The following is a 55,275-nucleotide window of genomic DNA, read 5'->3' on the forward strand; positions in this document are numbered from 1 at the left end:
CCATCTCCTTGGCCTTGTCGACCGAGGCGACGATGAGGCGGAGCTTGACGGTGAGGAGTTCGATGTCGAGCAGGTTGATCCGGATGTCGCCCGCGATGACCACCCCCTTGTCGAGCACCCGTTCCAGGATGTCCGCGAGGTTGGCGCCACCGCCCTGGCCGTAGGGCTCGGGGAGCCGGCTGGACATCGTCATCGCCGGCTCCCGCCGCCGGCGTACTCGGTCTCGTCCTCGTCCTCGGACTCCTCCTCGTACGCCTCCTCAGGCTCCTCGTCCTCGTCCTCCTCGTACTCGTCCTCTTCGTCTTCCTCGTACTCGCCCTCGGGCTCCTCGTCCTCGGACTCCTCGTCCTCGGCGTACTCGCCGTTGCCCTCGTCCTCCTCGTACTCTTCCTCGTCTCCCTCGTCCTCGGACTCCTCCGCGACCGCGTCCTCATGGCTGCGGACGACCTCGCCGTCACGGATCTCACCGCGCCAGCCGTCCTCGGCCTCTCCCTTGAGGGTGATGAAGCGGACGTAGTTCTTCAGATCGAGGCGGGCCCGGCGGCCCTGGGCGCGCCAGAGGTTGCCGGTCTTCTCGAACAGGCCCGTGGGGTAGTACTCGATGACCAGCAGGACGCGCGTGAGGCTGTCGCCGAGGCGGTGGAAGGAGACGACGCCCTTCGTCGTGCCCTTGGCGCCCTCCGAGCTCCAGGCGATCCGGTCGTCCGGCACCTGCTCGGTAGTCTTCGCCTTCCAGCTGCGGTTGGACCAGAAGACCTTCAGCTGCCAGTCGGAGGTCGTGTCGTCCGCGCGGTTCGCGCTCTTCACGCCCTTCGCGAAGGTGCTGAAGTCCTGGTACTGGGTCCACTGGTCGTACGCGGTGCGCACCGGCACGCCGACGTCGACGTGCTCGATGATGACGGTCGGCTTGTTGCCGGCCTTTCCCTTGCCTTTGCCCTTTCCCTTGTCCTTGATCTTGCCGCCGAGGTTCTTGAACGCGTCGACCACGTTGTCCTTGGCGTGCGTGGCGCCGACCTCCAGCGCGGTGCGCAACGGGCCCTTGCCGTCGGCGAGCTTGCGGCCGCCGTCGACGGCGAGCTTGGCCAGGCCCGGGCTGCGGCCCTCGGCGATGTCGTTCAGCTTCACCGTGGCCTCGCCGAGTTTGCGCCCCGCGCCGACCAGCAGCCGCTGGCTCTGGGCGGCGAGGTACTCCTGCAGTTCGGCCTTGAACCGGTCGGCGGCCTCGCTGTGGGCCACGCCGGCGAGTGGTTGCTTCGCCGCTCCGCGGGCCGCGGAGGTCGCGGATCCGAGCGTCTCGGTCATCACTCGTCACCGCCCTTCGACTGGCGCGCCCGGCCGCCGCGGGCGGTGCCGCCGGCTCCGGCCGTCTTCCTGGCGGCCGACCTCGCGGTCCCGCTTCGCTTCTGGGCGGCCTTCCTGGGCGCTGTCCTTCCGGCGGCGGTCTTCTTCGCCGCCGCCTTCTTCGTGGGGGCCTTCTTCGTCGAGGCCTTCTGCGCCGGCTTCTTGGCGGTCTTCTTCCCCTGGCTCCGCCTCGCCGCCGCCTTCCCGGACGACTCCTCGGCCTCAGCCTCGGCCTCTTCGGCGTCCTCGGCGTCCTCGTCCGCTCCGGAGTCCTCCGGCTCGTCGCGGTCCTCGTCCCAAGCGCGAGGCTCTTCGTCATCCTCCGCGCGCGGCTCCTCGGCCTCGCTCTCCTCGTCGGCCTCCTCGTTCCGCGCGCCGAGATCCGGCGTCGGCACCGCACCCGACAGCCGCTCACGCACCTCGGCGGTGCGTCCGTGCAGCCGGTCGGCGAGCGAGTCGAGCCGGCGCTCGACCAGGGCGCCGGACGCCGCCTGGCCGACGCCGCGCAGATCCTCGCGCAGCTGGTCCCCGATCTCCTTGAACTGCGGGTTGTTCTGCAGTTGTCCGGACACCAGGTCGGCGACGGCCCGCGGGCTCAGATGCATCCGCTTGCCGGCCACCACGCTGCCGACGGCCAACGCCATTTTCAGTTTCCTCGTCCGTCCGAGGACGTATCCGGCCCCTATCGCGAGGCCCAGTCCCGCTCGGTTCATCATGCCGTCCCGTCGCTGTTCCCGTACCCTGCGCGCAGGCCGATCTCCAGTCGGTCGAGAAGTTCGTCCTCACGGCGGTCGAACTCCTCCTCGTCGATCTCGCCCGCGGTCAACTGCTCCTCCAACCGCGCCAGTTCGGCCCGCACGGCGGCGGGGTCGTAGTAGAGGCGCTCGGCCTCGTGCAGCACCTGTCTGATCACCCATCCGCTGCCGCGCACCGGGGCGAACGGCAGCAGAAGGACCTCTCCGATCAGTCCCACCGGCTCACTCCTTCATCGCTCCGCCGCCGGACATCGCGTCCGCGGGCTCGGCGGGGCCGGGCTCGACGAAGCTGTACGGCGGCAGCGGGCCGTTGACGCGCAGGTCCAGGTGCGGATGGTCCGCGCGGAGCTGCTCGACGGCACTCATGAACGTCTCGACCGAGTCGCGGTCGACCAGGAACGACACGTTGGCGAGCCAGCCGGTGGAGTCCGGGCCCTGGCTGACCGCCGCCGCGGCCGGTTCCAGGATGTGCTGCACCTCGGTCGCGTCCTCGGCCTCCTGGGCCTTGACCGCGGCGACCACCATCTCGCCGAGCCGGAGCCGCTGCTCGTAGGAGCCGCCGCCGGCCTGCCGGTTGGCCTCCGTCATGGCCCGGATCTCCGGGTTCTCGGCCAGCACCCGGTGCAGCACCGCCTCCTCGGCGTGCGTGGCCTTCACGTTGTACTCGACCTTGCCGTCCAGGGCCGTGAGCCGCTCCTTGTAGTGCTCGGCGCGTTCGGTGAGGACCGAGGTGACCGTGTCGTCGTCGGGGGCGACGCTGCCGAACCGCATGGGCAGGACACAGCCGCCGGCGCCCGCCTCGGCGAGCACGTTCGAGTGGGCGAGCAGTTCCCTGCGCTTGGGACGCAGGTCTTCCGGGGCGTCGCTGACGAGGGCGGCGAGGTCACCCGCCTTCAGGACCCGCACGGGGCGCGACGGCTCGCCCACACCGCCGAAGTCCTTCGGAAGGGCGGGATGCGAGCTCGCGGTGATGCCGTACACGTACGTGCTCACTCCTGCTCCTCCTTCCTGCGCGTCGTGGTGGACTTGCGGGGGCGGGCCTTGGGCTCGCGCTCGCCTTCGTCACGCGCCTGCTTGAAGGCGTCCGAGATGGTCTCGGCGGCGCCGGACAGGGCCCCCTTGGACTTGCCGCGCGCGCCGGACTCGGTGATCTCGCCGACCATGTCGGGCAGACCGGGGCTCTTGCGCGGCCCGGCCTCGAGGTCGAGCCGGTTGCACGCCTCCGCGAAGCGGAGATAGGTGTCGACGCTGGCGACGACGACACGGACGTCGATCTTCAGGATTTCGATGCCGACCAGGGATACCCGCACGAACGCGTCAATGACGAGCCCCCTGTCGAGTACGAGCTCGAGAACGTCGTAGAGGCCGCTGCTGCCGCCTCCGCCGCCGGTCTGCTGTGCCGGGACAACGGTCATGCCGACCGTTCCTCCTTGTCTCGGGACGGTGGATCGGGAGTGGACGGGCGGCCTACCGGCCGCCTTGCCTGTGTGCGTCGGAGCGCCCACGTTCGTAGCGGCGCACGCGCCGGTAGCCGGTGAGCTCTCCCTCCGGGTCGAGATCGACCTGGTAGCTCGCCATCAGGCTCATCGTGTCGGGGACGCGGGACAGTTCCAGGACCTCTATTTCGAGCGTCCAGCCGTCCTCGGTCTGCTCGAAGGACGTCACTGTCTCCGCGTTCATGCCGGTGAGCTCGGCGAGCTGGGTCCGTGCCTGACGCAGGACCTCCATGGGGGTCGGCCGCTCGTCCGCCCCGCCCGTCTGCCGTCTGGATGACTTGGGTGTGTTCTGTGAATCATTCATGGGCGCCTCCTTCGCCGAGTGGCCTGGAAGGCGCCGGTCAAACCCGCCGCTCGCTTTCTTCGGGCACGCGTTCGGGCGCGCGGTGCTTCTCCAGGCCTGCGGGGCGGCTTTCCGGCACGCGGTGCCTCCTTCAGGCACGCAGTGCGTCGAGCCTGCGCCGGGCCGGTCCGAGGGCGCGTCCCCGGCCCATCAGCCCGGCCCAGGGGTCGGTGCGGGCCTGCTCCACGGCGTCGGCGATGCTCCAGCGCCGGGCGTCCAGCTCCTGGTCGTCCAGATCCGCCCAGGTCAGCGGCGTGGCGACGGGGGCGCCGGGGCGGGCGCGCACGGTGTAGGGCGCGACGGCGGTCTGGGCGTAGGCGTTGCGCTGCACGTCGAGGTAGAGCCGGTCGCCGCGGTCCTTCTTGCGGGCGGCGGTGGTGAGCCGGTCCGGATGGGCCGCCTCGAGCATTCCGGCGACGTCCTTGGCGAACTCCCTTACCTCGTCGAAGTCGTGCTGCCCGTTCAGCGGAACGACGATGTGCAGCCCGCGCGAGCCGGTGGTCATCGGCGCCGAGGGCAGATCCAGCTCGTCGAGGAGCTCGCCGAGAAGTCCGGCGGCCGCCCTGACCTGGGCAAAAGAGTCCTCGGCCGGGTCGAGGTCGAAGACCATCCGGTCGGGCCGGTCGATGCCGTCGGTGCGGGAGAGCCAGCGGTGCACGGTGAGGCAGGCCTGGTCGGCGAGGAAGACGAGGGTGGCGGTGTCGTCGCAGACGGTGTGGCAGACGGTGCCGTCCTCCTTGGGCACCTCGAAGCGGGTGATCCACTCCGGGTAGTGCTCCGGGGTGTTCTTCTGCATGAATCGCGGGCCGTCGAGACCGTCGGGGTGCCGCTCCAGCATCAGCGGGCGGCCCCGCAGGTGCGGCAGCATGAACGCGGCGACGGACCGGTAGTAGTCGACGAGGTCTCCCTTGGTGTACTCCTTGGCGCCTGCGCCGCCGGGGAAGAGCACCTTGTCGACCCGTTTGACCTCGACGGTACGGCGGCCTGCCCGCACCTTCCTGGTATCGCCGCCGCCCGTCACCGTACGACCGCCTCCTCCACCAGCAGCTTCCCCGCGGCCGCGATGGACGCGGCGTCGATGCCCGCGGCGTGCAGCTGCTGGTCCGGGGAGGCCGAGCCCGGCATCCTGCGGACGGCGAGGCGCACCAGGCGCGGCACCGGGCGCCCGTCGAGGAACGCGTCGAGGACGGCGTCGCCGAGGCCGCCCTCCTCGTGGTGGTCCTCCACGGTGAGCAGACAGCCGGTGTCCTCGGCGGCCCGGCGCAGGGTGGCCCGGTCCACGGGCTTGACGGAGTAGAGGTCGACGACCCTGACCTGGATGCCCTCGCGGTCCAGGGCGTCGGCGGCGGCGAGCGCCTCGTGCACGGTGACGCCGGCCGCGACGACGGTCAGCCGGTCGTACGGACTGGAGCGCAGCACCTTGCTGCCGCCGACGGGGAACTCCTCGTCGGGGCCGTAGAGGACCGGGCTCGCGCCGCGCGAGGTGCGCAGATAGCGGATGCCCTGCAGGCCGGCCATGGCGGCGACGAGCTTCGCGGTCTGGTTGGCGTCGCACGGGTACAGCACGGTCGAGCCGTGCACGGCCCGCATCATCGCCAGGTCCTCCAGGCCCATCTGGCTCGGCCCGTCCTGCCCGATCGCGACGCCGGCGTGCGAGCCGACGAGGTTGACGCCGGCCCCGCTGACCGACGCCATGCGCACGAAGTCGTGGGCGCGGGTGAGGAATGCGGCGAAGGTGGAGGCGTAGGGCACCCAGCCGCGTGTCGCGAGCCCCACCGCGGCGGCGACCATCTGCTGCTCGGCGATGTAGCACTCGAAGAACCGGTCGGGGTGCTCCTTGGCGAAGAACTCGGCGCGGGTGGAGTCGCTGACCTCGCCGTCGAGGGCGACGACGTCACCGCGGCAGGTGCCCAGCGCGGCGAGCGCCTCACCGTAGGCGTTGCGCGTGGCCACCTCCTCGCCCTTGTCCCAGCGGGGCAGTTGGAGGTCGCCGACGGGAACGGAGTGCAGCATGCGGGCGGCGGGCGGTTCGTGGACGCTGACGCGGATGTCGCGGGGCCCGCCGAGTTCCGCGATCGCCTCCTCCGGCTCCGGCAGCGGCTTGCCGTGCAGTCCCTCCCGGTCCTGGACGGTCTCGACGCCCTTGCCCTTGAGCGTGCGGGCGAGGATCGCGGTGGGCTGCCCGGTGGTGGACCTGGCCTCCCCGTACGCGCGGTCGATCGCGTCCACGTCGTGCCCGTCGACCTCGACGGTGTGCCAGCCGAAGGCCTGGAAGCGGCGGGCATAGGCGTCGAGATCATGGCCGTGCCGGGTCGGGCCGCGCTGGCCCAGCCGGTTCACGTCGACGATCGCGGTGAGGTTGTCCAGATGCTCGTACGCCGCGTGTTCGGCGGCCTCCCACACGGACCCTTCCGCGAGCTCGCTGTCCCCGCACAGCACCCACACCCGGTACCCGGACCGGTCGAGCCGCTTGCCGGCCAGCGCGATCCCCACCCCGATCGGCAGCCCCTGCCCGAGCGAACCGGTCGCGGTCTCCACCCACGGCAGCCACCGCGGCGTCGGATGCCCTTCGAGCCGGCTGCCGAGCTTGCGGAAGGTGAGCAGCTCACCGTCCTCGATGGCGCCGGCCGCCTTGTAGGCGGAGTACAGCAGGGGCGAGGCGTGTCCTTTGGAGAGGACGAAGCGGTCGTTGCCGGGGTGGGCGGGCCGGTCGAAGTCGTAGCGGAGGTGGTTGGCGAGGAGTACGGCCGTCAGATCGGCGGCGGACATCGACGACGTAGGGTGCCCCGACCCCGCGGCGGCGGAGGCCCGCACGCTGTCCACACGCAACTGCTGGGCGAGCTCGACGAGTTCGGCGGTGTTCATGGGGCTCCTTCCGAGGGGTTGTGGGAGCGGGGTCCGGGGGCTTCGGGGTGCCGTTTGTGGACCGCGGGGGCGTCGGGGGGCGGCTCGTGTGCGGCCCGGAGTTCGTCCCGCGTCACGGGGCCGGGAGGTTCGGGGTGCTTGACGGCGTCGGGGTCCTGGACGGGGTCGGACGGTTCGGCGGCCCTGCGGGTGCCCTGGGGCGTGCCTGTACGACCGCCCGAGCGTGCCGCACCGCCACCCGTGCCCGAGGAGCCGCCACCCGTGCCCGACGCCCAGTGGCCCTTGGTGACGTCGGGGCGCCGGACGGAGATGGGGGCGCCGAAGCGCTTGCTCTCCTGGGCCTCCGTGGCATCAGGGTGCTCGGCGGGACCGGGCGAGGCGAAGCCCTTCGCGGGCCCACCACCGGGTTGACTCTCCACGCGCTCGCCTCCCGACCGGCTTCTGTCGGGCTCCTCGGCCTCCGTCGGCTCAGCCGCCCCCTGACCTGCCTGCGACCGCTTCCCCCCTCCTTTCACCGCGCCGCTCTCCGCGCCCCTCTCCCGGGGCCGCTCCCCCCTCTTCTCCACGCCCTTCTCCGGCCCACCCGGCACCCGCGCCAGCTCCGGCGACGCGGTGTCCAGCGGCACCGACCACTCCCGGACGAGCCCCAACTGCACGGCCTGGCGCGGCAGTACGGCGTCCAGGAACCAGTCGGCGGCGACGCGGATGCGGTTGCCGGGCATCGCGGCGAGGTGGTAGCCGCGGGTGACCGCGCCCGCCGCCACGCCGGACAGCGGCAGGCCGAACGGGTTGGCGGCCGCCTTGACGCCGCCCAGGTCCACGGCGAAGCCCTTGTCGCGGTGGCGGTAGGGGCGCCGCTCACCCATGCCCAGGGACGCGGCGACGTTGTGGGCCACGGCCTTGCCGTGCCGCCAGGCGTGCTGGGCCGTCATCGGCGTGAACTGGCCGGGCTTCTCCAGGTCGGGCACGGCGGCCGCGTCCCCGGCGGCGAACAGCTCGGGCCGGCCGGGGACTTGGAGGTGCGGGTCGACGAGGACGCGGCCTCGTTCCATGGGCAGCCCGAGGGACTCGGCGAGCGGATCCGGCCGTACGCCGACACACCACACCACGGTCCGGGTGTCGACGAACTCGCCGTCGGTCAGCAGGACCCCGCGGTGCGTGGCCTCCTTCACGGAGGTGCCCATCCGCACGTCCACGCCCCGCTGCCGCAGCACCCGGTCGGCGGTGCGGGACAGCCGCTCGTCCAGTTCGGGCAGCACACGGTCGGCGATGTCGAGGAGCAGCCAGCGCGGCCGCATGCCGGCTCGCAGGGGGTGCTTGCGCACCTGGGAGTCGGTGAACAGCTTGCCCTGCGCGGCGACCTCCGTACCGGTGTATCCGGCGCCCACGACGACGAAGGTGCAGCGCGCCCGGCAGCTCTCGGGGTCGTCGGCGGCGGTCGCCAGCTCCACCTGCCGGGTCACGTGGTCGCGCAGGTACAGCGCCTCGGGGAGCCCCCGGAAGCCGTGCGCGTGCTCGGCGACGCCGGGGATGGGCAGCAGCTTGTTGACGCTGCCGGCGGCGAGGATCAGCCGGTCGTAGGGCAGGGTCCCGCCGTCGCCCTCGGGCCCGCTGTAGTGCACGGTGTGCCCGTCGAGGTCGATCGCGTCGGCCTCGCCGAGCACGAGCCGTACGTGGGGCAGGGTGCCGGAGAGCGACACGGTCACCCGGCGCGGTTCGAGGATGCCGGCGGCGACCTGGGGCAGCAGCGGCAGATACAGGAAGTAGTCGGTCGGATTCAGCAGGGTGATGTCGGCCCTGTGCCGGGTGAGCCGGGACAGGGTGCGGGCCGCACGGTACCCGGCGAATCCGGCGCCGACGATCACGATGCGGGGTCGACTCACGGTTGGCCTCCGGCCTGGTTGATGACTCACTCGCTCTTGAGTGCTCGCTGTCGCGTACCTCGGGAGCCTTCCGCGTCCCCCTGGCCAGGACCGCCAAACGTCGGCTCCGGGCAGCGCGGCGTCATGCCACGCCGACCAGGAACAGCCCGGTTTCCCGCCTGGCCGCCGGGTACCCGGAACGGCGACCCCGTCCCCCGCCGCCGACGCGGCACTCCCGGAGGTGTCCCCCGATGCCCGAGTACGGCTACTTCCTGGCGAGCGAGGAGTTCCGTCCCGCCGATCTCGTCGAGCAGGCGAGGATGGCCGAGCAGGCCGGATTCCAGTCGCTGTGGATCTCGGACCACTACCACCCGTGGAACGACGCGCAGGGCGAGAGCCCGTTCGTGTGGTCGGTGATCGGCGCGATCTCGGAGGCGGTCTCGCTGCCCGTCGAGACGGCGGTCACCTGCCCGACCGTGCGCATCCATCCGGCGGTGGTGGCCCAGGCGGCGGCGACCTGCGCGGTGATGACGAACGGCCGCTTCCGGCTCGGCGTCGGCACCGGTGAGGCCCTCAACGAGCACATCCTCGGCCATGTGTGGCCGCCCGCGAGCGTCCGCCTGGAGATGCTGGAAGAGGCGATCCTGATCATGCGCCGGCTGTTCTCCGGCGAGGAGATCAGCCATTACGGCAGCCACTACCGGGTGGAGAACGCCCGCCTGTACACGGTCCCCGACGAGCCGGTCCCGATCGACATCTCCGGCTTCGGCCCGGCGGCGACGGCGCTCGCGGCCCGGGTCGGCGACGGCTACATCACGATGATGCCGGACGAGGAGATGGTGACCCAGTTCCGCAAGGGCGGCGGGCACGGCAAGCCGGTCCTGGGCGGCACGAAGGTCTGCTACGGCACCGACCGCGACGAGGCCGTCCGCACCGTGCGCCGGCTGTGGTCCAACCAGCTGCTGCCCGGCGAGATGGGCCAGATCCTGCCGTCGCCGCGCCATTTCGAGCAGCTGCAACCGCTGATCACCGAGGAGATGGTGCGCGAGAACACGGTGTGCGGGGACGACGCCGACGCGCACGTGTCCGCACTCGACGCCTTCGCCGAGGCGGGCTTCGACCGGATCTACGTCAACCAGATCGGCCCCGACCAGCGCGGCTTCTTCGACTTCTACCGTACGAAGGTGCTGCCGCAGCTGCAGCGGTGACGAGGGGCCGGTCCACCGATGAAACTCCATCTTCCCGTCGTCTCCGTCTACACGGTCCCCACTGACGCGCCCGAGGCGGACGGCACGCTGTCCTGGAACTCCACCACGGTGGTGATCGCCGAGGTGACGGCGGGCGACGCGACCGGCACCGGCTGGACGTACGGCCCGGCGGCGATCGGGGACTTCCTGCGCGACCACCTCGCGCCCCTCGTCGAGGGCCGCAGCGCCCTGGACATCCCGGCCGCGCACGAGGCGATGTCCCGCGCGATCCGCAACGCGGGCCGTCCGGGTGTCGCCGCGTGCGCGATCTCGGCGCTGGACATCGCCCTGTGGGACCTGAAGGCCCGCCTGCTGGAACTGCCCCTGGCCCGGCTCCTGGGCACCTGCCGCGACCGCGTCCCCGTCTACGGCAGCGGCGGCTTCACCACCTACCACGACACCCACCTGGCCGCTCAGTTGAACGGCTGGGTGCACGGCCAGCACATCCCGCGCGTGAAGATCAAGATCGGCGAGGACTGGGGCCGCGAGGTCCTGCGCGATGTCGCCCGGGTCCAGGGCGCGCGCCAAGTGATAGGCGCCGAAGCCGAGTTGTACGTGGACGCCAACGGCGCCTACACCCGTAAGCAGGCCGTCCGCGTCGGCCATGCCCTCGCCGAGCAGGGTGTCGGCTGGTTCGAGGAGCCGGTGTCCTCGGACGACCTGACCGGCCTGCGCCTGGTCCGCGACGCCCTGGTCTGCGACGTCACGGCCGGCGAATACGGCTACGACCTCCCGTACTTCGCCCGCATGATCGCCGCGGGCGCGGTCGACTGCCTCCAGATCGACGCCACGCGCTGCGGCGGCCTCACGGAGTTCCTCCGCGCCGCCGCCCTCGCCCAGGCCCACGGCCTGGAGGTCTCGGCCCACTGCGCCCCGCACGCCCACGCCGCCGTGTGCGCCGCGATCCCCAACCTCCGCCACATCGAGTGGTTCCACGACCACGTCCGCATCGAGGACATGTTCTTCGACGGCGCCCTGGACCCGACGGGCGGCACGATCGCCCCGACGCAGGGGATCGGCCACGGTCTGACACTGCGGGCGGAGGAGGTCCAGGAGTACCGGGTCGCCTAGCGCCTAACGGCGCACCAGGCGGGTCAGCTGTCGTGCGGCCAGCACACCGGCGCCGACCGTGAGTGCCTGTCCCACCCGGCCGCGGTTACGGGAGAGCCACTCCTGTGAACTGCCCGGATGGGACTCCTCGTCGAAACGGCCGTGCGCCCCGAAGTCCCGCCCGTGCGGCCCGTCCGCCGGGGTCCACAGGTTGCCCGGGCCCGCGTGCTCGCCCTCGTCCTGCTGTGCCTCGAAACCGGTCCTCGCCAGGTAGCGGTCCAGCAGCCCGGGAGCGACGGCGTTGGCGATCAGCGTCGCCGCCGTGGACCCCCCGACCCAGTACTCCCGCCGCCGCCCGTGCCCGGCGGCATGCACGATCGCCCGTGCGGCCACCTCCGGCTGATACACCGGCGCCACGGGCCGGGCCCGCCCCGGCAGCCGGTTCAGCACCCAGTCGAACTGCGGGGTGTTGAGGGCGGGGAGCTGCACCATGGTCGTCCGCACCCCGCTCCCCTCGCGCAGCAGCTCGCACCGCAGCGACTCGTTGAACCCCTGGATGGCGTGCTTGGCCCCGCAGTACGCCGACTGCAACGGGATGCCCCGGTAGGCCAGCGCGGATCCGACCTGCACGATGGTCCCCCGGTCACGCGGCAGCATGTGGTGCAGGGCGGCCCGCGTGCCGAACACATAGCCCAGATACGTCACTTCGGTCACCCGCCGGAACTCGTCCGGGGTGATCTCGGTGAACGGCGCGTAGATCCCGGCGAAGGCGTTGTTGACCCAGACGTCGATGCGTCCGAACGCGTCGGCGACCTGCTGAGCCGCGTCGTCGACGGCCTTGGCGTCGGACATGTCCACGCTGACGACCAGGGCCTCACCTCCGGCCCGCTGCACCTCGTCCGCCGCCCCGGCAAGGCCCTCGCGTCCCCGGGCCAGCAGGGCGACCCGGTCGCCCCGCTCGGCGAAGGCCAGGGCCGCGGCCCGGCCCACGCCGCCGCTGGCCCCGGTGACCACGACGGCCCTGCCGTGCCTCGGCAGGGCGCCCTTCCACGGCCTGCGCATCATGCGTCACGCCCGGTGGTGCGGCTGCTCGGGGTCGATGTCACCCGGCGGGGGTTGACGCCCCTCGGAAGGTTCGGCCGTCGCCGCCCCGGGCGTGCCGGGCAACGGGGCGCCGGGTGTACCCATGCCGGTGCCGGGCGGGACGGGCGGAACCGGCGGGTAGGGCATGCCGCCCGGTGCCGCGGCAGGCGCACCGCTGGGGGTGCGTCCGTGGGCCAACTCGGCCGCGTGTTCCGGTGTGGGCCGGGCCGCGGACGGCCGGGCGGCGCCGCGCAGCACGTACGCCACCACGCCGAGGATCACGGCGGTGATCAGCGCGGCGGCCCAGTCCGGCAGCCCGGCGGCGAGGCCGAGCCCCAGGGCGAGCGCGAGGGCCGCGCCCGCGTACAGGGCGACGGCGCCGGACGCGGCGTACAGCGCAGCCCGCCGACGCTGCCTGCGCGTCTGCTCGCGCAGTTCGTCGCGGATGGTCTCGCGCGCCACCTGCGCCAGTTCGTCGACCAGATGCTTGTCCAGATGCTCAAGGTGATCCAAGCGTTCCATGGCCGCCGAGTACCCGTACAGGCGTACGCATAACGGTCCTGCGTCACGGCCCGTACCGGCGCGTAAGCCCGCGGTCCCCGGGTACCCGCCGCCCGCAAGCGCCCTACCCGAGCAACAAGAAGCGAGGAAGAGAAAGAGGATGACCGAACGCACCGACGTCGTGGAGCTGCTCAAGGGGCAGCACACGCGGATCCGGGAGCTGCTCGACGAGGTGGCGGCCACCAAGGGCGACGAGCGGAAGCGCTGCTTCCATGAGCTCGTCCGCCTCCTCGCGGTGCACGAGACCGCGGAGGAAGAGGTCGTCCATCCCTTCGCCCGCCGGCACATCGATGGCGGGGAGCTCGTCGTGAAGGACCGTATCGAGGAGGAGGAGCACGCCAAGCAGGCGCTGGCCCGGCTGGACGACATGGACCCGGACTCACCGGAGTTCCTGGACCAGTTCGCGGCCCTGCGCCAGGACGTGCTGGCGCACGCCGACTCCGAGGAGCGCTACGAGTTCGCGCACTTCAACCGGGTCGCCGACCGCGGCAAGCTGGAGAACCTGGCGCGCGCGGTGCAGGCGGCCGAGGCCCTGGCACCGACCCGCCCGCACCCGGGCACGGACACCGCGCTGAAGAACGTGGCGGTGGGTCCGGTCGCGGCCGTCGTCGACCGTACGCGGGACGTCGTACGCAAGGCCATGGGCTGAACCCCGTGCCACCGCGGCCGGAGTGAGCAGATCGCGTGAAACGATCTCCCACTCCGGCCGCACCCGACTAGGCTTCGTCCGTATGGAGATTCTGGGAGCCACGCTGCGCGTCTGCGTCGACGACCTGGAGACCGCGGTCCCCTTCTACGAACGCCTCGCGGGCGGCACCGCCCTCCGCTTCGAACGCGGCGGTGTCCAAGTGGCGGCCGTCGGCTGCTTCCTGCTGATGAGCGGCCCGGAGGCCGAGCTGGAGGTGCTGCGCAAGGTCGCCGCGACGATCGCCGTGAAGGACGTCGAGGAAGCCCGCCAGGTACTCAGCGAACTGGGCGCGCACATCGTCGCGGGCCCGGTGCCGACGCCGGTGGGCCGCAACCTGATCGCGATGCATCCGGACGGGGCGATCTACGAGTACGTGGACCGTCAGGCCTGATCGAGGGCCGACACGATGATGTCGGTGAACAGCGCGCCGGCCGTGCCCTCAGGGTCCAGGTCGGGGTCGTAGATGGTGACGTTGAGGCCGACGCAGTACGCCGAGCCGAGCAACGGCCGCAGTAGCGCCACGAGTTCCTCGGGGGTCAGCCCCTCCGGATCGGGGCTGTCGACGGCCGGCATGACGGACGGATCGAGGACGTCGGCGTCCAAGTGCACCCAGTATCCGTCCAGTTGAGGAATCTCGAAGGCCTGCCGGGTGACCGAAGCGAGCGCCTCCGCGCCCCATTCGCGCACGTCCCCGACGGTCACGACGGGGATCTTCAGGTCGCCCAGCTCGGCCCGCGATTCCTCGAAGCAGTCGCGGATGCCGAAGTACCGTACGTCCTCGTCCCGCAGGTAGGGCTTGAGTCCCTCCAGGTTCGTCAGGTCCTCCTGCCCGCGCCCGGTGGCCAGGGCGACCTCCTCGCCGCCCGCCGCGCCGATCCGCTCGGAGTTGCCGGGGTGCCGGAAGTCGGGCGAGGCGTCCAGGACGGCCAGCCCGTACCGGCCGATGCGGCGCAGCGCGAGGGCGGCGCCGAGGTTGATGGAGCAGTCGCCGCCCAGCACGACGGGGAAGTCCCCGGCGCGCACATGGTGTTCGATGCGGTCGGCCAGCTTGCGGGTGTAGGAGGCGATGGCGGCCGCGTTGAAGACGCCGTCCCCCTCCTGCCAGTCCCCCCGGTCGTAGCGCGGCGGCACCACCACCCCGCCCTCCAGCGCCCGCAGTCGCTGCACGATCCGCTGTTCCCGCAGGGCGCCGGCGAGCTTGTAGCAGCCGGGCACGGTGCCGGGGGCGGGCGGGCGCAGGCCCAGGTTGGAGGGGGCGTCGAGCACGACGAAATTCCGCATGCGGTTCATCCTCGCCGACGTAGAGTCGGCCCTCAACGCCAATACGGAACGCCGATGCAGTACGCCGGTACACAGGAGCGGGTGGACAGAAGATGAGTGAGCGGCACACCTACCGGGTGATCGTCCGGGGCACCTGGGACGGGCTCACCGACGAGGCCCGGGCGCGGCTGCTCGCCGAGGCGCCCGAACACGGTCTGACCAGCATGCGGTTCTCCGAGGAGGGGTCCCTCTCCTACGAGCCGTCCCCGCTGAAGCACTTCTCGATGCGCTACGTGGTGGTGTCCGACGCGGCGGACGGCGAGGAGATGGCCGGCGCGATCGCCGAGGACCGCGCCGAGACCGCGCTCCGGGAGCGGGGATACGGCTTTCGCGACCTGAGGTCGACGGTCACCGACCTCGACACGATGAAGATCAACCGGAAGTCCGCATCTCGGCGGTGATGGCCCACCGCTCGTGGTCGCGCCAGGCCCCGTCGATGAAGAGCATGCGCGGCGAGAAGCCCTCCAGCCGGAAGCCGCAGGACCGGGCGAGGGCGATCGAGGCGGTGTTGGCGGGCTGGACGTTGATCTCCAGGCGGTGCAGCCGCATCGGGCCGAAGGCATGGCCGACCACCAGGTCGAGGGCCTCCCGCATCAGGCCGCGCCCGGCCGCGTGGGCGAAGGCGCCGTACCCCAGGGCCCCGCTCTGGAAGGCGCCCTCGACGATGTTGTTGATGTTGATGAACCCGGCGATGCCCCCGCCGTCGTCCTTCACGCAGACGAGGAACCCCGCCTTGCTCGGATCCTCGATCAGCCGCCCGGCATAGGCGGCGTACGCCGCGGGGCTCTCCGGCGGGAAGAGCCACGGGTGGTGCAGCGACTTGCTCTCCCGGGCCCGCGCGGTGAACTCGGCGCCGTCCTCGTAGGTGAAGTGGCGTATGCCCACGCGGGGGCCTTCGGCGAAGTAGCGGGACGCGAGGTGGGGCATTGCGCCAGCCTACGACCCGCTATCGGCGCCGGCTCATGAACAGCGCCCCGCACAGTGCGCCGATGACGCCCACGCCGAGCAGGGCCAGCCACAGCGGCATCGTCACCAGGGGGATCAGCAGCCGGATCTCGGTGTCGTCGGTGTTCTCGAAGATGAAGACAAGGGCGATGACGACGAGAACCAGCACGGTGATCCGCCTGGGGGTCAGCCACTCGCTGAGCCGGCGCTGCCTCCCGCTGCCTTTCACGCCGCTCATCTTGGCCTTCGCGGTCATATGACAAGGATGCTCCCGAAGACGCGATCACGCGCGGTGAGCAGCCCGGGGCCGGCTCAGCCGATCACCGGCAGCTGGAGCACCCCCGTCTCCTCGGGCGCGCTGACCACGGTCACCGGCTTGATCCCCCGGTTCCCGAAGTACGCGTCGTCACTCGCCGCGATCACGAACCGCAGCCGGTGCCCCTTCTCGTACCGGTGCACGATCCCCGGCAGGGTCACGGTGAACCTCTTCGTGACGTCGGGCACCCGTACCGGCGCGACCAGCCGGCGCACCAGCGTCTGCGTGCCGTCGGGTGCGACGTCGTACAGCTTGGCGAACAGGACGAGCCTGTCGGCGGCGTCCCCGGAGCGCTGGGTCCGCTCGGCCGTCGGGGAGACGACCTTCAGCGTGGCCCGCGGCGCGCCGACGACGTCCGTGGTGCGGGCGAGCGGCTCGCTGGTCCAGCCGAGGTAGGTGCCCTTGGTGTCGTACGGCGCCCGGTCCGGGATGCCGATGAGTGCGGCGAGCGAGGTCTCCGAGTGGCTCGTGGGGACGAGCCAGTTGGTGTAGGTACGGCTGCCGCGCGCCACCTTGGCGCGGTTGTCGACGAGCTTGCCGTCGCCGGAGAGGTAGAGCGTCCGGCTGAGTGCGGGGACGCGGTCGGCGGTGGCGTAGGTGTGGCTCGGGTCGGTGATCCAGTCGCGGTAGTAGGCGAAGGCCGGTCCGGTGCCGACGTTCTTCTTCCCCAGATAGCGGTCGAACCAGGCGAGAATGCGGCGGCCGACGTAGCTGGTCGCCAAGTTGCCCTGGGCCGGGTTGAGTTCGCCGCTCGCCGGGTCGGTGAGGCCGCCGCTGTGGCCCGAGGACTGCCAGATCATCCTGGTCGGGGTCCCCTGTGCCTTGAGCGTCTTGTACGTCGCCGTCGCCTCGTTGAGGTTGAAGAGGCTGTCGGCCTGGCCCTGGACGAGGAGGGTCGGTGCCTTGACGCGGCTCAGGTACGACACCGGCGAGACGCTGTGCGCGTAGGCGAGCAGCTCGGCCGTCTCCTTGGCCGGATAGCGGCCGGAGTTGAGGGTGCGGACGGTGTCGCAGGCCTTGGTGACGAAGTGGAGGCAGGCGATGTTGTTGATGCGGGAGGGGTCGAGGTTGGGTTCCAGCAGGGGCTGGCCCTCGCCGATGAGGTAGAAGCCGTTGGCCCACTGCCATTTGAAGGCGCCGGGGACGCCCCCGCTGCCGACGGTGTTGTTCGGGTCGAGCGCGTAGGCGAGGTTGTTCCAGGTGATCATCGGCACCAGCGCGTCGACGCGCCGGTCGACGGCCGCCGTGGCCAGCTGGATGGCCCCGCCGTAGGAGCCGCCCACCATGCCGACGCGCGGGTCGCCGGCGGCGTCGAGGGTGACGAAGTCGGCTGTCGTGCCGTCGTCGGCGGCCCGCTTGCCGCCCAGGAAGTCGATCAGTTGCGAGGCGGCGGCGCCGTCGATGGCGGGGTCGTCGAGCGAGATCAGACAGCCGGACTTGCCGAAGCCGAGCCCGGAGTAGACGAGGGAGACGTATCCGCGCTCGGCGAAGGCCTTGCCGGCGGCGTCGGTCGAGCCGTCGGACTTGCTCCCGCCGAAGCCGTTGGTGGTGAGGACGGCCGGTGCGGGGTGGGCGCGGTCCACGCCCGCGGGCCGGTACAGGTCGGCGTCGACGGTGCAGGTGCGCCCGCCCGCCTGGACGGTGAACTTCAGGGCGGTGACGGTGTACTGGCCGGTCGCGGCGGCCGGAGAGGTGAGCGCGAGGGGTGCGGTGAGCGTGGCGCCGAGGACGAGAGCGAGGGCGGCAGACCCTGGGGTTCTGGGCACACGACGGGACACAAAGACCTCCACACTGAGGCACGCTGAAGCACGCTGAGGACAGCCCGGCATACCGACCAGTAAGTACCGGCCGGTTGTCATGGTGTGACACGTGTCAGACCAGGTCAATCACCGAGACGGAGGTTTCTTGACGGAAATTCAGTGAACGGGGGTCAACGGAGGGCGGGCTCGTCGAGGGTCAAAGTCCCTGCTCCGGCGTCGAGTTCGGCGCTCACCCCGAAGGGAATCGTCAACGCCCCTTCACCGTGCCCGAACCCGAACTCCTCCACAACGGGCACGCGGAGGCCACCCAACCGGTCGAGGAACAGCGCGCGCACCCGCTCGTACGGCTCGCACTCCTGCCACGACCCGAGCAGCACGCCCCGCACTCCGTCGAGAAAGCCGGCGCGCAGAAGCTGGGTGAGGTAGCGGTCGAGCCGGTACGTCTCCTCGCCCACGTCCTCCAGGCACAGCAGGCCGCCGCGGGCCGAGGTCCGGGCGTGCGGGGTGCCCGCCTCGGCGGCGAGCAGACTGAGACAGCCGCCGAGGGTGACGCCCCGCGCCCGGCCCGGGACCAGGGCCGATCCGGCGGAGCTGATCGTGCGCACCGACTCCGGCTCGAACAGCGTGGCCTTCAGGTGCTCCTGCGCCCGCGCGTTCTTGATGAAGTCGATGCCCGCCGCCATCGGCCCGTGCAGCGTGACCAGGCCCAGCCGGGTGGCGAACGCCTCGTGCAGCGCGGTGATGTCGCTGAAGCCGAGGAACACCTTGGGTCCGGCCGCGCGCATCGCGTCCCAGTCGAGGAGGTCGACCATGCGCTGCGCTCCGTAGCCGCCCCGGGCGCACAGCACGGCGTCGACGGAACGGTCGCACCAGGCGCCCTGGAGATCGGCGGCCCGGTCGGCGTCCGCGCCCGCCAGGTACGCGAACTCGCGGTGCCGGTCCAGCACATGGGGCGCCACCACCGGGTCGAGGTCCCAGCCGCGCAGCAGGTCGAGCCCGGCCTGCAGCCGCTCCTCGGGCACGGGTCCGCTGGGCGCCACGACGGCCACGCGGGCACCGGGGGCGAGTCGGGAGGGCCGCTGCAGTGGCCGTACGGGATCGTTCACTTGGCGAGCTCCAGTGTCGGGATCGCGGGCGGGTTCAGCCCGAAGACCTGGGCGTACAGCGACAGTTCGGCCTCCAGGGCGCGGATCGTCGTCTCCGCCCGCCGGAATCCGTGGCCCTCCCCCTCGAACGCGATGTAGGCGTGCGGCACCCGGCGTCCCTCCATGGCGGCCAGGAACCGCTCGCACTGGGCGGGCGGGCAGATCACGTCGTCCAGGCCCTGCAGCAGCAGGAAGGGCGCGGTGATGCGGTCGGCGTGCGCGGCCGGCGAGCGCTCGGCGTACCGACCGGGCACCTCGGCGAGCGGTCCGACGAGGCTCTCCAGGTACTGGGACTCGAAGTCGTGGGTCTCGCCCGTGCCCCAGCCGGCCAGATCGAGGACCGGGTAGAGGATCGTGCCGCAGGCGTAGACGTCGGTCGCGGCGAGCGACGCGGCCGCGGTCCAGCCGCCCGCGCTGCCGCCGCGGATGGCGAGCCGGTCGCGGTCGGCGGTGCCCTCGTCGGCGAGGGCGAGCGCGACGGCCGCGCAGTCCTCGACGTCGACCACGCCCCACTGCTCGCGCAGCCGGTTGCGGTACGCCCGGCCGTAGCCGGTGGAGCCGCCGTAGTCGACCTCGGCGATGCCGATGCCGCGGGAGGTGAAGTAGGCGATGGCGAGGTCGAGCACGAGGGGCGCCCGGTCGGTGGGCCCGCCGTGTGCCCAGACGACGTACGGGGGTGGTGTGCCGTCGGGGGCCGTGCAGTCGGGGTTGTGGGGCGGGTAGATGTGCGCGTGGATGTCCTGTCCGGCGGGGCCGGTGAAGGTGCGGATCTGTGGCTCGGGGTAGTAGGCGGGGTCCACCGCGTCGTCGTGCGCCGCGCCGACGACGCGGGCATGACCGGTGCGCTCGTCCAGTTCCACGACCTCGTACGCGCTGCGCGGGCTGGCGCCGACGGCGATCACCCGCTCGCCGTGCGCCGCGAGCGTGGGCGCGAACTCGGTCCAGGGACCCGCCACGTCGACGAGTTCGCCGGATTCGGGATCCAGGATCCCGAGGACCGTCGACCCTCGGCCGTGGACGACGGCGATCAGCCCGCTCTCCAGCGGAGCGAACCAGCGCAGGCCGAGCTTCCACAGGGGTCCGCCGAACTCCTCCTCGCGCGGGCAGACGGGTTCGCCGTCACGGTAGAGGTTCCACCACCCGCTGCCGTCGGCTGTGTACAGAAGACGGTTGTCCGCCGACCAGTCGACCTGGGCGATCGACTCCTCCGGCCCACCGGCGACGGTATGCGGTCGACCGAGCATGCCGTCGGCGCCGACGTCGGCGACCAGCAGCTCCGTCCCGTCCCACGGCATCCGCGGATGGTCCCAGGCGAGCCACGCGGCCCGCCGCCCGTCCGGCGAGATCCGCGCTCCGGTGACGAACCGGTGCCGGGCGTCGCTGAGTTCGCGTACGGCGTCGCGCTCCTCGGCCGCCGAGCCGTCCAGCGGGACGGCGGCCAGGACGCGCCGCACATCGGTGGGCCCGTCTCCCGTGAACTCCTCCAGCACGCACCACACTTCACCGAGTTCGAGCCGCAGCTGCGGCTCCACCCAGCGCAGTCCGCCGCCCACCGGAGAGCGGGGTGTGAGCGGACGCGGCTCGCCGCCCTCCTCGTACCGGTAGAGCCGCTGGTCGGCGAAGTCGACGAAGACGACGAGGGGCCGGCCGTCGGCGACCGCCCCGGCCCATGGCTGTCCGCCGTACTCGACGACCCGGCTGCGCACGTTCCACGGAGCGGGCAGCACCGACGTCTCCGTACCGTCGGCCCGTCGCCGCACCAGTGTGCGCCGCCCGCCCTCCGTGGGCCGGGGCTCGATCCACCACGCCTCGTCACCGACGAACCCCACGTACTCGGGCCGTCCGTCGTGCGCGGCGGCGAGGGCCGCGTCGATGGGCGAGGGCCAGGAACCGTAGGCCAGCGTCCGCACTGTCCGCCTCAACCCCCCTAGGCCGTGCGCAGGAAACGGTCGAGGACACGGACGCCGAAGTGCAGGGCCTCGACGGGCACGCGCTCGTCGACGCCGTGGAACATGGCCCCGTAGTCGTAGCCCTCCGGCAGCTTCAGCGGGGAGAAGCCGTAGCCGGTGATGCCCAGCCGCGAGAACTGCTTGGCGTCGGTGCCGCCGGGCATGCAGTACGGCACGACGTGCCCCTCGGGGGCGAACTCCTCGACGGCGGCGCGCATACGGGCGTACGTCGGCGAGTCCACCGGCGACTGGAGGGCGACCTCGCGGTGGTGGAACTCCCACTCCACGTCCGGTCCGGTGAGCTCGTCGACGGTCGCGCGGAACTCGTCCTCGACGCCGGGGAGATACCGGCCGTCGACGTAGGCCACGGCCTCCCCCGGGATCACGTTGACCTTGTAACCGGCCTCCAGCATGGTCGGGTTGGCGCTGTTGCGGACGGTCGCCTCGACCAGCCTGGCGGCCGGGCCGAGCTTCTCCAGCAGGCCGTCCACGTCGTCCAGGCCGGCGTCGAGGCCGTAGAGCGCGGCGAGTTCGGTGAGGGCGGCGCGGACGGTCGGGGTCAGCCGCAGCGGCCAGTCGTGGGCGCCGATCCGGGTGACGGCCGCGGCGAGGCGGGTGACCGCGTTCTCCCGGTTGGGCCGGGAGCCGTGGGCGGCCCTCCCGCGCGCCGTGAGCTTGAGCCAGCCGGTGCCGCGCTCCCCGGCCGCGATCGGGTAGATCTGCCGCCCGCTGCCGTCGTGGAAGGTGAAGGCCCCCGACTCGCTGATGCCCTCGGTACAGCCCTCGAACAGCCCCGCGTGCCGGTCGGCGAGGAAGCCGGAGCCGTCCTCGGCGCTGGCCTCCTCGTCGGCGGTGAACGCGATCACGACGTCGCGCCGTGGCCGTACGCCTTCGCGGACCCAGCTCCGGACGACGGCGAGGATCATCGCGTCCATGTTCTTCATGTCGACCGCGCCCCGCCCCCACACGACCCCGTCGCGGATCTCCCCGGAGAAGGGGTGCACGCTCCACTCGGCGGCCTGCGCGGGCACCACGTCCAGGTGACCGTGGACGAGCAGCGCGTCCGCCGACGGATCGGTGCCCTCGATCCGGGCGACGACGTTCGTACGGCCCCTGGTGCGCTCCAGCAGGGTGGGCTCAAGGCCCGCCTCGGCCAGCCGTGCGGCGGCGTACTCGGCGGCGGGGCGCTCCTGGCAGTCGCCGCCGCCGCGGTTGGTCGTGTCGATGCGGATGAGGTCGGACGTGAACGTCACGACCTCGTCCAGTGCCTGCCCGTCAGCCATACTGCTCCTCCACCGCGGCCGAGACGATCGTGGTGACCGCCTTGAAGGTACGGATCCCCTCGTACATCGTCTCGCTGGTGTACGCCACTTTGCGCTCACCGATCCGGCCGACACCGGGAACGACGGTGGCGGCCAGGGCGAGGTGCTCGGCGTCGAACTCCAGGGCGAGGGTGAACGGCCCGGCGCCGACCGGCTCGTGCCGGACCGCCAGCGCCGCCGCCTCCTTGGCCGCCGCGCGGATGTCGGCGGCGGTTCTGGCCGGCGTACGGCAGACGGCCGCGTAGCGCGAGACGTGGTCCTTGACGGCGACCTTCAACGCCTCGGGCGCGTATCCGAGCGCGTCCTCGCAGGCCACGTCGTCGCCGGTGACGAGGACGACGGGCACGCCGTACTCGGCGACCACGTGCGCGTTCAGCAGCCCCTCGCTCGCCCGTACGTCGTTCAGCCAGACGCCGGTGATGGAGTTGGCGAGATAGGTGTGCGCGAGGACGCCCTCCATGCCGGCGCCCGCGTGGTAGCCGACGAAGGCGATGCCGTCGACGTCGCCGTGCTGGACGCCCTCGACCATGGACAGCGCCTTGTGCCGGCCGGTGAGCATCTCGGCCCGCTCGTCGAGCCGTTCGAGCAGCAGATTGCGCATCGTCCAGTGCGCCTCGTTGATGAGGACCTCGTCGGCGCCACCGTCGAAGAAACCCAGTACGGCGGCGTCGACGTCCGAGGTGAACATCCCCCGGCACCGCTCCCACTGAGGTGTCCCCGGCAGTACGTCGGCCGGCCAGGTCACGCCGGTGGCACCCTCCATGTCGGCGCTGATGAGGATTTTCACGCGGGTCCGTCCCCTCGCTGGTCTTCAGGCTGGTCGTCCTGCCGGTGACAGCAGTGTGCGACAGCGTGCAGCGGTGGCGGGGATCCTCATGCTGCTTCACGTTACGCGTCGGCCAGGGAACTTCCTACGGGACGGGGAGGCGGGTGAGCATATCTGCGCCCCGCGCGGGGCATCGGACACCGACGCGGGTCAACCGACTTCCAATGCGGCCAGCAGCACGAGCACCAGGGTCGTGGCGCCCAGCAGGCCGTGGGCGACGACCACGGGGACCGGCAGGTGCCGTTCGGGCGGTGCCGTGGCGTCCTGGGTCGCCGGCGGGGCGGCGCGGTGGACGGGCAGCCAGCGGGCGAAGAGGGTGAAGCCGAGCAGGGCGACGGCGACGAGGATTCCGAAGGACGTCCAGGCCAGGCCGTCCTTGTCGGCGGCGAGGTAGACGATCCAGACGACCAGTCCGGCCGCCGCGAGCAGGAAGTGGCCGAAGACGAGCGGGGCCGGGAAGCGGGTCTCCCCGGTCTGCTGCCCGCGCAGGCCGCCCCCCGCGATCCAGCGGAAGAGAAGGACGAAGCCGCCGAGGGCGGTGACCACCCAGGCGACGAGAGCGGCGATCTCCATGTCGGACTCCAGCGGTTGTGACGAGCGGGGTCAGGCGGGTCCGGTGCGGTACCCCTCTGCCTGCACCGACTCGTCGGCGACGCGTACGCCGTAGCGGTAGGCGAGCTTGCCGCCGAGGTAGCCGGACAGGCCGAGGGCAGCGAGCGCGACGGCGGAGAGCGCCAGCTGACCGGCTCCCACCCCCTGCCCCGCCGGGTAGCCGTCGCTCTGCCGCCAGGCGAAGCCGGCCGCGTAGGCGGCGGTGACGGCGAGGTTGAGCGACATGTGCACCACAGCCGTACGGAAGGCCGGGGTGCCGGTGGGGATGGCGAACAGGTCGAGGAAGCCGACACAGGCCGCCACCAGGGCGCCGATCACGCCGATGGCGATCAGCCAGGCGGATCCGTGGGCCAGGAAGCCGGGCCGGTCGACGATCCGGGAGGCGATGTCGAAGACCAGGCTCGACACCCAGGCGCCGATCGGCACGGTGACCAGGATCGGATGGAAGGGATGCCCGTAGGGGCCCGCCAGGGCACCGCTGACCGGCTGCTTCGCCTGATGCTGATCCCGTAGCTCACTGTGCACCGTCATACGGCACCTCACCTGCGAGTTGTTTCACCAACAATTGTTGGTCTTATTGGGGCCGACGGTCAAGACGGCCGACGTCCGGAACAGGTGCCGAGTACCCCCGCAGGCGGTGTCCCTTCGGGGTTACGGTGAGCGCGTGACGTCCGAACCCTCGGCAGCAGCGTCCACGCCTGCGACCGGCGCCGACGCGATGGCCGCGCTCGCCGTCCTGGGCGACGAGTCGCGGCGTCGGCTGCTGGAGTTCGTACGGCGGGCACGGCGGCCGGTGACCCGGGAGGAGGCGTCCGCAGCGGTCGGCATCTCCCGCAAGCTGGCCGCGTTCCACCTGGACAAGCTGGTCGCCTCGGGGTTGCTGCAGGCCCGCCACGACAGACAGGGGCAGCGCCGGGTGGGCCGCGCGCCGAAGGTGTACGAACCGGTTCCGCACACGCTCGCGGTGAGCCTTCCGCCGCGCCGTCAGGATCTGCTGGCCTCGCTCCTGGCCCAGGCGATCATCGCGCAGCGGCCCGGCGAGAGCGCACAGGAGGCTTCCCTGCGCGTCGCCCACGAGCGCGGCGCGGCGCTCGGCGCCGAGGCCCCCGCCGCCGACGTCACCGCGTTCCTGGAGGCCTTCGGCTTCGAGCCGGAGGACGCCGGGAACGGGCGGACCGTGCTGCACAACTGCCCCTTCCACCCCGTCGCCGCCCAGGCACCGCAGCTGGTCTGCGGCATGAACCACGCCTTCCTGCGCGGCTATCTGACCGCCACGGACGCCCGGGACACCACGGCCGTCCTGGCGCCCCGCCCCGGCGCCTGCTGCGTCGAGCTCCGCTCCGGCGGCCCCGGCACGGAGCACGGCGATCCGGCCGAGGGCACGGACACGACCTGCGCCCGCGACGCCTCGTAGGACACCGGACCGGAGAGCTCGGCGGCCGTGCCGGTACGAGCGGTCAGTCGAGCGCGTCGAGGGCGGTGAGGATGTCGGCCGGTTCGGCACGCCGGGTGTAGTCGGCGTCGGCGAAGGCCCAGCGGATGGTGCCGTCGCGGTCGATGACGTAGGTGGCGGGCAGCGGCAGAGTGCGGGCGTGGCCGCCGTTGACGCGCTGGAGGTCGAAGCCGAACCGGTCGTAGACGGCAGCGAGGTCGTCGGGGAGGTCGAAGGCGAGGCCGTACTGCTTGGCGGTGTCGGAGCCGACGTCGCTGAGGACGTCGAAGGCCAGGTCGTGCTTCTCGGTCAGGCTCAGGGACTCGTCGGGGATCTGCGGGGAGACGGCCACGAGGCGGGCCCCGCGGGCGGTGATGGCGTCGTGATGGTGCTGGAGTGCGCGCAGGGCGAGGTTGCAGTACGGGCACCAGGCGCCGCGGTAGAAGGTCAACACGACCGCTCCCCGCTCCAGCAGGTCCTGCAGCGCAACGGTCCGCCCGGTGGCGGAGGGCAGGCTGAAAAGGGGCGCCCGGGCACCCGCGGTCAGGGCACGGCCGGCCTGCCCCGAGTCGGCGAGCTCTTGTGCGGCGCGTTCCATGGTCTCCCGCGCCTCGGCGGGGAGCTGTGGGAAGCGGGACTCGTACAGGGCGCGCAGTTCTGCGGCGAGGGTCATGGGGTGCTCCTCCTGGCGCACGCGGACATGAAAGGGAACGCCTTCAACTCGGAACGAGCGTTCCAAGATGGGCGTGGTCAGCCTAGCGAGGCGCGCGATATCTTGGAACCCTCGTTTCAAGATGGTGGGTGGAGCATGCCGGACATCAAGCACTTCGATCCGGACGCGGCCCTGGAGCAGGTGGTGCGGCTGTTCTGGCGGCAGGGCGTCGCCTCCACCGGGATCCAGGACGTCGTCACCGCGACCGGGCTCAACCGCTCCAGCCTGTACGCCACGTTCGGCGGCAAGCAGGAGCTCTACCTCGCCGCGCTGCGCCGGTACGCCGAGACCCGCTCCCGGCCGGCGTTCCGCCGCCTCGCCGAGGACGGGCGTGGCCTGCCGGCCGTCGCGGAGTTCTTCGCCGGGCTGATCGATGCGCGCTGCTCGGGACCGTACGCACGGTGGGGGTGCATGGTCACCAACGCGCACGCCGGCGCCGAGAACGCCGCGCCGGACGTCCGCCACCTCCTCGACCTGCATCACGACCAGCTTCGGGACGCCCTGCACACCGCGCTCGTGGCAGCGGAGGCGCGGGGCCGGGTGCACCCGGACACCGACCTCGTCACCGCGGCCGAGCTGCTGGCCGTGCTCGCGTACGGCGTGAACCTGCGCTCACGCGCCGGCGCCGATGCCGCGGTGCTGCAGCGCACGGTCACCGCGGCCCTGACGTCGATCGGAGACACGGCCGCCTGATCGCGGCCTGCGCCGTCCTCTCGGCAGGTCTGCGCGTCATCCAGATCCGCGCGTCCAGCGCTCGAGCCGCTGCACAAAAGGGCCGCGGACTCGACGTCGCCGAGGAACCGGACGTGCCCGCCGTGCTGCTACGGCACGGACGGTCATGTGGCCCGGGTCGGTGAGGACCAGCAGGAGCTGCACACGGGTGACGCGTCCCGCGGCCGTACGCCAAAGCCCCGGCGGGCCCGACGGCTCACTGTTTCATGAGGTCACCCACGACCGAAGCGAGGGAGCATGGCCGACGGCATCCCGGACACCCGCCCGCCCGACGGCCTGAAGGCCGATGCGATCGGGTTCGTCGACGCTCTCGTCATCGGGCTCAACTCCACCTCGCCCGCCTACTCGCTGGCCGCGGCCATCGGCCCGGTGGTGGCGCTCGTGGGTGTCCACGCCCCCGGCGTGATGGTCGCGTCGTTCGTGCCGATGCTGCTGATCGCATCGGCGTTCTACCACCTCAACAAGGTCGACCAGGACTGCGGGACGACCTTCTCGTGGGTCACCCGCGCGATGGGCCCGTGGGCCGGATGGCTGGGCGGATGGGCCGTCGCGATGACCGGGGTCCTGGTCGTCGGATCGCTGGCGGACGTCGCCGTGACCTTCGCCCTGCTCGCCGTGGGCCTCGACAGCTGGGCCACCGACGACGTCGTACGCCAGTCGCTCACGGTGCTGCTCATCCTCGTGATGACGGCCTTGTGCGTCATCGGCACGGAGGTGTCGGCCAGGGTGCAGAACGCCCTCATCCTCGCGCAGGTCGCCTGCCTGCTCGCCTTCGCCGTGGTCGCGCTCCGGCGGGTGTACGCCGGCACCGGCACGCTCGGCTCCGTCGACCCGTCGTTCGGCTGGCTGAACCCCTTCGGGGCCGGCGGAGCCGAGCTGACAGCGGGCCTGCTGCTGGGCGTGTTCGTCTACTGGGGCTGGGAGTCGGCGGTGAATCTCACCGAGGAGGTCGAGAACTCCGCCACCGCTCCCGGCAAGGCGGCCGTATGGTCGACGGTCGTGCTCCTGGTGACCTATGTGTCGGTCACCTTCGCGGTCGTGGCCTATGCCGGACCAGGATACCTGGCCGAGAACGCCGGGGAGGAGGAGTTCGTCTTCGCCCTCCTCGCCGGGGAGGCGATGGGCGACTGGGACTGGGTCGTGCTGCTGGCGGTCTCGACGTCCGCGCTGGCATCGACGCAGACGACGATCATCCCCGCCTCGCGCACGGCGCTGTCCATGGCACGCCGGCACGCGCTGCCGGCGCACCTCGCCCACATCCAGGCCCGGTTCCGCACCCCGGATGTGAGTACGTGGTGGGTGGCCGGCATCGCCGTGGCCTGGTACCTCGCCGTCAATCGGATCAGCGCCGACGCCCTCTTCGACTCGCTCACGGCGCTGTCCCTGCTGATCGCGTTCTACTACGCGCTCACGGGCCTCGCGTGTGCCGTCTACTACCGCCGCCATCTGACCGAGAGCCTGCACCACTTCGTCCTCATCGGCCTCGGCCCGCTGGTGGGTGCCGGGCTGCTGGCCTGGCTGCTGGTGGAGTCGGTCTCCGACATGTCCGATCCCGCCAACTCCTACAGCGGCGTCTCGTGGTTCGGCCTCGGCCCGCCCTTGGTCATCGCCATCGGCATCGCCCTCGCGGGGGTGGTCCTCATGGTCGTGCGGCGCCTGGTGTCCCCCGTCTTCTGGGCGGAACGCCCGGGGGTGGTCGACCCCCGTCTCGTGCACGGGGACGAGGGGCCTTGAGGAACCCTCAGGCCTTGTGAATCCGGTCGACCAGGATGCCGATCACCAACGGCCTCCAGGGCCCGTGTCCCGCCGGCACTCTGTCCTCCAGGTCCACCACCCGCCGGTTCAACCCGCCGGCGTCCTACCGATTCCGGGAATCTGTAGCAGGCCGTCGACAGCGCCCACGGGCTCCAGCCCGCCGGCCATCTTCAGCCCCACGTCCGGCTGGACACGATCGACGGACAAGGCGATCGGCCCTCCGACCTGCGAACCCCGTGCCGGAGGGCCGGCGGTGTCACGCCGTCCGGCCCGCCACCACCCACCTCGACGGCAGCTCGATGCGCGTGCCGTCGGGTCCGTACTCCGTGGTGATCAGCGGTAGTTCGCCGCCGGCGAGGACGGTGAGCCCGGCCGCGCGCAGATACTCCGGCACCGCCGCGTCGGCCACCTCGCCGGGTGCGATGCCGTGCCGGAAGACGGGCGCGAGCTTGGGCGGCGGGCCCGCCGGGCTCTGGGCGAGGCCGATCAGGACGGGCTTGGCGGCCTCGGACAGCTCGACGAGGAAGGCCCGGCCGCGTTCCCCGACCAGCGTGGCGATCGCGTCCACCATCAGCTGGCGGTCGTCGGGCTCGGCTTGGTGCAGCACCCCCCGCATATAGACGTTGGCGTCGCCGAGTTCGGCGTGCAGCGTCTCGGCCTCGGTCTTCTCCACGGCGTCGAACAACCGGTACGTCGCCTGCCCGGCGGGGTCGGCGAGCCGGGCGTGGTCGAGGGCGGCGACGGACAGGTCGGTGCCGACGACGCGCGGGAAGCGGTCGGCGAGGAAACGGGTCTGGGTGCCGTTGCCGCAGCCGAGGTCCACCATCGGCAGGCCGGGCTCGGTCAGGTGGGCGTCGAACAGGGCCAGATGGCGGCCGGCGGTCACGGCCGGTTCCGCGTCCCAGAACACCGCCCCCTGTTCCGCGGGGGCCTCCCGCCAGAAGCCCTCCCAGGCGTCCCGGTACCGACTCGTCACGCTCATGACCGACTCCCCAGGGTACGATGCCGACCCGTCGTGAAGTGACGGGCGAGTACGGTTTATCGCGGCCCGGTATCGGCCACAAGCGCGTGGCGCGTTCCTTCACTCCGCATTCGATACTCGTACGCCGTCATACGCCCGTAGGGGCACAGGGGCTCAGCGTCGCGGGAGCGTGAGTTCGAACCAGACGGTCTTCCCGGCGCTCGTACGGCTGGTGCCCCACTCACGGGCGAGCGTGCTCACCACGCGCAGCCCGCGGCCGGTCTCGTCGCCGGGACCGGCGTTGAGCAGGGTCGGCAGGTCGTGATCGTCGTCGTCCACCTCGCACAGCAGCGTGTCACCGCGGACGAGGCGCAGTTCGACGGGGCGGCTGAGGGAGTGCCGTACGGCGTTGGTGACGAGCTCGCTGACCATCAGCTCCGCGCCGGCGGCCAGCCTGGCCAGTCCCCAGTCGTGCAGCTGTTCGCGGACGACGGCGCGGGCCCGGCCGACCTCCACCGGGTCGAGGGCCAGCCGCCACTCGGCGACGTCCTCCGGCTCGATGCCGTTGAGGCGGGCCATCAGCAGGGCGACGTCGTCCTTGCGGCCGCCGCGTGTGTTGAGGGCGCGGATGATCGTGTCGCAGGCGTCGTCCATGGACGCGGCCGGGTGGGCGGCGGACTCGCACAGGGTCGCGAGGCCGACACCGATGTCCTCGCCGCGCACCTCGACCAGTCCGTCGGTGCACATCACGATCCGGTCGCCGGGCTCCACGCGCACGCGTACGGCCTCGAAGGGCACCCCGCCGACGCCGATCGGCGCCCCCGTGGGCAGGTCGAGCAGCTCACTGCGCCCGTCCTCGGCGCGGACCAGGACGGGCGGGATGTGACCGGCGTTGGCGATGTGCAGCTCGCTCGCGATGGGGTCGTAGACAGCGTAGAGGCAGGTCGCGAGATAGGTGTCGCCGAGGCGCTGGGCGAGGTCGTCGAGGTTGCGCAGCAGCTGGGCGGGCGGCAGGTCGAGGGCGGCCATGGTCTGCACGGCCGTACGCAACTGGCCCATCATCGCGGCGGAGTTGAGGCCGTGCCCCATGACGTCGCCGACGACGAGGGCGGTGCGGGCGCCCGGCAGTTTGACGGAATCGAACCAGTCGCCGCCGACGCGTCCGAGGAGGGTGCCGGGGAGGTACCGGGTGGCGATGTCGCAGCCCGCCCTGCGCGGCGGGATGTGCGGCAGCATGCTGTCCTGGAGGGTCTCGGCGACCGACTCCTGGTAGGTGTACATGCGCGCGTTGTCGAGGACGAGGCCCGCGCGGGCGGCGAGTTCGGCGCCGGTGACGCGGTCCATGTCGTTGAAGACGGGCCGCTCGGGGTGGCGCAGCAGGATCATGAAGCCGAGCACCACGGTGCGCGCCTTGAGCGGTACGACCAGCATGGAGCGGCCCGTGATGAGGGGCCGGATGTCGCGCTTTTCGAACTGGGAGGCGATGGCGTGGCCCATGTCCTCGCTGATGCGCGGCACGAGGACCGGTTCGCCGGTGGTCATGCACTGGAAGAAGGGCGTGTGCGCCGGGAAGGGCATGGCCTCGCCGACCGGTACGACGTCGTCCCAGCGGCCGGGTTCGTCGGTGTGCTCGACGGCGACCCGGTGCCACATGGTGGTCGTGTCCGGCACACCGTCGGGGAATCCCTCGCCCGCGACGACCTGTTCGCGCAGATAGGTGCCGGCGACATCGGTGAAGCGCGGGACGACGGCCTTGCTGACCTCGATGATGGTCTGCGCCAGGTCGAGGGAGGTGCCGATGCGGCCGCTGACCTCGTTGAGGAACTCCAGGCGTTCGCGGACGGCGGCGTACTCGAGGTCGTCGCCGTCGTCGGCGTACTCGTGCGGTAACGGCAGGCCCTGAGCGGCGGCCCGGGCGGCCCGCTCACGGCGGGCCCTGCGCTCGACGCGCCGGGGCACACCCCAGTCGGGCGTGACGGGCACCCGGTCGTTCTGGCTGAACTCCAGGACGGGATAGCCCAGTTCGAGGACCTGCCCGACGATGCGGGCGCTCTCCTCGACGCTCATGCTGGGCAGGATCTCGGGGAGTTCGCGGGCGAGTTCCTCGGCGCCGGGGAAGTCGGTGTGCAGGGCGAAGCCGGGTGCGACGCGCTCGAAGCGGGCCTCCTCCTCGTGCCCGTCCTGCTGGAGTCCGCCGACATCGGCGCCGAGCACCAGCAGCCGCTCCGGTCCCGGGCCCACCAGCGGGTAGGCCCACCACAGGACGTCGACGCGCTCACGCTCGGGCACGGTCAGGCGGGCGCGGCCCGCGGCCGGGTAGAACAGCCGCCCGTCGAGGGACGATTCGAGGTCGTGGCCGAGACCGTCGTACGCCGCGTAGGCACCGTACGGCGAGACGTCCTCGTCCTCGGGCAGGGCTCCGGAGACGGGCAGCAGATCGACGGCGGGACGCCCTATCGCCTCTTCCTTGGCGGCGCCGAACAGGCGGCGTGCGCCGGAGCTCCAGTGGGAGACCAGGCCCTCGCGGTCCACCACGACGACGGCCAGCGGGATCCGGCCGGTCGCGGCGTGTTCCGTTCCCGCGCCGTCCCTCTCGGTGCCACGGTCCATGGCCCAGGCCCTCTCTCCCCACGGCTCCGCAAGATCTGCCGCCTGCTCCACCGTACGGCTCCTGGCGGAGGTGATGTGCGGCAATACGGGAATTGATGTGACGGCGGCTCAGTCCTCGTGCCCGAGCTGAAGGTCGCGTTCCGTACGGCCTCCTCCGGCGACCTGGAGCACCGTGGCGACCGGCGGGTAGCCCGTGGCGATGACGGTGTACTCGCCGGTGGCCAGGTCGCCGAACCGGAAGGTGCCGTCGGGCCCGGTGGTGAGCGTGTCCAGGACGTTGCCGGCCGCGTCGAGGAGGGTCACGCGCGCGTCCTCGACGGGCCGCCCGCCGCCCGCCCGCACTGTGCCGCGCAGCAGGGCGCCTCCGGCGAGTTCGATGTCCTGGCGGGTCTCGCGGGCCGCCTTCACGGTGACGGGGACGGCGGCCGGGCGGAAGGCCGGGGAGCTCGCGGCGAGGGTGTACTCGCCGGCGACCAGCTCGGTGATGACATAGCCGCCTTCGCGGCCGCTGCGGGTGGTGGCGACGACCTCACCCTGCACGTTGGTGAGCGTGACGGTGGCGTCCACGGGCGCACCGTCCGGGGTGAGCACCTTCCCGGCGAGGCGTCCGGCGCCGCCGAGGACGATGTCCAGTTCGACGGGACGTTCGCCGACGGTCACGGAGACGGCCTGCGGCTGGTGGCCGCCCGCCGCGGCGATCAGCACATACGCCCCCGGGCCCGGTGTGGCCAGCACGTACCGCCCGTCCGCGCCGCTCGCGCCGCGCCCGATCTGCTGCCCGCCGATGTCGATGAGCGTGAGTGCTGCGCGCGGTACGACGGTGCCGTCGGGGTGCTGCACCGCGCCGCGGACGGGGACCGAGCCGGTGTACGGCGAACGGGCGGGCGGGATCGGGGTGTTCACCGGCTCCGATTCCGTTTCCGGGGCCGGGGCGTTGTGGGACACCAGCGGTTTCTCCTTGAGGAAGAAGGCGATGAGCAGGCCGAGGACCAGCACCGGCACCAGGTAGAGGAAGATGCGCGGCATCGCGTCGGCGTAGGCCCGGATGTAGCCGTCGCGCAGGGCCTGGGGCATGGCGTGGACGAGCTGCGGGGTGAGGGACTCGGGGTCGGGCAGTTCGGCGCCCGCGCGCGTGGGCAGCCGTTCGGCGAGCGCGTCCGAGAGCCGCCCGGCGAAGAGGGCGCCGAAGACCGCGGCGCCGACGCTGCCGCCGATCTGCCGGAAGTAGTTGTTGGCGCTGGTGGCGGTGCCGAGGTCGGTGGGGCGCACGGAGTTCTGCACGGCGAGGATCAGCACCGGCATCACCATGCCGATGCCCGCGCCGAGTACGGCCATCCAGAGGCTGTAGTGCAGCCGGGGCGTGTCTGCTTCGAGGCGGGACAGCAGCCACATGCCGACGGCCGAGAGGGCGCTGCCGAGCACGGGGTAGATCTTGTAGCGGCCGGTGAGGCTGATGAGCTGGCCGCAGACGATCGAGGCGCCGACGATGCCGCCCATCATCGGCAGCATCAACAGTCCCGACTCGGTGGCCGTGGCTCCGTCGACCATCTGCAGGTAGGTCGGCAGATAGCTGGCCGCGCCGAAGAGGGCGACGCCGATCACGAGGCCGACGAGGCCGGTGGTGTTGAAGACGGAGTCCCTGAACAGCCGCAGGGGGATGAGGGGTTCGGCGGCGAAGTGCTCGGCGACGAGGAAGAGGACGGTGGCGACGGCCGCTCCGGCGCCGAGGCCGAGGATGACGCGGGAGTCCCAGGCGTACTCGCTGCCGCCCCAACTGGTCAGCAGGACCAGGCAGGTGGAGGCGGCCGCGAGCAGCAGGGAGCCGAGGACGTCGATCCGGGGCCTGGCCCGGGGCTTCGGCAGTTTCAGGACGACGGCGACCACGGCCAGGGTGACGAGGCCGAAGGGGACGTTGATGTAGAAGCACCACCTCCAGGAGAGGTGGTCCGTGAAGTAGCCCCCCAGCAGCGGCCCGGCGACGGAGGCAAGGCCGAACGCGGCGCCGATCAGGCCCATGAAACGGCCGCGCTCCCGGACGGGCACGATGTCGGCGATGATCGCCTGGACGCCGATCAGGAGCCCGCCCGCGCCGACGCCCTGAATCGCGCGGTAGGCGATGAGCTGGTCCATGGTCCCGGCCCGCCCGGCGAGTGCGGAGCCGGCGACGAAGACGACGATCGCGAACTGGAAGACGCCCTTGCGGCCGAGGAGATCGCCGAGTTTGCCGTAGATCGGCAGGCCGATGGTGGCGGTGAGCAGGTAGGCGGTGATCGCCCAGGACATCTTGTCCAGGCCGTGCAGCTCGCCGACGATCTTCGGCAGGGCGGTGGCGACGATCATCTGCTCGAGCGCGGCCAGCAGCAGCGCGAGCATCAGCCCGGCGAAGACCAGCCGCACCCGGCGGGGGCCGAGTGGGGCGGCCTGGACGGGTGCGGGTTCAGGGGTCGGCGGGTGCGGTTCGGCCGGATCGCCCAGCCGTTCGTCCTGCACCAGTGTGGTCCCGCCCACGTGTCCGCTCCCCTCGTCGTACCCGCGCAATTGCCGCGTAAAGCGACAACTGCGAGCAAGCACGACGAGTTACGGCAGACAGGTACGACGCGGGCAGATCCACTCGATCCGGTGAGCAGATCAACGCCCTCCGGACACCTGGGACTTACTTCTCGACCTCGGCGGCGAGCTTGGTGAGCACGGCGTCGTAGATCCGGCCGAGCCCCTTGGGGGCGAAGGTCCGCTCGAAGAAGCCGCCGATACCACCGGCGCCCTGCCAGGTGGTGGTGACGACGACCCGGGACCTGCCCTCACCGGCCGGGGTGACACGCCAGGTGGTGACCATGGAGGAGTTGCGATCCTTCTCGACGAGCTCGCCGTCGGTGGGCTCGCTGACCTCCAGGAGGCAGTCGCGGACCCGCTTGCTGGTGGCCTGGAGCTTCCAATGGACGAGGGTGCCCTCGCCGTCGCCGCCCTCGCGCACCTCGTACTCGCTGAAGTGCTCGGGCAGCAGCTGCTGCCGGGTGCCGCTGTAGTCGGCGAGGGCGTCGAACACCTTCTCCGCGTCCGCCGCGACGACCCGCTCCGTAGTGGCCTCGACCTGCGCCATTGACTTCCTCCAGGACATGGTTTCTCGGGGGTTGGGGCAAGCCAACCACCCCGCTCCCGGACCGCCCAAATCGGGGTCCCGATCGGCTTCCGAAGCGGTCGCACACTGATCGAAAACAGAGCCGGGACAGAGGTCGCACGATCAAGGGAACATGTGTTCTATTCTTGGGTCAGTGCTACCGAGGAGGCGTCATGCGCTGGGAGAACCTCACCCTGGAGTCCGACCACAGCCGGGCCGACGCCGCGCTGTTCGGCGCGGACGCCGTGGTCACCCGCACCTTCGACACGCCCGAGTTCGCCGGGATCACGTTCCACGAGATCCGGGCCCGCTCGATCATCAACCGGGTGCCGGGCGCCTCGCGCATGCCCTTCGAGTGGACGGTCAACCCCTATCGGGGCTGCACGCACGCGTGCGTGTACTGCTTCGCCCGCAAGACCCACAGCTACCTGGACCTCGACACGGGCCTCGGCTTCGACTCCCAGATCGTGGTCAAGGTGAACGCGCCGGAGCTGCTGCGCCGCCAGCTCTCCTCGCGCCGCTGGCAGGGCGAGCACATAGCGATGGGCACGAACGTCGACTGCTACCAGCGCGCGGAGGGCCGCTATCGCCTGATGCCGGGCATCCTCGCCGCACTGCGGGACCACGCCAACCCCTACTCGATCCTGACCAAGGGCACACTGATCCTGCGCGACCTGGACCTGCTGAAGCAGTCCGCCGAGGTGACGGACGTCGGCATCTCGGTCTCCGTCGGCTTCACCGACCGCGAGCTGTGGCGCACCGTGGAGCCGGGCACACCCGCGCCCGAGCGGCGCCTGGACGTCGTACGGACCCTGACCGAGCACGGGCTCGGGTGCGGTGTGCTGATGGCGCCGGTGATTCCGTTCCTGAGCGACCATCCGGCCCAACTGCGGGACACCGTGCGGTCGATCGCCGCGTCCGGGGCCACCTCCGTGACACCGCTGGTGCTGCATCTGCGGCCCGGGGCCCGCGAGTGGTTCATGGCCTGGCTGGGCCACCACCACCCGCATCTGGTGCGCCGTTACGAGCGGCTCTACGCGGACGGCGCCTACGCGCCCAAGTGGTACCAGCGCCGGATCACCCGTCAGGTCCACGACCTGGCGCAGGAGTACGGCATCGGTCCCACGCGCGCGGCCATGCCCCGGCGGGTCCCCGAGCCGGAGCCGACCGAGCCCGCGATGACCGAACCCACCCAACTCTCGCTCATTTGACGAGCATGAGAGCGCATATCCGACCCAATCGGGTCAAGTATTAACAGAACGAGTTCTTTCGGGCCCCCTCTCCGGGACGATGCGGCCAGGACCGTGGCACTCGCGGTCCGCGCCCCTCCGTCCTGGGAGGACCCGATGAGAAAACGCGCAGCCGTACTGTGCGGCGCCGCCGCCGTCGTGGCCGGGACCGTGACCGCCGTCCCCGCGGGGGCCGGCACCCCGCACACCGCGGACGTCGCTCACGCCGCACGCCTCACCTGGAAGAAGTGCGGCACCGAGAAGTACCCGACGCTCCAGTGCGCGTCCCTCGAGGTGCCACTCGACCACACTCGCCCGAACGGGCGGCAGATCACACTCGCGCTGTCCCGCGTCCCGCACACCGCCAAGACGTACCAGGGCCCGCTGCTGGTCAACCCCGGCGGCCCCGGCGGCAGCGGGCGCACACTCGCCGGCTTCGTCGCCTCCGCACTCCCCAGAGCAGTGGCGGCCCAGTACGACGTCATCGGATTCGACCCGCGCGGTGTCGGCAAGAGCACCCCCGCCCTCGACTGCGAGCCCGGCTACTTCGCCCCCGTGCGCCCGGACTCCGTGCCCGGCACACCGCGCGTCGAGAAGGCCAACCTCCAGCGCGTCCAGTCCTTCGCGCGGGCCTGTGCCGACAAGTACGCGCGCGTGCTGCCGTACATCAACACGACCAGCGCCGTGCGCGACATGGACCGGATCCGCGCCGCCCTGGGCGCGAAGAAGATCAATTACTTCGGCTACTCGTACGGCACCTATCTCGGCGCGGTCTACGCCAAGCTCTTCCCGGAGCGGGTGCGGCGGGCGGTCCTGGACTCGGTCGTCGACCCGACCGGCGTCTGGCAGGAGGACAACCTCGCGCAGGACGTCGCCTTCAACGACCGCCACCGGGCCTTCCTGGCATGGGTGGCCAAGCACCACACGACGTACAGACTCGGCACCGATCCGGCGAGGGTCGAGGCGAAGTGGTACTCGATGCGGGCGGCCCTGGCCAGGAAGCCGGCCGACGGCAAGGTGGGCGCCTCCGAACTGGAGGACACCTTCCTGCCCGGCGGCTACTACAACGGCTACTGGCCCCAGCTCGCCGAGGCGTTCGCGGCGTACGTGACCGGCAAGGACGCCGATCCGCTGGTCGAGGCGTACGAGGACTTCGGCGCCGCCGACGCGGCCGCCGACAACGGTTACAGCGTCTACGCCTCGGTGCAGTGCCGTGACGCCGCCTGGCCGCGCGACTGGCGCCAGTGGCGGGCGGACAACTGGGCCGTGTACGCGAAGGCACCGTTCATGACCTGGAACAACGCCTGGTACAACGCGCCGTGCGCGTTCTGGCCGACGTCGTCGCTCGACTCGGTGGACGTCGGCAACGGCAAGCTGCCGCCGATGCTGCTGTTCCAGGCGACCGACGACGCCGCCACCCCCTACCAGGGCGCCGTCACCGTCCACCGGCAGGTGGCCCGCTCCAGCCTGGTGGTCGAGCGCGGCGGCGGCAACCACGGCATCACGCTGGGCGGGAACACCTGCCTGGACAGGCACCTCACGGCCTACCTCGCCGACGGCACGGTGCCGCGCGGCACGGGCGAGGTCGACGCGGTGTGCGAGGCGCAGCCGGATCCGAAGCCGCGGAACGCCAAGGTCGCGCCGACGGCGCCGCAGGGCGCGGAACTGCACGCGCTGCTGGGCTTCCGCCATTGAGCCCCTGACGGCCCGATCCCTTGCACGCCTGCCCGCCTGACGGCCCGTCGGGGGCGTTGTCAGACCCATGGTCCACCATGGACGCATGAGTGAGCTGACGAGGATCCCCGCCCCCGACGGAGTCGCCCCCGCCGCCCAGTACACGCACGTCGTGCTCGGCACGGGCCGCTTCGTCGCCGTCTCCGGCCAGCTCCCCCTGGACGGGGACGGCAGGCTCGTCGGTGAGGGCGACCCGGCGACCCAGGCCCGCCAGGTCTTCGAGAACCTGAAACGCTGTCTGGCCGCGGCCGGGGCGACCTTCGACGACGTCGTCAAGCTCACCTACTTCGTCACGGACATGACGCACATGCCCGCGATCCGGGAGGCCCGCGCCGAGCACATACCCGACGACCGGCTGCCGGCCGCGTCGGCGGTGCAGGTGGCGGGGCTGGTACGGCCGGAGTTCCTGATGGAGGTGGAGGCGTTCGCGGTGGTGGGCGGATAATGGGGAGGCTGTGCGGGCGGGCGGTGCCTAGGGTGCCGCCATGGACGACGATCGCCTTCTCATCCGCCCCATGGCCCCCGCCGACTGCGAACGCGTGGCCGAGATCCGTGTGCGCGGCTGGCGGAGCGCCTACCAGGGTCTGGTTCCGCGGTCGTACCTCGACGCGATGAGCGGGCCGAGGGACGCCGAGCGGCATCGTGCCCGCTTCGCGCAGGGAGACGGCAGCGTCGTGAACCTCGTCGCGGAGTGGGACGGCGAGATCGCGGGCTGGGCTTGCCACGGGCCGTACCGGGACGGTGAAGTCCGCACCCACGACGCCGAGTTGTACGCCCTGTACGTGGACCCACGGCGGTACGGCACCGGCATCGGGCACGCCCTGTTGCTGGAGGCCCTGTGGAACCGCACGGCCCGCGGCCACGAGCGCATGTACCTGTGGGTCCTCCAAGGCAACGCTCGCGCCCGCCGCTTCTACGAACGGGCGGGCTTCGAGGCCGACGGCGCCGAGGACCCGTTCGAGGTGGACGGCGTCCCGGTTCCCGAAGTGCGGTACGTGCGCACGCTCAACGAGGCCCGGGAATCCCCGCCAGCGCCCGCACCGCTGCCTCCGCGAGGGCCGGGTGGGCCAGGGCCTCGTTGAGGACGCGTCTGGCTCGGGGGTCGCCGAGGGTGCCCAGGCCCTCCACGCAGGCGAGGGCCACTCGGCGGTAGGGGTCGTGGGGCCGCAGGCGTCGCTCCAGGGTGGTGATCAGTGCCGGGACCGCCTCGGGGGCGCCCAGTTCGACCAGGAGCCGGACCGGGTGCAGGGCGTAGGCGACGCGGAGCTCGTTGGTGGCGAGGGCGGCGGCCGCGCGGGCCGTGCGCGGGTCGCCGAGGCGGGCGAGGGCGTGGGCGGCGGAGGCACAGCGCTGGGGGTCGCGGTGGTTCAGGAGGAGGACGAGTGACTCGAAGGCCCGGCGGTCCCCGGCGAGGCCCAGCCGGAACGCGGCCAGCTCCCGGGCCCACAGCGGCTGCCCGGGCGCGGTGAGCACATCCGCCAGTTCGTCGGGGTCCTCGGTCGCGGCGAGGCGGTCGTACGCGGCCGACGCCCCGGACTCCTGCCGTAAGCGCTCCGTGAGTGATCGCAACTCTTCGTCCATGAAGGCGAGCGTAGAGGGGTCCACCGGCGATCGGGACCTACATCACAAACTCGGGGACTGGCGTGCTCGTTACCCACTGGTTAAGCTCATACGAGCGAGTTACCCACTCGCGAACTCCTTGCGGCGGCCTGGTGACGCAGCCGCCGCGAGAAGCAGTCGGTTCGGTACATCGAGTACCGCAGTACGACTCGGCCACGGGACAGGGCCGGTCGGTCATCACCGCTCCTCGGACGTGTGCACGTCCGCAGCGACGGCACCGGGCGTGTGCGCTCGCAGCCCGGCAACACCCGCATTTTCCACCGCATCCGGTGCGCTCCTGGTTCGGCTTCGACTGACGGTCGGGCCCTCTTCGGCGCACCCGGGCGCGCTTCCAGTCGTCACCCTCATTCCTGGAGTCCGCGATGGCCACTCCCCTGTCCGACACCCCTCTGTCCCCGCTCAAGACCGTTGCCGTCGTCGGCCTCGGCACCATGGGCACCGGTATCACCGAGGTCCTGGCCAAGGCCGGCCGCGAGGTCATCGGCATCGACATCAGCGAGGCCGCGGCCGCCAGGTCCGTCGCCGCGCTGGAGGCCTCGACCGCCCGTGCCGTGGAGCGCGGCAAGCTGACCGAACAGGACCGCGCGGACGCCCTCGCCCGCGTCCGCACCTTCACCGACCTCAGGGCCGCGGCCGACGCGGACCTGGTCATCGAGGTGGCTCCGGAGTCGTACGAGATCAAGCAGCAGATCTTCCGCGAGCTGGACGGGATCGTGCGCCCCGAGGCGATCCTGGCCACCGGCACCAACGCCCTCTCGGTCACGCGCCTGGCCGCCGACTCGGCCCGCCCCGAGCGCGTGCTCGGCCTGCACTTCTTCAACCCGGCGCCGGCGATGCGGCTGGTCGAGGTCGTCTCCTCGGTGCTGACCGCCCCCGCCGCGGTCGCCGCGGTCACCGACCTGGCCCTCGAACTGGGCAAGGAGCCCGTGGCGGTCGGCGACCGGCCCGGTTTCGTCGCCGACGGGCTGCTGTTCGGCTACCTCAACCAGGCCGCCGCGATGTACGAGGCGAAGTACGCCTCCCGCGAGGACATCGACGCCGCGATGCGGCTGGGCTGCGGCCTGCCGATGGGCCCGCTGGCGCTGCTCGACCTCATCGGCATCGACACGGCCCGCACGGTCCTGGAGGCCATGTACGCCGAGTCCCGCGACCGGCTGCACGCCCCCGCGCCCATCCTCAAGCAGCTCAGCGAGGCGGGCCTGACGGGCCGCAAGTCGGGCCGTGGCTTCTACACGTACGAGGCACCCGGCAGCGCCACGGTCGTGGCGGACTCCCTGACGCCCGCCTCCGCGGACACCGCGGCCGCCGGCCGTACGGTCCGCTCGGTCGGCGTCGCGGGCTCCGGCACCATGGCGTCCGGGATCGCCGAGGTCTTCGCCAAGGCCGGGTACGAGGTCGTGCTGGCCGCCCGCAGCGAGGAGAAGGCACAGACCGCGAAGGCCCGTATCGGCAAGTCCCTTTCTCGCTCTGTCGACAAGGGGCGGATGACCGCCGAGGCCGCCGCGCAGACCCTGGACCTGATCACTCCGGCGGGTTCCTACGACGCCTTCGCCGACGTCGATCTGGCCGTCGAGGCCGTCGCCGAGGACCTGGAGATCAAGCGGCAGCTCTTCGCGACGCTGGACAAGGTCTGCAAGCCGGGCGCGGTGCTCGCCACGACCACGTCGTCCCTGCCCGTCGTCGCCTGCGCCCGCGCCACCTCGCGTCCGCAGGACGTGATCGGCATGCACTTCTTCAACCCGGCGCCGGCGATGAAGCTGGTCGAGGTCGTCCGTACGGTGCTGACGGCCGACGACGTCCACGCGACGGTCCGCGAGGTCTGCGCGAAGATCAAGAAGCACGCCGTGGACTGCGGTGACCGTGCGGGCTTCATCGTCAACGCGCTGCTGTTCCCGTACCTGAACAACGCGATCAAGATGGTGCAGGAGCACTACGCGTCGCTCGACGACATCGACGCGGCGATGAAGCTGGGCGGCGGCTACCCGATGGGGCCGTTCGAGCTGCTGGACGTCGTCGGGCTCGATGTCTCCCTCGCGATCGAGAAGGTCCTGCACCGCGAGTTCCGGGACCCGGGCCTCGCTCCGGCGCCGCTGCTGGAGCACCTGGTGGCCGCGGGCTGCCTCGGCCGCAAGACCGGCCGCGGCTTCCGCGAATATGCCCGCCGCTGACGGCATCGGCGACTGGTTCAGAGGCGAGGGGGACTGGGGCGGGCTGCTGGACCCCGGCAGCCCTCCCCCGCCCTCCCGGACCGGCACTCCCCCGCCCGCCCGGGGCGGGGGAAACCCCGTACATGCGCAACAAGCTGCGCACATGCAGTACGTTCGGGTCATGTCCCAGCCCGCCAAGTCCTCACGTACACCAGCTACGCCCGATGCGCCGGAAAGTGCCGCAGGCAGTCGCGCGGCGGCCCAGCGGCTCAAGATGCGCCGCGAACTGGCGGCCGCGGCGATGGAGCTGTTCGCGACCAAGGGGTACGAGGCGACCACCGTCGACGAGATCGCGGCCGCGGCCGGGGTCGCCCGCCGCACGTTCTTCCGCCACTTCCGCTCCAAGGAAGAGGCGATCTTCCCGGACCACGACGACACCCTGATCCGCGCCGAGGCGGTGCTCAACGCCGCGCCGGCCCACGAGCATCCGCTCGACACGGTGTGCCGTGGCATCAAGGAAGTCATGCGGATGTACGCGGCCCGGCCGGAGATCTCGGTCGCCCGGTACAAGCTCACGCGCGAGGTGCCCACCCTGCGCGAGGCGGAGATCGCGTCGGTGGCCCGCTACGAGCGCCTCTTCACCCGCTACCTCCTCGGCCACTTCGACGAACACGCGCACGACGACGACGCCAACGACGACCCGCTGCTGGCGGAGGTCGCCGCGTCCGCGGTGGTCACCGCGCACAACCACGTCCTGCGGCGCTGGCTGCGCGCGGGTGGGCAGGGCGACGTGGAGGCGCAGCTCGACCATGCCTTCGCGATCGTGCGCAGGACGTTCGGGTCGGGGATCGGGGCGGGCCGGGAGACCGCGCCGCGCACGGCACCGGCCTCCATCGCCTCGGAGGGCGAGGTGCTGGTGGCGGTGGCCCGCACGGACGCCCCCCTCGACGAGGTGATGCGGACCATCGAGCAGGCGCTGAAGGAGCGGGCGTAGCACGCGACAGCAGGTCGGGGGGCACCGCGGGGGAACCATTTCGCGGGTCCGTCCGTCATCCATGACGAAGCCGGATCTTCACCGTGCGTGATGCGTGACGGAAGTGGGGGGCCATGCAGACCGACGACCCGACCAAGCTGGAAGCCACGCTGGCCGACGGGCGGCGCATGACCCTGTCCCTCCCCGCGACGGACGCGAAGTGGGCCACCGACGGCATCCAGGGCCTGCGCCCCGTCCCGCCGACGCACACGGGCCGCGGGGAGGAGCCTCCCGCCCTCCCCGAAGAGCCCGCCCTGCCCCTGCAGGTGGCCCTGCTCGGCCTGGGGGCCTGAGAGCCGGCCACATCTTTCCGAAACTCCCGGCGTCGCTTGACTGACGTGCGACGCCGGGCAACACCGCGCCCCTGGCACTGCATGCCGACCCGCTTCAAGCCTGGTGGGGCATGTCACGTCTGTCTCGGTCTCCGGCTCCCTCCCCTGCCACCGCCCCATTGCGCCCGATTAGCCCCTACTCACGGGTAGCTTTGATCGATCATCGCTCATTTGTTACGTAAAGATTTCATCTGAGGGCAAGTTCTGGCACTCGGTGCCTTGCCAGGTGACACGCCGTGCCATACGTTGAAAGTGTCCGGGCGGCCGGCGTGCAGAGACCTTTCGTACGCCGGCTGTCCCCGCAAGCCTCTCCCGGGGCCTGCGCGCCCGGCGCCTGCGTCACAGGCAACCTCCCGCGCCACAAAGCGCTGCCGAAGCACCACCCCGCCGAACCGACGGCACTCCTCATCAACCCTCAGCAGCACCGACGTAACCCTCAGCACCCCTCCCTCAGGGTGCGCATCGCCGGAGGCAACACCGTGACCGTGAAGGACATCCTGGACGCGATCCAGTCGAAGGACGCCACGTCCGCCGACTTCGCCGCCATCCCGCTGCCCGAGTCGTACCGCGCGATCACCGTGCACAAGGACGAGACGGAGATGTTCGCGGGCATGACGACCCGCGAGAAGGACCCGCGCAAGTCGATCCACCTGGACGAGGTCCCGCTCCCCGAGCTCGGCCCGGGCGAAGCCCTGGTGGCCGTCATGGCCTCCTCGGTCAACTACAACTCGGTGTGGACGTCGATCTTCGAGCCCCTGTCCACCTTCGGGTTCCTGGAGCGCTACGGCCGCACCAGCGAGCTGGCCAAGCGCCACGACCTGCCGTACCACATCATCGGCTCCGACCTCGCGGGCGTCGTCCTGCGCACCGGCCCCGGCGTCAACGCCTGGCAGCCCGGTGACGAGGTCGTCGCGCACTGTCTGTCCGTCGAGCTGGAGTCCTCCGACGGCCACAACGACACGATGCTCGACCCCGAGCAGCGCATCTGGGGCTTCGAGACCAACTTCGGCGGCCTCGCCGAGATCGCGCTCGTCAAGTCCAACCAGCTGATGCCGAAGCCGGGCCACCTCAGCTGGGAGGAGGCCGCCGCTCCCGGTCTGGTCAACTCCACCGCGTACCGCCAGCTGGTCTCCCGCAACGGCGCCGGCATGAAGCAGGGCGACAACGTCCTGATCTGGGGCGCGAGCGGCGGACTCGGCAGCTACGCCACGCAGTTCGCGCTGGCCGGTGGCGCCAACCCCATCTGTGTCGTGTCCTCGCCGCAGAAGGCGGAGATCTGCCGCTCGATGGGCGCCGAGGCGATCATCGACCGCAACGCCGAGGGCTACAAGTTCTGGAAGGACGAGAACACCCAGGACCCGAAGGAGTGGAAGCGCTTCGGCAAGCGCATCCGCGAACTCACCGGCGGCGAGGACATCGACATCGTCTTCGAGCACCCCGGCCGCGAGACCTTCGGCGCGAGCGTCTTCGTCACGCGCAAGGGCGGCACCATCACCACCTGCGCCTCGACCTCGGGCTACATGCACGAGTACGACAACCGCTACCTGTGGATGTCCCTGAAGCGGATCATCGGCTCGCACTTCGCCAACTACCGCGAGGCCTGGGAGGCCAACCGGCTCATCGCGAAGGGCAAGATCCACCCGACCCTGTCGAAGGTCTACTCCCTGGAGGAGACCGGCCAGGCCGCGTTCGACGTGCACCGCAACCTCCACCAGGGCAAGGTCGGCGTCCTGTGCATGGCGCCCGAGGAGGGCCTGGGCGTGCGCGACGAGGAGATGCGCGCCAAGCACATCGACGCCATCAACCGCTTCCGCAACATCTGAGAGCAGTCGAGGTCATAGATGACTGAGCGTCAGCCTGCCGAAGGCAAGCGGGAGAAGGACCGGCCGTGGCTCATGCGGACCTATGCCGGTCACTCCACGGCCGAGGCGTCCAACGAGCTGTACCGGCGCAACCTCGCCAAGGGCCAGACCGGCCTGTCGGTCGCGTTCGACCTTCCGACGCAGACCGGATACGACTCCGACCACATCCTCGCCCGGGGCGAGGTCGGCCGGGTCGGCGTGCCGGTCGCGCACCTCGGTGACATGCGCCGGCTGTTCCAGGACATCCCCCTGGAGCAGATGAACACCTCGATGACGATCAACGCCACCGCCATGTGGTTGCTGGCGCTCTACCAGGTCGTCGCCGAGGAGCAGGGCGCGGACATCACCAAACTCCAGGGCACGACCCAGAACGACATCGTCAAGGAGTACCTGTCGCGGGGGACCCATGTCTTCCCGCCGGGGCCCTCACTCCGGCTGACGACGGACATGATCGCGTACACGGTCTCCCACATACCGAAGTGGAATCCGATCAACATCTGCAGCTACCACCTGCAGGAGGCGGGCGCCACGCCGGTCCAGGAGATCGCGTACGCGATGTCCACCGCGATCGCGGTTCTCGATGCCGTACGCGATTCAGGGCAGGTCCCCGCCGAGAAGTTCGGGGACGTCGTGGCCCGTATCTCCTTCTTCGTGAACGCGGGCGTCCGCTTCATCGAGGAGATGTGCAAGATGCGGGCGTTCGGGCGGATCTGGGACAAGATCACGCGCGAGCGGTACGGCATCGAGAACCCCAAGCAGCGCCGCTTCCGGTACGGCGTCCAGGTCAACTCCCTCGGTCTGACCGAGGCGCAGCCGGAGAACAACGTCCAGCGGATCGTGCTGGAGATGCTGGCCGTGACGCTGTCGAAGGACGCACGCGCGCGTGCCGTGCAGCTGCCCGCCTGGAACGAGGCGCTGGGCCTGCCCCGCCCCTGGGACCAGCAGTGGTCGCTGCGCATCCAGCAGGTGCTGGCGCACGAGAGCGACCTGCTGGAGTACGAGGACATCTTCGAGGGCTCGCACGTCATCGAGGCGAAGGTGAGCAAGCTCGTCGAGGACTCCCTCGCGGAGATCGAGCGGATCCAGGAGATGGGCGGCGCGATGGCCGCCGTCGAGTCGGGCTACCTCAAGTCGCAGCTCGTCTCCTCGCACGCCGAGCGCCGCGCTCGTATTGAGTCCGGGCAGGAGAAGATCGTCGGCGTCAACATCTTCGAGACGACCGAGCCCAATCCGCTCACCGCCGATCTCGATACAGCCATCCAGACAGTCGATCCAGCTGTCGAGGCCCGAGTCATCGCATCGCTGCAGAACTGGCGCGACACCCGCTACCAGCCGCCCTTCAACCAGTGCAAGGCGCTGGAGAAGCTGAAGGAAGCCGCCAAGGGCACAGCCAACCTCATGGAGGCCACCCTGGAGTGCGCCCGCGCGGGTGTCACGACCGGCGAGTGGGCGGGAGCCCTGCGGGAGGTGTTCGGCGAGTTCCGGGCGCCGACTGGCGTGTCGTCGGCGCCGGTGGCGGTCCCGGCGGAGGAGGGTTCGGCCATGTCCGAGGTCCGCCGCAAGGTCGACCTGACGGCGAAGGACCTCGGCGTCGGCAAGCTCCGCTTCCTGGTCGGCAAGCCCGGTCTGGACGGGCACTCCAACGGCGCCGAGCAGATCGCCGTGCGCGCGCGTGACGCCGGCTTCGAGGTGGTCTACCAGGGCATCCGTCTGACGCCCGAGCAGATCGTGGACGCGGCCCTCGCCGAGGACGTGCACGCGGTGGGCCTGTCCATCCTGTCCGGCTCGCACGCCCAGCTGGTGCCGGACGTGCTGGAACGGCTCCGTGTGGCCGGTGCCACAGATATACCGGTGATCGCCGGTGGCATCATCCCGAATGGTGACGCCGAGCAGCTCAGGGCCGCCGGAGTGGCCGCCGTCTTCACCCCGAAGGACTTCGACATCACCGGAATCATCGGCCGCATCGTCGACGAGATCCGGAAAGCGAACAAGCTCGACCCCCTGGAGGTCCCCGCATGACCACGCCCGCCCCGCAGGTCAACCGCCTTCGCCCGCGGCGCTCCTGCCTCGCCGTGCCGGGAAGCAACCCGCGCTTCCTGGAGAAGGCCCAGGGCCTCCCCGCCGACCAGGTCTTCCTCGACCTGGAGGACGCCTGCGCCCCGCTCGCCAAGCCCGAGGCGCGGCACACCATCGTCAAGTTCCTCAACGAGGGCGACTGGACGGGCAAGACGCGGGTCGTGCGCGTCAACGACTGGACGACCGAGTGGACGTACCGCGATGTCGTGACCGTCGTCGAGGGCGCCGGCCAGAACCTCGACTGCATCATGCTGCCGAAGGTGCAGACCGCCCAGCAGGTCGTCGCCCTCGACCTCCTGCTGACGCAGATCGAGAAGACCATGGGCTTCGAGGTCGGCAAGATCGGCATCGAGGCGCAGATCGAGAACGCCCAGGGCCTGAACAACGTCAACGAGATCGCGACGGCGTCCCAGCGCGTCGAGACGATCATCTTCGGCCCGGCCGACTTCATGGCGTCGATCAACATGAAGTCGCTGGTCGTGGGTGAGCAGCCGCCCGGCTACCCGGCGGACGCCTACCACTACATCCTGATGAAGATCCTGATGGCCGCCCGCGCCAACAACCTCCAGGCGATCGACGGCCCCTACCTGCAGATCCGCAACATCGACGGCTACCGCGAGGTCGCCCAGCGCGCCGCCGCGCTCGGCTTCGACGGCAAGTGGGTGCTCCACCCGGGCCAGGTCGAGGCGTCCAACGAGATCTTCTCGCCCTCGCAGGAGGACTACGACCACGCCGAGCTGATCCTGGACGCGTACGACTACTACACGTCCGAGGCGGGCGGCAAGAAGGGCTCCGCGATGCTCGGCGACGAGATGATCGACGAGGCCAGCCGCAAGATGGCGCTCGTCATCTCCGGCAAGGGCCGCGCCGCCGGCATGCAGCGCACCAGCAAGTTCGAGATCCCGGAGGCCTGAGCGCGATGCAGTTCGGACGCACCTACGAGGAGTTCGAGGTCGGGGCGACGTACAAGCACTGGCCGGGCAAGACGGTCACGGAGTACGACGACCACCTGTTCTGTCTCCTCACCATGAACCACCACCCGCTCCACATGGACACCAACTATGCGGAGAAGACGACGGACTTCGGCAAGAACGTCGTCGTGGGGAACTACATCTACTCCCTGCTGCTCGGCATGAGCGTGCCGGACATCTCCGGCAAGGCGATCGCCAACCTGGAGATCGAGTCGCTCAAGCACGTGGCGCCGACCTTCCACGGCGACACGATCTACGGCGAGACGACCGTGCTCGACAAGTGGCCGTCCAAGTCGAAGAACGACCGCGGCATCGTCTACGTCGAGACCAAGGGCTACAAGCAGGACGGCACGCTGGTCTGCGTGTTCCGCCGCAAGGTCATGGTGCCCACCGAGACCTACATCAAGGAGCGCGGCGGCGAGCAGCCCGGCCGCCCCGAGTTGAAGCAGCAGGAGAAGTAATGGCGCGCCTCGCCCAGACCGCCGGTCTGACGGACATCCAGCAGGAGATCCTCTCCACCGTCCGCGACTTCGTGGACAAGGAGATCATCCCGGTCGCGACCGAGCTGGAGCACCGCGACGAGTACCCGCAGCAGATCGTCGACGGCCTCAAGGAACTGGGCCTCTTCGGCCTGATGATCCCCGAGGAGTACGGCGGTCTGGGCGAGTCCCTCCTCACGTACGCCCTCTGCGTGGAGGAGATCGCCCGCGGCTGGATGTCGGTCTCCGGCATCATCAACACGCACTTCATCGTGGCGTACATGCTCAAGCAGCACGGCACACAGGAGCAGAAGGACCACTTCCTGCCCCGCATGGCGGCCGGCGACATCCGCGGCGCCTTCTCGATGTCGGAGCCGGGCCTCGGCTCCGATGTGTCAGCCATCACGTCGAAGGCGGTGAAGGACGGCGACGAGTACGTCCTGAACGGTCAGAAGATGTGGCTGACGAACGGCGGGACGTCCTCTCTGGTCGCCGTTCTCGTCCGAAGTGACGAAGGACACCCCGAGGGCACCGCGCCCCACAAGTCGATGACGACCTTCCTCGTCGAGAAGGAGCCCGGCTTCGGCGAGGTCCGCCCCGGCCTCACCATCCCCGGGAAGATCGACAAGATGGGCTACAAGGGCGTCGACACGACCGAGCTCATCATGGACGGCCTGCGCATTCCGGCCAATCGCGTGCTCGGCGGCGTCACCGGCCGAGGTTTTTACCAGATGATGGACGGCGTCGAGGTCGGGCGCGTCAATGTGGCGGCGCGTGGCTGTGGTGTCGCTCAGCGTGCCTTCGAACTCGGTGTCCAGTACGCCCAGCAGCGTCACACCTTCGGTAAGCCGATCGCCCAGCACCAGGCCATCCAGTTCAAGCTGGCCGAGATGGCTACCAAGGTCGAGGCCGCGCATGCCATGATGGTGAACGCGGCACGCAAAAAGGACTCCGGGGAACGAAACGACCTTGAGGCCGGTATGGCGAAGTACCTCGCCTCCGAGTACTGCAAGGAGGTCGTGGAGGACGCCTTCCGGATCCACGGCGGCTACGGCTTCTCCAAGGAGTACGAGATCGAGCGCCTCTACCGTGAGGCTCCGATGCTGCTGATCGGTGAAGGTACTGCCGAGATCCAAAAAATGATCATCGGTCGCAGGCTGCTCGAAGAGTATCGATTCCAGGGCTGATTGTCCGGTTACGGGGTGTTTTCTTGGAGAAGAAGATCACACCCCGTCAACACTCTTCGGTAGCCGACTCGGCTTCCTGGCTTGCCCAGTTGTGGCCCGCGACCGGTACGATCCCGGGAAAGCCGCCGTCCCCTGATACCGCGCGGCATCATCCGCTACGAAGGTCATCCATGCCCCACAGCCAAACCTCTGCACCACGCGACAGCCAGGTCGGCGGCGTACGCCTCGCGCGCGGAGCATCGCCGTGGCTTCTCCCGACCGTCGCCACCGCAGCCGTCAGCCTCCTGCGCGCACGCCGCTCCGGTGTCGCCAAGGCCGTCGCCGTGCCCGCCACCGCTCTCGCGGCGGGCATGCTGTGGTTCTTCCGCGACCCCGAGCGCGAGATCGCCCAGGGCCGGGTCATCTCGCCCGCCGACGGTGTGGTGCAGAGCATCATGCCGTGGAAGGACGGCCGCACCCGCGTCGCGATCTTCATGAGCCCGCTCAACGTCCACGTCAACCGTGCGCCGCTCTCCGGCACGGTCACCTCCGTGGAGCACATCCCGGGCGGGTTCGTTCCGGCGTTCAACAAGGAGAGCGAGAACAACGAGCGCGTCGTCTGGCACTTCGACACCGAGCTCGGTGACATCGAGATGATCCAGATCGCCGGCGCGGTGGCCCGCCGCATCGTCCCCTACATCCCGCAGGGCACGAAGGTCGAGCAGGGCGACCGTATCGGTCTGATTCGCTTCGGCTCGCGTGTCGACATCTACCTGCCCGAGGGCGTGGAGGTCGCGGTCGAGGTGGGACAGAAGACCGTGGCTGGGGTGACTCGCATTGACCGTGATTGATCCTGAGACCCAGCCCGGCTGGGTGCCCGAGGCCGACGAGGTCGACGAAGAGGAGGAGATGCCGCTGTCTCTCCGCCTCTCGATAGCGGACACGCTCACCCTCGGCAACGCCACGTGCGGCTTCATGGCGGTGTACTTCACCACCACCGGCATCCTGATCCCGCACCTCACCGGCAGCGAGGAGACCGGCATGGCCCGCCACAGCGCGGCCACCGCGGTCATCCTGATGCTGTGCGCGGCGGTCTTCGACCTGTTCGACGGCCTGGTCGCGAGGAAGCTGCGCTCCTCGCCGATGGGCGCGGAGCTGGACAACCTCTCGGACCTGATCAGCTTCGGCCTGGCGCCGGCGTACTTCGTCCTGGTCTACGGCATGGTCGCCAACGACGCGCATCAGCGGGTGGCGGCGGTGGGGGCAATCGTGGTGCTCCTGGCCGTCGTACTGCGACTGGCGAGATTCTCATGCGTGACGGTCCCGAACGGCATGTTCCAGGGCATGCCCTCGCCGTTCGGGGCGCTGACGGTGGTCTCGATCGTGCTCCTGGAGCTGCCCTTCGTCGCGACGCTGCTGGCGATCCTGGGTACGGCCTGGCTGATGGTGAGCCGCGTCGAGTACCCGAAGCCGCGGGGCCGGCTCGCCGTGGCGATGCTGTCCTGGATCGTCGTGTCCATGGGCCTGCTGGCTGCCTGGGCCTTCGACGCCCCCAGCGGCCAGCTGCTCCTCCAGACCGGCTGCGCGCTGCAGCTGGTGATGGGCGCGGTGATCCCGCTGTTCGCCACGGCCCGCCGGGTGAACAACTTCCGCGACAACCGGCGCGAGGCGCGGGCGGCGCAGTTGCCGTAGCGGTTCTACGACGGTGAAGGGGCCCCGAGCTGATTGGCTCGGGGCCCCTTCGGCGTTGTCGGTGTCACGGGCGCCGTGGCGTTTTCTCGCCCCGCCGCCCCTACCCATTCCCATCCTCCAGGGGCGCTGCCCCTTCGACCCCGCCAGGGGGCTCCGCCCCCTGGACCCCGCTCCTCAAACGCCGGAGAGGCTGACTTACCAGCCCGTCCGGCGTTTGAGGACAAGGCCCCTTCAGGGCCGAAGCGGGGGTCTGGGGGCGGCAGCCCCCAGAGATGGGACGGGTAGGGGCGGCGGGGGCGAGAAAAGCCGGCCTCAGACCAGGAAGTCCCGCGCGATCCGCTCCGCCACCCGCTCCAGAATCGGCCCGGCGTCCGCGATGCACTTCGCCACGTCCGGCTCGACCTCCGTCAGCGGGTAGGCCCGGCGGATCCCGGCCCGGCCCAGCGCCTCCGGCTGAAGCGCGAGGCGGCCGCAGACCGCGACCACCTCCTTGCCGGCCGCGCGGGCGGCGGCTGCCACCCCCGCCGGAGCCTTGCCGTGGAGGGTCTGCTCGTCCAGGGAGCCCTCGCCGGTGATGACGAGATCGGCGCGCTCCAGGGCGGGCGCGAAGCCCAGGACGTCGAGCATGACCTCGATGCCGGGGCGGAAGCGGGCGCCGAGGAGGAGGGCGCCGTAGCCGATTCCGCCCGCGGCGCCGGCGCCGGGTGCGGCGGCGTGCTCGGCGGCCTGGGGGCCCACGGCCTTCTCCAGCACCTTCGCGTAGTGCCCCAGGGCCTTGTCCAGCGTCTCCACGTCGTCCGGCGAGGCGCCCTTCTGCGGGCCGTACACCGCCGGCGCGCCCTTCGGGCCGGTCAGCGGGTTGTCGACGTCGCTCGCCAGGACCAGTTCGGCGGAGGCCAGGCGTGGGTCCAGGTCCGACAGATCCGCCGTGGCCAGGTCGCCCAGGCCGCCGCCGCCCGGAGCCACCGGCTCGCCGTCCGCGTCCAGGAAGCGTGCGCCCAGCGCGGTGAGCATTCCGGCGCCGCCGTCCGTCGTCGCACTGCCGCCGACACCGAAGACGATCGTGCGGGCACCCGCGTCGAGAGCGGCGCGCAGCAGCTCGCCGGAGCCGTACGTGGACGCCGTGAGCGGCGCGAAGACGCCCGCGGGCAGCCGCTGCAGGCCGCTCGCCTCCGCCATCTCCACGACCGCCGTGTCACCGCGCAGCGCGAACGCCGCCGTCACCTCGTCCCCGAGGGGCCCGGCGACCCGTACCTCCCGCCGCTCGAAGCCGGCCGCGACGGCCGCGTCCACGGTCCCGTCGCCGCCGTCGGCCACGGGCATGGCCTCGACGTCGAGGACCGGCACGACCCGGCGCAGACCGGCCGTCACCCGCTCGGCGACCTGCACGGCCGTGAGCGAGCCCTTGAACTTGTCCGCGGCGATGAGCACCCTTCGGGCACCGTTCACTGCAGCGTCCGCCACCTTGTCTTCCCCTTGCTTCCGGGCCCCGCACAGGTCGGGGCCAGTCGCGCCGCTGCGACCTTAACCGGAGGACACCCCTGCCGTCATGCGCTGACCGGCCCCTGAGAACGCCGTACGCGCGCCCTACGAACGTCCTGCGCGCCCCCTGTGCAGACGGCCGAACCCCGCGCGGAAGCCCCCGGAATTGGGTAAACCGGTCCTATGACCCCTGTGGGCACTGAGCCAGAGCTCGCCGACCGCATTCTCGGGGGCTGGCTGGGCCGGATTGCGGGCAACATGCTCGGCAAACCGGTCGAGCAGGGCGACCTGTGGACGCGGGACCGTATCGACCGCTATCTGCGGCAGGCCGCCGCCCTGCCCCTCACCGACTATCTCCCCGAGCCGATCAGCGAGGACGACGGCTTCGAGCTGCGCCCCGAGTGGCGGCAGTGCGTGCGCGGCCGGATCCACGGCAGCTGCCGCGACGACGACGTCGACTACGCGATCCTCGGCCTCGACCTGCTGGAGACGCACGGCTTCGGCTTCAGTACCGAGCAGGTCGGGGACCTGTGGCTGCTGCGGCTGCCGTACCTGCAGACCTTCACGGCGGAACGGGCGGCGTACCGCAACCTCGCGAACGGTCTGAAACCGCCGCTCACCGCGACGTACGACAACCCGTACCAGGAGTGGATCGGCGCCCTCATCCGCGCCGACATCTACGGCTGGACCTGCCCGGGCGCCCCGCGCCGCGCCGCCTCCCTAGCCCGCCGGGACGCGGTGCTGTCGCACACCGGCAACGGCGTGTACGGCGCGATGTGGGCGGCGGCGCTGATCGCGGCGGCGTTCACCGCGTCCACGATCCGCGAGGCCGTCGACGAGGCCCTGGCGGTCATTCCGGCGAGCAGTCGCCTCGCCCGCACCGTACGCCGCGTGGTCTCGCTGCACGACACCCGGATGACCTGGGAGGACACGCTCACCACGGTCGCCGAGGAGACCGCCGGGCTCGGCTGGATCCACACCATCCCGAACGCCGCCGTGCTCACCGCGGGGCTCCTGTACGGCGACGGCGACTTCACCCGCAGCATCACGCTCACCGTGCGCGGCGGCCTGGACACCGACTCCAACGGGGCGACCGCCGGTTCGGTCGCGGGGGTGCTGACGGGGGCGGCGGCGATCCCGGACCAGTGGACCGAGCCGCTGGAGGACACGGTGCGCAGCGCGGTGTTCGGGTTCGACGGGATGCGGATCAGCGAGCTGGCGGAGCGGACCGTGCGGCTGGCGGAGGCAGCGACGCAGGCGGAGGCGGAAGGTCGGTCGGCGGAAGGTCGGGCGGCGGTGCGCCGGGGGGACGCCTCTCTGCGCGGGGCGTGAGCGCGAGGCGCGGCCGTGCGGGCTGGTTACCCTTCCTCAATGACCACCACGCAAGACTTCGCCACGTACATCGCGGGTCTCCCCCGTGTCCTCGCCGGTGCCGCCGCCCTCTTCCGGGACGAGGAGGGCCGCGTGCTGCTCGTGGAGCCCAACTACCGTGAGGGCTGGGCACTTCCGGGCGGCACGATCGAGTCCGACGACGGTGAGACACCGCGGCAGGGCGCGCGCCGCGAGACGGCCGAGGAGATCGGCCTGGACCGGGAGCTCGGCCGGCTGCTCGCGGTGGACTGGGTGCACGGGGCGGGGCGGCCGCCGCTGGTGGCCTATCTGTACGACGGCGGGGTCCTCGGTGAGGACGACTTCAAGGCGATCCGGCTGCAGGAGGAGGAGCTGCTGTCCTGGCGGGTCGTGGCCCCGCAGGACGTGCCGGCGTACCTGCCCGGCTCCCTCGGCCGCCGTGTGCTGGCCGCGCTGGAGGTCCTGGCGGACGGCGGGGGCACGGTGGAGCTGGAGAACGGGCACCGGGTGGGCTGACCGGGCCCGGCCTCAGCCCTCGACGTCCCGCGGCTTCACGTCGGCCACGCGCAGCGCCTCGTCGCGTTCGGCGACACGGGCCTCGGTGCGGTGACCGCGCTCGATGTAGTCGCGGACGACGAGCTCCACGGCGTCCTGCGGGTTGCCCACCCCCGCGAGAACCATGACCTCCACGACGAGTTCGGCATCGAGAGACACGCTGACCTTGGCCATGCGCGGACGCTAGCACGACACCGTCCGTTCGAATATCCACTCGCCGCCCCCAGGACGCCCGTCCTACCCCCGGCAGCATGACCAAGCCCCTCGTCGCCCTGCTCAGCGGCGCCGGTATCTCCACCGAGCAGAGCATGGACGGAAGCAACCTCGCGCCATGGCCGATGACTTAATACAGCGGGCGCACGGGGGTGACTTGGCCAGCACGTCTACACGTATGAGGAACCCGACACCTCGGCATGGAAGGGCAAGCGGGTTCGCATGCCTGACGGCTCGATTGCCTATCGCGTCGTCCGCCCAGTGTCCCAAAGGGCGTTGAAAGACCTCAAGAGTGTGGCGGCACCGAACGGCGAGCGGCTGGACGGCTTGATCGTCTTCGCGCGCTTGCTGGTAACCGTGGCCAACAAGCCGAATGCGGACATCGCCCGACGAGTGCGGCGTAAGCACCTCGCGCGCGTCGCAGCGGGCCGCAGCGCACGCCGGAGTCCAAGAGGCCGCCGCACGGAAGAGAAGCCTCGCGGACCAAGAGCAGCCACCCGGGCAGCGACCCTCGTTCCGGCGGGCAACAGA

Annotated in this window: 54 protein-coding genes (1 of these 54 only partly in view); 24 read left to right on the plus strand and 30 right to left on the minus strand. The window is 71.2% G+C overall.

Annotated elements, in window-relative coordinates; genetic code table 11:
- The 10 genes from ACIBU0_RS25070 to ACIBU0_RS25115 all read right to left on the minus strand — a co-directional run.
- Positions 1 to 193: the 5' portion of a gas vesicle protein gene (locus ACIBU0_RS25070; protein ID WP_398822005.1), read on the minus strand. Its footprint begins 158 nt before the window's first position; 193 of the gene's 351 nt are visible here — the first part of the coding sequence; it begins with the start codon at positions 191 to 193; its stop codon lies beyond the left edge, outside the window.
- A complete protein-coding gene (locus ACIBU0_RS25075; RefSeq protein WP_398822007.1) occupies positions 190 to 1,302 on the minus strand; it encodes an SRPBCC family protein in 1,113 nt (370 codons plus the stop codon). The genes ACIBU0_RS25070 and ACIBU0_RS25075 overlap by 4 nt, the downstream gene beginning before the upstream one ends.
- Entirely contained in the window at positions 1,302 to 2,054 is a 753-nt protein-coding gene (locus ACIBU0_RS25080) for a DNA primase (protein WP_398822765.1), read from the minus strand. The genes ACIBU0_RS25075 and ACIBU0_RS25080 overlap by 1 nt, the downstream gene beginning before the upstream one ends.
- Complete coding sequence (locus ACIBU0_RS25085) at positions 2,054 to 2,314, minus strand: gas vesicle protein GvpG (RefSeq protein WP_398822009.1); 261 nt, start codon at positions 2,312 to 2,314, stop codon at positions 2,054 to 2,056. Before ACIBU0_RS25085 ends, ACIBU0_RS25080 begins: the two co-directional genes overlap by 1 nt.
- Positions 2,315 to 2,318: 4 nt before the next feature.
- Positions 2,319 to 3,089, minus strand: coding sequence for a GvpL/GvpF family gas vesicle protein (locus ACIBU0_RS25090; RefSeq protein WP_398822011.1), 771 nt, complete (start codon positions 3,087 to 3,089; stop codon positions 2,319 to 2,321).
- Positions 3,086 to 3,511, minus strand: a complete 426-nt coding sequence (locus tag ACIBU0_RS25095) for a gas vesicle structural protein GvpA (protein WP_398822013.1) — start codon at positions 3,509 to 3,511, stop codon at positions 3,086 to 3,088. The genes ACIBU0_RS25090 and ACIBU0_RS25095 overlap by 4 nt, the downstream gene beginning before the upstream one ends.
- Before the next feature lie 52 nt (positions 3,512 to 3,563).
- Positions 3,564 to 3,896, minus strand: a complete 333-nt coding sequence (locus tag ACIBU0_RS25100) for a gas vesicle protein (protein WP_398822015.1) — start codon at positions 3,894 to 3,896, stop codon at positions 3,564 to 3,566.
- A gap of 130 nt (positions 3,897 to 4,026) precedes the next feature.
- A complete protein-coding gene (gene ligD / locus ACIBU0_RS25105) occupies positions 4,027 to 4,956 on the minus strand; it encodes a non-homologous end-joining DNA ligase (protein ID WP_398822017.1) in 930 nt (309 codons plus the stop codon).
- Positions 4,953 to 6,800, minus strand: a complete 1,848-nt coding sequence (locus ACIBU0_RS25110) for a transketolase (RefSeq protein WP_398822019.1) — start codon at positions 6,798 to 6,800, stop codon at positions 4,953 to 4,955. The genes ligD and ACIBU0_RS25110 overlap by 4 nt, the downstream gene beginning before the upstream one ends.
- On the minus strand, positions 6,797 to 8,683 hold the full coding sequence (locus ACIBU0_RS25115; RefSeq protein WP_398822021.1) for an FAD-dependent oxidoreductase: 1,887 nt from the start codon (positions 8,681 to 8,683) through the stop codon (positions 6,797 to 6,799). The genes ACIBU0_RS25110 and ACIBU0_RS25115 overlap by 4 nt, the downstream gene beginning before the upstream one ends.
- Before the next feature lie 230 nt (positions 8,684 to 8,913).
- Between ACIBU0_RS25115 and ACIBU0_RS25120 the strand changes: the two genes are divergently transcribed.
- Positions 8,914 to 9,870, plus strand: coding sequence for an LLM class F420-dependent oxidoreductase (locus tag ACIBU0_RS25120; RefSeq protein ID WP_398822023.1), 957 nt, complete (start codon positions 8,914 to 8,916; stop codon positions 9,868 to 9,870).
- A gap of 18 nt (positions 9,871 to 9,888) precedes the next feature.
- Positions 9,889 to 10,980 carry an enolase C-terminal domain-like protein gene (locus ACIBU0_RS25125; RefSeq protein WP_398822025.1) on the plus strand — a complete coding sequence of 364 codons (1,092 nt, stop codon included), beginning with the start codon at positions 9,889 to 9,891 and terminating at the stop codon, positions 10,978 to 10,980.
- Between the two features lie 3 nt (positions 10,981 to 10,983).
- Here the strand turns inward: ACIBU0_RS25125 and ACIBU0_RS25130 are convergent, their stop codons facing one another.
- Positions 10,984 to 12,021: an SDR family oxidoreductase gene (locus ACIBU0_RS25130; RefSeq protein ID WP_398822768.1), complete on the minus strand. Its 1,038-nt coding sequence runs from the start codon at positions 12,019 to 12,021 to the stop codon at positions 10,984 to 10,986.
- Positions 12,022 to 12,027: 6 nt separating this feature from the next.
- On the minus strand, positions 12,028 to 12,564 hold the full coding sequence (locus tag ACIBU0_RS25135; RefSeq protein ID WP_398822027.1) for a phage holin family protein: 537 nt from the start codon (positions 12,562 to 12,564) through the stop codon (positions 12,028 to 12,030).
- Between the two features lie 139 nt (positions 12,565 to 12,703).
- Here ACIBU0_RS25135 and ACIBU0_RS25140 point away from each other — a divergent pair, with 139 nt between their 5' ends.
- Both ACIBU0_RS25140 and ACIBU0_RS25145 read left to right on the plus strand, forming a co-directional pair.
- Positions 12,704 to 13,252: a hemerythrin domain-containing protein gene (locus tag ACIBU0_RS25140; protein ID WP_398822029.1), complete on the plus strand. Its 549-nt coding sequence runs from the start codon at positions 12,704 to 12,706 to the stop codon at positions 13,250 to 13,252.
- Positions 13,253 to 13,334: 82 nt separating this feature from the next.
- Complete coding sequence (locus ACIBU0_RS25145) at positions 13,335 to 13,682, plus strand: VOC family protein (protein WP_398822031.1); 348 nt, start codon at positions 13,335 to 13,337, stop codon at positions 13,680 to 13,682.
- Here ACIBU0_RS25145 and ACIBU0_RS25150 read toward each other — a convergent pair.
- Positions 13,673 to 14,572, minus strand: coding sequence for an arginase family protein (locus ACIBU0_RS25150; protein ID WP_398822033.1), 900 nt, complete (start codon positions 14,570 to 14,572; stop codon positions 13,673 to 13,675). The two genes, ACIBU0_RS25145 and ACIBU0_RS25150, sit on opposite strands and share 10 nt — an antisense overlap.
- Before the next feature lie 92 nt (positions 14,573 to 14,664).
- Between ACIBU0_RS25150 and ACIBU0_RS25155 the strand changes: the two genes are divergently transcribed.
- Positions 14,665 to 15,012, plus strand: coding sequence for a DUF6204 family protein (locus ACIBU0_RS25155; RefSeq protein ID WP_398822035.1), 348 nt, complete (start codon positions 14,665 to 14,667; stop codon positions 15,010 to 15,012).
- Here the strand turns inward: ACIBU0_RS25155 and ACIBU0_RS25160 are convergent.
- The 9 genes from ACIBU0_RS25160 to ACIBU0_RS25200 form a co-directional block, all read right to left on the minus strand.
- On the minus strand, positions 14,984 to 15,538 hold the full coding sequence (locus ACIBU0_RS25160; protein ID WP_398822037.1) for a GNAT family N-acetyltransferase: 555 nt from the start codon (positions 15,536 to 15,538) through the stop codon (positions 14,984 to 14,986). The two genes, ACIBU0_RS25155 and ACIBU0_RS25160, sit on opposite strands and share 29 nt — an antisense overlap.
- A gap of 19 nt (positions 15,539 to 15,557) precedes the next feature.
- Positions 15,558 to 15,812, minus strand: coding sequence for a DUF1049 domain-containing protein (locus ACIBU0_RS25165; protein ID WP_398822039.1), 255 nt, complete (start codon positions 15,810 to 15,812; stop codon positions 15,558 to 15,560).
- A 56-nt stretch (positions 15,813 to 15,868) separates the two neighbouring features.
- Positions 15,869 to 17,662 carry a CocE/NonD family hydrolase gene (locus tag ACIBU0_RS25170; protein WP_398822041.1) on the minus strand — a complete coding sequence of 598 codons (1,794 nt, stop codon included), beginning with the start codon at positions 17,660 to 17,662 and terminating at the stop codon, positions 15,869 to 15,871.
- Between the two features lie 140 nt (positions 17,663 to 17,802).
- Positions 17,803 to 18,738, minus strand: a complete 936-nt coding sequence (locus ACIBU0_RS25175) for an LD-carboxypeptidase (RefSeq protein WP_398822043.1) — start codon at positions 18,736 to 18,738, stop codon at positions 17,803 to 17,805.
- Positions 18,735 to 20,687: an LpqB family beta-propeller domain-containing protein gene (locus tag ACIBU0_RS25180; protein ID WP_398822045.1), complete on the minus strand. Its 1,953-nt coding sequence runs from the start codon at positions 20,685 to 20,687 to the stop codon at positions 18,735 to 18,737. Before ACIBU0_RS25180 ends, ACIBU0_RS25175 begins: the two co-directional genes overlap by 4 nt.
- 17 nt (positions 20,688 to 20,704) lie before the next feature.
- Positions 20,705 to 22,009 carry a M20/M25/M40 family metallo-hydrolase gene (locus tag ACIBU0_RS25185; RefSeq protein ID WP_398822047.1) on the minus strand — a complete coding sequence of 435 codons (1,305 nt, stop codon included), beginning with the start codon at positions 22,007 to 22,009 and terminating at the stop codon, positions 20,705 to 20,707.
- Positions 22,002 to 22,835 carry a M55 family metallopeptidase gene (locus ACIBU0_RS25190; RefSeq protein ID WP_398822049.1) on the minus strand — a complete coding sequence of 278 codons (834 nt, stop codon included), beginning with the start codon at positions 22,833 to 22,835 and terminating at the stop codon, positions 22,002 to 22,004. The genes ACIBU0_RS25185 and ACIBU0_RS25190 overlap by 8 nt, the downstream gene beginning before the upstream one ends.
- A 189-nt stretch (positions 22,836 to 23,024) precedes the next feature.
- Positions 23,025 to 23,447, minus strand: coding sequence for a hypothetical protein (locus ACIBU0_RS25195; protein ID WP_398822051.1), 423 nt, complete (start codon positions 23,445 to 23,447; stop codon positions 23,025 to 23,027).
- A gap of 30 nt (positions 23,448 to 23,477) precedes the next feature.
- Entirely contained in the window at positions 23,478 to 24,017 is a 540-nt protein-coding gene (locus ACIBU0_RS25200) for a DUF2231 domain-containing protein (protein WP_398822053.1), read from the minus strand.
- A gap of 133 nt (positions 24,018 to 24,150) precedes the next feature.
- On the opposite strand from ACIBU0_RS25200, the gene ACIBU0_RS25205 reads away from it, so the two are divergent.
- The gene (locus ACIBU0_RS25205; RefSeq protein WP_398822055.1) at positions 24,151 to 24,900 is read left to right on the plus strand and encodes a helix-turn-helix transcriptional regulator; all 750 of its coding nucleotides are present in this window, start codon (positions 24,151 to 24,153) and stop codon (positions 24,898 to 24,900) included.
- 43 nt (positions 24,901 to 24,943) lie between these two features.
- On the opposite strand, the gene ACIBU0_RS25210 is transcribed toward ACIBU0_RS25205, so the two are convergent.
- Positions 24,944 to 25,591, minus strand: a complete 648-nt coding sequence (locus ACIBU0_RS25210) for a peroxiredoxin-like family protein (protein WP_398822057.1) — start codon at positions 25,589 to 25,591, stop codon at positions 24,944 to 24,946.
- Positions 25,592 to 25,726: 135 nt separating this feature from the next.
- Between ACIBU0_RS25210 and ACIBU0_RS25215 the strand changes: the two genes are divergently transcribed.
- Entirely contained in the window at positions 25,727 to 26,323 is a 597-nt protein-coding gene (locus ACIBU0_RS25215; protein ID WP_398822059.1) for a TetR/AcrR family transcriptional regulator, read from the plus strand.
- Between the two features lie 276 nt (positions 26,324 to 26,599).
- Positions 26,600 to 28,096 (plus strand): APC family permease, encoded by a 1,497-nt coding sequence (locus ACIBU0_RS25220; protein WP_398822061.1) that lies wholly within the window; start codon positions 26,600 to 26,602, stop codon positions 28,094 to 28,096.
- Between the two features lie 277 nt (positions 28,097 to 28,373).
- Here the strand turns inward: ACIBU0_RS25220 and ACIBU0_RS25225 are convergent, their stop codons facing one another.
- From ACIBU0_RS25225 to ACIBU0_RS25240, 4 genes are all read right to left on the minus strand, one after another.
- Complete coding sequence (locus tag ACIBU0_RS25225) at positions 28,374 to 29,099, minus strand: class I SAM-dependent methyltransferase (RefSeq protein WP_398822063.1); 726 nt, start codon at positions 29,097 to 29,099, stop codon at positions 28,374 to 28,376.
- A 153-nt stretch (positions 29,100 to 29,252) separates the two neighbouring features.
- A complete protein-coding gene (locus ACIBU0_RS25230) occupies positions 29,253 to 31,688 on the minus strand; it encodes a SpoIIE family protein phosphatase (protein ID WP_398822065.1) in 2,436 nt (811 codons plus the stop codon).
- Between the two features lie 108 nt (positions 31,689 to 31,796).
- Positions 31,797 to 34,196 carry an MFS transporter gene (locus ACIBU0_RS25235; RefSeq protein WP_398822068.1) on the minus strand — a complete coding sequence of 800 codons (2,400 nt, stop codon included), beginning with the start codon at positions 34,194 to 34,196 and terminating at the stop codon, positions 31,797 to 31,799.
- A 145-nt stretch (positions 34,197 to 34,341) separates the two neighbouring features.
- Complete coding sequence (locus tag ACIBU0_RS25240; RefSeq protein WP_398822071.1) at positions 34,342 to 34,785, minus strand: SRPBCC family protein; 444 nt, start codon at positions 34,783 to 34,785, stop codon at positions 34,342 to 34,344.
- Positions 34,786 to 34,976: 191 nt separating this feature from the next.
- On the opposite strand from ACIBU0_RS25240, the gene ACIBU0_RS25245 reads away from it, so the two are divergent.
- From ACIBU0_RS25245 to ACIBU0_RS25260, 4 genes are all read left to right on the plus strand, one after another.
- On the plus strand, positions 34,977 to 36,014 hold the full coding sequence (locus tag ACIBU0_RS25245; RefSeq protein WP_398822074.1) for an Rv2578c family radical SAM protein: 1,038 nt from the start codon (positions 34,977 to 34,979) through the stop codon (positions 36,012 to 36,014).
- Positions 36,015 to 36,149: 135 nt separating this feature from the next.
- Positions 36,150 to 37,727 (plus strand): alpha/beta hydrolase, encoded by a 1,578-nt coding sequence (locus ACIBU0_RS25250; RefSeq protein ID WP_398822077.1) that lies wholly within the window; start codon positions 36,150 to 36,152, stop codon positions 37,725 to 37,727.
- 85 nt (positions 37,728 to 37,812) lie between these two features.
- A complete protein-coding gene (locus ACIBU0_RS25255; RefSeq protein ID WP_398822080.1) occupies positions 37,813 to 38,211 on the plus strand; it encodes a RidA family protein in 399 nt (132 codons plus the stop codon).
- 40 nt (positions 38,212 to 38,251) lie between these two features.
- Complete coding sequence (locus ACIBU0_RS25260; RefSeq protein ID WP_398822082.1) at positions 38,252 to 38,848, plus strand: GNAT family N-acetyltransferase; 597 nt, start codon at positions 38,252 to 38,254, stop codon at positions 38,846 to 38,848.
- Here ACIBU0_RS25260 and ACIBU0_RS25265 read toward each other — a convergent pair.
- The gene (locus ACIBU0_RS25265; RefSeq protein WP_398822085.1) at positions 38,772 to 39,347 is read right to left on the minus strand and encodes an adenylosuccinate lyase; all 576 of its coding nucleotides are present in this window, start codon (positions 39,345 to 39,347) and stop codon (positions 38,772 to 38,774) included. The genes ACIBU0_RS25260 and ACIBU0_RS25265 overlap by 77 nt on opposite strands.
- A 401-nt stretch (positions 39,348 to 39,748) precedes the next feature.
- On the opposite strand from ACIBU0_RS25265, the gene ACIBU0_RS25270 reads away from it, so the two are divergent.
- From ACIBU0_RS25270 to pssA, 10 genes are all read left to right on the plus strand, one after another.
- Complete coding sequence (locus tag ACIBU0_RS25270; RefSeq protein WP_398822088.1) at positions 39,749 to 41,554, plus strand: 3-hydroxyacyl-CoA dehydrogenase family protein; 1,806 nt, start codon at positions 39,749 to 39,751, stop codon at positions 41,552 to 41,554.
- Between the two features lie 160 nt (positions 41,555 to 41,714).
- The gene (locus tag ACIBU0_RS25275) at positions 41,715 to 42,527 is read left to right on the plus strand and encodes a TetR family transcriptional regulator (protein ID WP_398822091.1); all 813 of its coding nucleotides are present in this window, start codon (positions 41,715 to 41,717) and stop codon (positions 42,525 to 42,527) included.
- Between the two features lie 113 nt (positions 42,528 to 42,640).
- A complete protein-coding gene (locus ACIBU0_RS25280) occupies positions 42,641 to 42,859 on the plus strand; it encodes a hypothetical protein (RefSeq protein WP_398822094.1) in 219 nt (72 codons plus the stop codon).
- Between the two features lie 524 nt (positions 42,860 to 43,383).
- Entirely contained in the window at positions 43,384 to 44,721 is a 1,338-nt protein-coding gene (ccrA, locus tag ACIBU0_RS25285) for a crotonyl-CoA carboxylase/reductase (protein WP_398822771.1), read from the plus strand.
- 18 nt (positions 44,722 to 44,739) lie between these two features.
- The gene (locus tag ACIBU0_RS25290) at positions 44,740 to 46,779 is read left to right on the plus strand and encodes a protein meaA (RefSeq protein ID WP_398822097.1); all 2,040 of its coding nucleotides are present in this window, start codon (positions 44,740 to 44,742) and stop codon (positions 46,777 to 46,779) included.
- Entirely contained in the window at positions 46,776 to 47,750 is a 975-nt protein-coding gene (locus ACIBU0_RS25295; RefSeq protein ID WP_128434209.1) for a CoA ester lyase, read from the plus strand. Before ACIBU0_RS25290 ends, ACIBU0_RS25295 begins: the two co-directional genes overlap by 4 nt.
- A gap of 5 nt (positions 47,751 to 47,755) precedes the next feature.
- A complete protein-coding gene (locus ACIBU0_RS25300; RefSeq protein ID WP_019757884.1) occupies positions 47,756 to 48,268 on the plus strand; it encodes a MaoC family dehydratase in 513 nt (170 codons plus the stop codon).
- Positions 48,268 to 49,473, plus strand: a complete 1,206-nt coding sequence (locus ACIBU0_RS25305; RefSeq protein ID WP_398822101.1) for an acyl-CoA dehydrogenase family protein — start codon at positions 48,268 to 48,270, stop codon at positions 49,471 to 49,473. The genes ACIBU0_RS25300 and ACIBU0_RS25305 overlap by 1 nt, the downstream gene beginning before the upstream one ends.
- A gap of 170 nt (positions 49,474 to 49,643) precedes the next feature.
- A complete protein-coding gene (locus ACIBU0_RS25310; RefSeq protein ID WP_003996602.1) occupies positions 49,644 to 50,303 on the plus strand; it encodes a phosphatidylserine decarboxylase in 660 nt (219 codons plus the stop codon).
- A gap of 22 nt (positions 50,304 to 50,325) precedes the next feature.
- Positions 50,326 to 51,144, plus strand: a complete 819-nt coding sequence (gene pssA / locus ACIBU0_RS25315; RefSeq protein WP_398822774.1) for a CDP-diacylglycerol--serine O-phosphatidyltransferase — start codon at positions 50,326 to 50,328, stop codon at positions 51,142 to 51,144.
- A 312-nt stretch (positions 51,145 to 51,456) separates the two neighbouring features.
- On the opposite strand, the gene ACIBU0_RS25320 is transcribed toward pssA, so the two are convergent.
- Positions 51,457 to 52,575, minus strand: a complete 1,119-nt coding sequence (locus tag ACIBU0_RS25320) for a glycerate kinase (RefSeq protein ID WP_398822776.1) — start codon at positions 52,573 to 52,575, stop codon at positions 51,457 to 51,459.
- 234 nt (positions 52,576 to 52,809) lie between these two features.
- Here ACIBU0_RS25320 and ACIBU0_RS25325 point away from each other — a divergent pair, with 234 nt between their 5' ends.
- Together ACIBU0_RS25325 and ACIBU0_RS25330 are read left to right on the plus strand one after the other, a co-directional pair.
- On the plus strand, positions 52,810 to 53,958 hold the full coding sequence (locus tag ACIBU0_RS25325; RefSeq protein ID WP_398822106.1) for an ADP-ribosylglycohydrolase family protein: 1,149 nt from the start codon (positions 52,810 to 52,812) through the stop codon (positions 53,956 to 53,958).
- A gap of 39 nt (positions 53,959 to 53,997) precedes the next feature.
- A complete protein-coding gene (locus ACIBU0_RS25330; protein ID WP_398822109.1) occupies positions 53,998 to 54,492 on the plus strand; it encodes an NUDIX domain-containing protein in 495 nt (164 codons plus the stop codon).
- Between the two features lie 12 nt (positions 54,493 to 54,504).
- Here ACIBU0_RS25330 and ACIBU0_RS25335 read toward each other — a convergent pair whose 3' ends face one another.
- On the minus strand, positions 54,505 to 54,705 hold the full coding sequence (locus ACIBU0_RS25335) for a DUF2191 domain-containing protein (protein WP_398822112.1): 201 nt from the start codon (positions 54,703 to 54,705) through the stop codon (positions 54,505 to 54,507).
- Positions 54,706 to 55,275: the final 570 nt, after the last annotated feature.

Source organism: Streptomyces sp. NPDC049627, assembly GCF_044465645.1.
In the GTDB taxonomy this organism is placed as follows: domain Bacteria; phylum Actinomycetota; class Actinomycetes; order Streptomycetales; family Streptomycetaceae; genus Streptomyces.

Excerpts from the sequence above, each read along its gene's own strand:
- ACIBU0_RS25075 (WP_398822007.1), bottom strand. The coding sequence starts at position 1,302 with ATGACCGAGACGCTCGGATCCGCGACCTCCGCGGCCCGCGGAGCGGCG.
- ACIBU0_RS25080 (WP_398822765.1), bottom strand. The coding sequence starts at position 2,054 with ATGAACCGAGCGGGACTGGGCCTCGCGATAGGGGCCGGATACGTCCTC.
- ACIBU0_RS25095 (WP_398822013.1), bottom strand. The coding sequence starts at position 3,511 with ATGACCGTTGTCCCGGCACAGCAGACCGGCGGCGGAGGCGGCAGCAGC.
- ACIBU0_RS25100 (WP_398822015.1), bottom strand. The coding sequence starts at position 3,896 with ATGAATGATTCACAGAACACACCCAAGTCATCCAGACGGCAGACGGGC.
- ACIBU0_RS25110 (WP_398822019.1), bottom strand. The coding sequence starts at position 6,800 with ATGAACACCGCCGAACTCGTCGAGCTCGCCCAGCAGTTGCGTGTGGAC.
- ACIBU0_RS25120 (WP_398822023.1), top strand. The coding sequence starts at position 8,914 with ATGCCCGAGTACGGCTACTTCCTGGCGAGCGAGGAGTTCCGTCCCGCC.
- ACIBU0_RS25125 (WP_398822025.1), top strand. The coding sequence starts at position 9,889 with ATGAAACTCCATCTTCCCGTCGTCTCCGTCTACACGGTCCCCACTGAC.
- ACIBU0_RS25130 (WP_398822768.1), bottom strand. The coding sequence starts at position 12,021 with ATGCGCAGGCCGTGGAAGGGCGCCCTGCCGAGGCACGGCAGGGCCGTC.
- ACIBU0_RS25135 (WP_398822027.1), bottom strand. The coding sequence starts at position 12,564 with ATGGAACGCTTGGATCACCTTGAGCATCTGGACAAGCATCTGGTCGAC.
- ACIBU0_RS25140 (WP_398822029.1), top strand. The coding sequence starts at position 12,704 with ATGACCGAACGCACCGACGTCGTGGAGCTGCTCAAGGGGCAGCACACG.
- ACIBU0_RS25145 (WP_398822031.1), top strand. The coding sequence starts at position 13,335 with ATGGAGATTCTGGGAGCCACGCTGCGCGTCTGCGTCGACGACCTGGAG.
- ACIBU0_RS25150 (WP_398822033.1), bottom strand. The coding sequence starts at position 14,572 with ATGCGGAATTTCGTCGTGCTCGACGCCCCCTCCAACCTGGGCCTGCGC.
- ACIBU0_RS25155 (WP_398822035.1), top strand. The coding sequence starts at position 14,665 with ATGAGTGAGCGGCACACCTACCGGGTGATCGTCCGGGGCACCTGGGAC.
- ACIBU0_RS25160 (WP_398822037.1), bottom strand. The coding sequence starts at position 15,538 with ATGCCCCACCTCGCGTCCCGCTACTTCGCCGAAGGCCCCCGCGTGGGC.
- ACIBU0_RS25165 (WP_398822039.1), bottom strand. The coding sequence starts at position 15,812 with ATGACCGCGAAGGCCAAGATGAGCGGCGTGAAAGGCAGCGGGAGGCAG.
- ACIBU0_RS25185 (WP_398822047.1), bottom strand. The coding sequence starts at position 22,009 with ATGGCTGACGGGCAGGCACTGGACGAGGTCGTGACGTTCACGTCCGAC.
- ACIBU0_RS25195 (WP_398822051.1), bottom strand. The coding sequence starts at position 23,447 with ATGGAGATCGCCGCTCTCGTCGCCTGGGTGGTCACCGCCCTCGGCGGC.
- ACIBU0_RS25200 (WP_398822053.1), bottom strand. The coding sequence starts at position 24,017 with ATGACGGTGCACAGTGAGCTACGGGATCAGCATCAGGCGAAGCAGCCG.
- ACIBU0_RS25210 (WP_398822057.1), bottom strand. The coding sequence starts at position 25,591 with ATGACCCTCGCCGCAGAACTGCGCGCCCTGTACGAGTCCCGCTTCCCA.
- ACIBU0_RS25215 (WP_398822059.1), top strand. The coding sequence starts at position 25,727 with ATGCCGGACATCAAGCACTTCGATCCGGACGCGGCCCTGGAGCAGGTG.
- ACIBU0_RS25220 (WP_398822061.1), top strand. The coding sequence starts at position 26,600 with ATGGCCGACGGCATCCCGGACACCCGCCCGCCCGACGGCCTGAAGGCC.
- ACIBU0_RS25225 (WP_398822063.1), bottom strand. The coding sequence starts at position 29,099 with ATGAGCGTGACGAGTCGGTACCGGGACGCCTGGGAGGGCTTCTGGCGG.
- ACIBU0_RS25230 (WP_398822065.1), bottom strand. The coding sequence starts at position 31,688 with ATGGACCGTGGCACCGAGAGGGACGGCGCGGGAACGGAACACGCCGCG.
- ACIBU0_RS25240 (WP_398822071.1), bottom strand. The coding sequence starts at position 34,785 with ATGGCGCAGGTCGAGGCCACTACGGAGCGGGTCGTCGCGGCGGACGCG.
- ACIBU0_RS25245 (WP_398822074.1), top strand. The coding sequence starts at position 34,977 with ATGCGCTGGGAGAACCTCACCCTGGAGTCCGACCACAGCCGGGCCGAC.
- ACIBU0_RS25250 (WP_398822077.1), top strand. The coding sequence starts at position 36,150 with ATGAGAAAACGCGCAGCCGTACTGTGCGGCGCCGCCGCCGTCGTGGCC.
- ACIBU0_RS25255 (WP_398822080.1), top strand. The coding sequence starts at position 37,813 with ATGAGTGAGCTGACGAGGATCCCCGCCCCCGACGGAGTCGCCCCCGCC.
- ACIBU0_RS25260 (WP_398822082.1), top strand. The coding sequence starts at position 38,252 with ATGGACGACGATCGCCTTCTCATCCGCCCCATGGCCCCCGCCGACTGC.
- ACIBU0_RS25265 (WP_398822085.1), bottom strand. The coding sequence starts at position 39,347 with ATGGACGAAGAGTTGCGATCACTCACGGAGCGCTTACGGCAGGAGTCC.
- ACIBU0_RS25270 (WP_398822088.1), top strand. The coding sequence starts at position 39,749 with ATGGCCACTCCCCTGTCCGACACCCCTCTGTCCCCGCTCAAGACCGTT.
- ACIBU0_RS25275 (WP_398822091.1), top strand. The coding sequence starts at position 41,715 with ATGTCCCAGCCCGCCAAGTCCTCACGTACACCAGCTACGCCCGATGCG.
- ACIBU0_RS25280 (WP_398822094.1), top strand. The coding sequence starts at position 42,641 with ATGCAGACCGACGACCCGACCAAGCTGGAAGCCACGCTGGCCGACGGG.
- ACIBU0_RS25290 (WP_398822097.1), top strand. The coding sequence starts at position 44,740 with ATGACTGAGCGTCAGCCTGCCGAAGGCAAGCGGGAGAAGGACCGGCCG.
- ACIBU0_RS25295 (WP_128434209.1), top strand. The coding sequence starts at position 46,776 with ATGACCACGCCCGCCCCGCAGGTCAACCGCCTTCGCCCGCGGCGCTCC.
- ACIBU0_RS25300 (WP_019757884.1), top strand. The coding sequence starts at position 47,756 with ATGCAGTTCGGACGCACCTACGAGGAGTTCGAGGTCGGGGCGACGTAC.
- ACIBU0_RS25305 (WP_398822101.1), top strand. The coding sequence starts at position 48,268 with ATGGCGCGCCTCGCCCAGACCGCCGGTCTGACGGACATCCAGCAGGAG.
- ACIBU0_RS25310 (WP_003996602.1), top strand. The coding sequence starts at position 49,644 with ATGCCCCACAGCCAAACCTCTGCACCACGCGACAGCCAGGTCGGCGGC.
- ACIBU0_RS25325 (WP_398822106.1), top strand. The coding sequence starts at position 52,810 with ATGACCCCTGTGGGCACTGAGCCAGAGCTCGCCGACCGCATTCTCGGG.
- ACIBU0_RS25330 (WP_398822109.1), top strand. The coding sequence starts at position 53,998 with ATGACCACCACGCAAGACTTCGCCACGTACATCGCGGGTCTCCCCCGT.
- ACIBU0_RS25335 (WP_398822112.1), bottom strand. The coding sequence starts at position 54,705 with ATGGCCAAGGTCAGCGTGTCTCTCGATGCCGAACTCGTCGTGGAGGTC.